General features: G+C 61.7%; 51 protein-coding genes and 1 riboswitch (1 of these 52 cut by a window edge). Of the genes, 26 read left to right on the plus strand and 25 right to left on the minus strand.

Going from position 1 to position 57,671, the window contains the following annotated elements:
* Positions 1-194 precede the first annotated feature (194 nt).
* A complete protein-coding gene (locus JV201_RS16045) occupies positions 195-2,186 on the minus strand; it encodes a hypothetical protein (protein ID WP_219405707.1) in 1,992 nt (663 codons plus the stop codon).
* A 276-nt stretch (positions 2,187-2,462) separates the two neighbouring features.
* Here JV201_RS16045 and JV201_RS16050 point away from each other — a divergent pair, with 276 nt between their 5' ends.
* From JV201_RS16050 to JV201_RS16070, 5 genes are all read left to right on the plus strand, one after another.
* Complete coding sequence (locus tag JV201_RS16050; RefSeq protein ID WP_308340695.1) at positions 2,463-3,521, plus strand: LacI family DNA-binding transcriptional regulator; 1,059 nt, start codon at positions 2,463-2,465, stop codon at positions 3,519-3,521.
* An 88-nt stretch (positions 3,522-3,609) separates the two neighbouring features.
* Complete coding sequence (locus tag JV201_RS16055; protein WP_177023334.1) at positions 3,610-4,392, plus strand: sugar phosphate isomerase/epimerase; 783 nt, start codon at positions 3,610-3,612, stop codon at positions 4,390-4,392.
* Positions 4,385-5,329, plus strand: a complete 945-nt coding sequence (locus JV201_RS16060) for a sugar kinase (RefSeq protein ID WP_003214077.1) — start codon at positions 4,385-4,387, stop codon at positions 5,327-5,329. Before JV201_RS16055 ends, JV201_RS16060 begins: the two co-directional genes overlap by 8 nt.
* A gap of 55 nt (positions 5,330-5,384) precedes the next feature.
* Positions 5,385-6,680, plus strand: coding sequence for an MFS transporter (locus JV201_RS16065; RefSeq protein WP_003214078.1), 1,296 nt, complete (start codon positions 5,385-5,387; stop codon positions 6,678-6,680).
* Positions 6,680-7,657, plus strand: coding sequence for a D-glycerate dehydrogenase (locus tag JV201_RS16070; RefSeq protein ID WP_178967222.1), 978 nt, complete (start codon positions 6,680-6,682; stop codon positions 7,655-7,657). Before JV201_RS16065 ends, JV201_RS16070 begins: the two co-directional genes overlap by 1 nt.
* 135 nt (positions 7,658-7,792) lie before the next feature.
* Here JV201_RS16070 and JV201_RS16075 read toward each other — a convergent pair whose 3' ends face one another.
* The gene (locus tag JV201_RS16075; protein WP_102369247.1) at positions 7,793-9,418 is read right to left on the minus strand and encodes a methyl-accepting chemotaxis protein; all 1,626 of its coding nucleotides are present in this window, start codon (positions 9,416-9,418) and stop codon (positions 7,793-7,795) included.
* Between the two features lie 234 nt (positions 9,419-9,652).
* Here JV201_RS16075 and JV201_RS16080 point away from each other — a divergent pair, with 234 nt between their 5' ends.
* From JV201_RS16080 to JV201_RS16095, 4 genes are all read left to right on the plus strand, one after another.
* Positions 9,653-11,080 (plus strand): nucleobase:cation symporter-2 family protein, encoded by a 1,428-nt coding sequence (locus JV201_RS16080; protein WP_003214084.1) that lies wholly within the window; start codon positions 9,653-9,655, stop codon positions 11,078-11,080.
* Between the two features lie 13 nt (positions 11,081-11,093).
* Entirely contained in the window at positions 11,094-11,555 is a 462-nt protein-coding gene (locus JV201_RS16085; protein ID WP_003214086.1) for an LEA type 2 family protein, read from the plus strand.
* A gap of 4 nt (positions 11,556-11,559) precedes the next feature.
* A complete protein-coding gene (locus JV201_RS16090; RefSeq protein ID WP_003214088.1) occupies positions 11,560-12,111 on the plus strand; it encodes a GNAT family N-acetyltransferase in 552 nt (183 codons plus the stop codon).
* Between the two features lie 325 nt (positions 12,112-12,436).
* Positions 12,437-12,682: a hypothetical protein gene (locus JV201_RS16095; RefSeq protein WP_158660299.1), complete on the plus strand. Its 246-nt coding sequence runs from the start codon at positions 12,437-12,439 to the stop codon at positions 12,680-12,682.
* 255 nt (positions 12,683-12,937) lie between these two features.
* Here the strand turns inward: JV201_RS16095 and JV201_RS16100 are convergent, their stop codons facing one another.
* Positions 12,938-13,864: a carbon-nitrogen hydrolase family protein gene (locus JV201_RS16100; RefSeq protein WP_219405708.1), complete on the minus strand. Its 927-nt coding sequence runs from the start codon at positions 13,862-13,864 to the stop codon at positions 12,938-12,940.
* 92 nt (positions 13,865-13,956) lie between these two features.
* Between JV201_RS16100 and JV201_RS16105 the strand changes: the two genes are divergently transcribed.
* On the plus strand, positions 13,957-14,874 hold the full coding sequence (locus JV201_RS16105; RefSeq protein WP_219405709.1) for a LysR family transcriptional regulator: 918 nt from the start codon (positions 13,957-13,959) through the stop codon (positions 14,872-14,874).
* Here the strand turns inward: JV201_RS16105 and JV201_RS16110 are convergent.
* Positions 14,849-15,100: a hypothetical protein gene (locus JV201_RS16110; protein ID WP_003217960.1), complete on the minus strand. Its 252-nt coding sequence runs from the start codon at positions 15,098-15,100 to the stop codon at positions 14,849-14,851. The genes JV201_RS16105 and JV201_RS16110 overlap by 26 nt on opposite strands.
* A gap of 175 nt (positions 15,101-15,275) precedes the next feature.
* Between JV201_RS16110 and JV201_RS16115 the strand changes: the two genes are divergently transcribed.
* Positions 15,276-15,596, plus strand: coding sequence for a YqjD family protein (locus JV201_RS16115; RefSeq protein WP_003217958.1), 321 nt, complete (start codon positions 15,276-15,278; stop codon positions 15,594-15,596).
* Between the two features lie 40 nt (positions 15,597-15,636).
* On the opposite strand, the gene JV201_RS16120 is transcribed toward JV201_RS16115, so the two are convergent.
* Positions 15,637-16,674 carry an Ldh family oxidoreductase gene (locus JV201_RS16120; RefSeq protein WP_177080529.1) on the minus strand — a complete coding sequence of 346 codons (1,038 nt, stop codon included), beginning with the start codon at positions 16,672-16,674 and terminating at the stop codon, positions 15,637-15,639.
* Between the two features lie 170 nt (positions 16,675-16,844).
* Here JV201_RS16120 and JV201_RS16125 point away from each other — a divergent pair, with 170 nt between their 5' ends.
* Positions 16,845-21,959 (plus strand): M35 family metallopeptidase, encoded by a 5,115-nt coding sequence (locus JV201_RS16125; protein WP_219405710.1) that lies wholly within the window; start codon positions 16,845-16,847, stop codon positions 21,957-21,959.
* 41 nt (positions 21,960-22,000) lie between these two features.
* Here the strand turns inward: JV201_RS16125 and JV201_RS16130 are convergent, their stop codons facing one another.
* Complete coding sequence (locus JV201_RS16130; RefSeq protein WP_003217951.1) at positions 22,001-22,270, minus strand: PepSY domain-containing protein; 270 nt, start codon at positions 22,268-22,270, stop codon at positions 22,001-22,003.
* Positions 22,271-22,421: 151 nt separating this feature from the next.
* Between JV201_RS16130 and JV201_RS16135 the strand changes: the two genes are divergently transcribed.
* The 7 genes from JV201_RS16135 to JV201_RS16165 all read left to right on the plus strand — a co-directional run bounded on the left by JV201_RS16135 (position 22,422) and on the right by JV201_RS16165 (position 28,408).
* The gene (locus JV201_RS16135) at positions 22,422-23,417 is read left to right on the plus strand and encodes a FecR family protein (RefSeq protein ID WP_177023404.1); all 996 of its coding nucleotides are present in this window, start codon (positions 22,422-22,424) and stop codon (positions 23,415-23,417) included.
* Positions 23,418-23,735: 318 nt separating this feature from the next.
* The gene (locus JV201_RS16140) at positions 23,736-24,182 is read left to right on the plus strand and encodes a hypothetical protein (RefSeq protein ID WP_003217947.1); all 447 of its coding nucleotides are present in this window, start codon (positions 23,736-23,738) and stop codon (positions 24,180-24,182) included.
* A gap of 1 nt (position 24,183) precedes the next feature.
* A complete protein-coding gene (locus tag JV201_RS16145) occupies positions 24,184-24,741 on the plus strand; it encodes an adhesin (RefSeq protein ID WP_219405711.1) in 558 nt (185 codons plus the stop codon).
* A gap of 79 nt (positions 24,742-24,820) precedes the next feature.
* The gene (locus JV201_RS16150) at positions 24,821-25,516 is read left to right on the plus strand and encodes a hypothetical protein (protein ID WP_087694373.1); all 696 of its coding nucleotides are present in this window, start codon (positions 24,821-24,823) and stop codon (positions 25,514-25,516) included.
* 61 nt (positions 25,517-25,577) lie between these two features.
* The gene (locus JV201_RS16155; RefSeq protein ID WP_003217941.1) at positions 25,578-26,258 is read left to right on the plus strand and encodes a C39 family peptidase; all 681 of its coding nucleotides are present in this window, start codon (positions 25,578-25,580) and stop codon (positions 26,256-26,258) included.
* 37 nt (positions 26,259-26,295) lie between these two features.
* On the plus strand, positions 26,296-27,045 hold the full coding sequence (locus JV201_RS16160) for a hypothetical protein (protein WP_003217939.1): 750 nt from the start codon (positions 26,296-26,298) through the stop codon (positions 27,043-27,045).
* Positions 27,046-27,094: 49 nt separating this feature from the next.
* Complete coding sequence (locus JV201_RS16165; protein ID WP_043224814.1) at positions 27,095-28,408, plus strand: autotransporter domain-containing protein; 1,314 nt, start codon at positions 27,095-27,097, stop codon at positions 28,406-28,408.
* 65 nt (positions 28,409-28,473) lie between these two features.
* On the opposite strand, the gene JV201_RS16170 is transcribed toward JV201_RS16165, so the two are convergent.
* Positions 28,474-29,802, minus strand: coding sequence for a sigma-54 dependent transcriptional regulator (locus tag JV201_RS16170; protein ID WP_003217935.1), 1,329 nt, complete (start codon positions 29,800-29,802; stop codon positions 28,474-28,476).
* Positions 29,803-30,145: 343 nt separating this feature from the next.
* Between JV201_RS16170 and JV201_RS16175 the strand changes: the two genes are divergently transcribed.
* Positions 30,146-30,406, plus strand: coding sequence for a hypothetical protein (locus JV201_RS16175; RefSeq protein WP_003217933.1), 261 nt, complete (start codon positions 30,146-30,148; stop codon positions 30,404-30,406).
* 137 nt (positions 30,407-30,543) lie between these two features.
* Here JV201_RS16175 and JV201_RS16180 read toward each other — a convergent pair whose 3' ends face one another.
* The 3 genes from JV201_RS16180 to gnd are packed head-to-tail and all read right to left on the minus strand — an operon-like array spanning position 30,544 to position 33,892.
* A complete protein-coding gene (locus tag JV201_RS16180; protein ID WP_003217930.1) occupies positions 30,544-31,368 on the minus strand; it encodes an HAD family hydrolase in 825 nt (274 codons plus the stop codon).
* A complete protein-coding gene (gene zwf / locus JV201_RS16185) occupies positions 31,365-32,888 on the minus strand; it encodes a glucose-6-phosphate dehydrogenase (RefSeq protein ID WP_003217928.1) in 1,524 nt (507 codons plus the stop codon). Before zwf ends, JV201_RS16180 begins: the two co-directional genes overlap by 4 nt.
* Positions 32,885-33,892 (minus strand): phosphogluconate dehydrogenase (NAD(+)-dependent, decarboxylating), encoded by a 1,008-nt coding sequence (gene gnd / locus JV201_RS16190; protein WP_256579633.1) that lies wholly within the window; start codon positions 33,890-33,892, stop codon positions 32,885-32,887. Before gnd ends, zwf begins: the two co-directional genes overlap by 4 nt.
* Positions 33,893-34,136: 244 nt before the next feature.
* On the opposite strand from gnd, the gene JV201_RS16195 reads away from it, so the two are divergent.
* The 4 genes from JV201_RS16195 to JV201_RS16210 all read left to right on the plus strand — a co-directional run bounded on the left by JV201_RS16195 (position 34,137) and on the right by JV201_RS16210 (position 38,978).
* A complete protein-coding gene (locus JV201_RS16195; protein WP_023658901.1) occupies positions 34,137-34,313 on the plus strand; it encodes a DUF6026 family protein in 177 nt (58 codons plus the stop codon).
* A 154-nt stretch (positions 34,314-34,467) separates the two neighbouring features.
* On the plus strand, positions 34,468-36,207 hold the full coding sequence (locus JV201_RS16200; RefSeq protein ID WP_003217921.1) for a phosphoethanolamine transferase CptA: 1,740 nt from the start codon (positions 34,468-34,470) through the stop codon (positions 36,205-36,207).
* A 155-nt stretch (positions 36,208-36,362) separates the two neighbouring features.
* Positions 36,363-38,612 carry a TonB-dependent siderophore receptor gene (locus JV201_RS16205; protein ID WP_219405712.1) on the plus strand — a complete coding sequence of 750 codons (2,250 nt, stop codon included), beginning with the start codon at positions 36,363-36,365 and terminating at the stop codon, positions 38,610-38,612.
* A gap of 150 nt (positions 38,613-38,762) precedes the next feature.
* Positions 38,763-38,978: a hypothetical protein gene (locus tag JV201_RS16210; RefSeq protein ID WP_003217916.1), complete on the plus strand. Its 216-nt coding sequence runs from the start codon at positions 38,763-38,765 to the stop codon at positions 38,976-38,978.
* A 99-nt stretch (positions 38,979-39,077) separates the two neighbouring features.
* Here the strand turns inward: JV201_RS16210 and JV201_RS16215 are convergent, their stop codons facing one another.
* The 4 genes from JV201_RS16215 to JV201_RS16230 all read right to left on the minus strand — a co-directional run bounded on the left by JV201_RS16215 (position 39,078) and on the right by JV201_RS16230 (position 41,927).
* Positions 39,078-39,569: a GNAT family N-acetyltransferase gene (locus JV201_RS16215; protein ID WP_008432012.1), complete on the minus strand. Its 492-nt coding sequence runs from the start codon at positions 39,567-39,569 to the stop codon at positions 39,078-39,080.
* A 91-nt stretch (positions 39,570-39,660) separates the two neighbouring features.
* On the minus strand, positions 39,661-40,794 hold the full coding sequence (gene zapE / locus JV201_RS16220; RefSeq protein ID WP_219405713.1) for a cell division protein ZapE: 1,134 nt from the start codon (positions 40,792-40,794) through the stop codon (positions 39,661-39,663).
* A 22-nt stretch (positions 40,795-40,816) separates the two neighbouring features.
* Positions 40,817-41,158: a nuclear transport factor 2 family protein gene (locus JV201_RS16225; RefSeq protein WP_008432007.1), complete on the minus strand. Its 342-nt coding sequence runs from the start codon at positions 41,156-41,158 to the stop codon at positions 40,817-40,819.
* A 52-nt stretch (positions 41,159-41,210) separates the two neighbouring features.
* Positions 41,211-41,927, minus strand: a complete 717-nt coding sequence (locus JV201_RS16230) for a YafY family protein (protein ID WP_032898885.1) — start codon at positions 41,925-41,927, stop codon at positions 41,211-41,213.
* A 182-nt stretch (positions 41,928-42,109) separates the two neighbouring features.
* On the opposite strand from JV201_RS16230, the gene JV201_RS16235 reads away from it, so the two are divergent.
* Positions 42,110-43,165, plus strand: coding sequence for an aldo/keto reductase (locus tag JV201_RS16235; protein WP_008432003.1), 1,056 nt, complete (start codon positions 42,110-42,112; stop codon positions 43,163-43,165).
* 121 nt (positions 43,166-43,286) lie between these two features.
* Here JV201_RS16235 and pepN read toward each other — a convergent pair whose 3' ends face one another.
* Genes pepN through JV201_RS16265 form a run of 6 tightly spaced genes read right to left on the minus strand, consistent with a single transcriptional unit; the run spans position 43,287 to position 49,794 of the window.
* On the minus strand, positions 43,287-45,944 hold the full coding sequence (gene pepN / locus JV201_RS16240; RefSeq protein WP_219405714.1) for an aminopeptidase N: 2,658 nt from the start codon (positions 45,942-45,944) through the stop codon (positions 43,287-43,289).
* 13 nt (positions 45,945-45,957) lie between these two features.
* Positions 45,958-46,788: a DUF2797 domain-containing protein gene (locus tag JV201_RS16245; protein WP_219405715.1), complete on the minus strand. Its 831-nt coding sequence runs from the start codon at positions 46,786-46,788 to the stop codon at positions 45,958-45,960.
* On the minus strand, positions 46,785-47,045 hold the full coding sequence (locus JV201_RS16250) for a YeaC family protein (protein ID WP_003217900.1): 261 nt from the start codon (positions 47,043-47,045) through the stop codon (positions 46,785-46,787). Before JV201_RS16250 ends, JV201_RS16245 begins: the two co-directional genes overlap by 4 nt.
* Positions 47,046-47,060: 15 nt before the next feature.
* Positions 47,061-47,936: a rhomboid family intramembrane serine protease gene (locus tag JV201_RS16255; protein WP_003217899.1), complete on the minus strand. Its 876-nt coding sequence runs from the start codon at positions 47,934-47,936 to the stop codon at positions 47,061-47,063.
* Positions 47,933-48,907, minus strand: a complete 975-nt coding sequence (locus tag JV201_RS16260; protein WP_161635726.1) for a metallophosphoesterase — start codon at positions 48,905-48,907, stop codon at positions 47,933-47,935. Before JV201_RS16260 ends, JV201_RS16255 begins: the two co-directional genes overlap by 4 nt.
* On the minus strand, positions 48,904-49,794 hold the full coding sequence (locus JV201_RS16265) for an NAD(+) kinase (protein ID WP_003217892.1): 891 nt from the start codon (positions 49,792-49,794) through the stop codon (positions 48,904-48,906). The genes JV201_RS16260 and JV201_RS16265 overlap by 4 nt, the downstream gene beginning before the upstream one ends.
* A gap of 143 nt (positions 49,795-49,937) precedes the next feature.
* Between JV201_RS16265 and JV201_RS16270 the strand changes: the two genes are divergently transcribed.
* Positions 49,938-50,924, plus strand: a complete 987-nt coding sequence (locus JV201_RS16270; RefSeq protein ID WP_219405716.1) for a DUF1853 family protein — start codon at positions 49,938-49,940, stop codon at positions 50,922-50,924.
* Here the strand turns inward: JV201_RS16270 and JV201_RS16275 are convergent.
* The 5 genes from JV201_RS16275 to JV201_RS16295 form a co-directional block, all read right to left on the minus strand.
* Positions 50,881-51,483: a VWA domain-containing protein gene (locus JV201_RS16275; protein ID WP_219407189.1), complete on the minus strand. Its 603-nt coding sequence runs from the start codon at positions 51,481-51,483 to the stop codon at positions 50,881-50,883. The genes JV201_RS16270 and JV201_RS16275 overlap by 44 nt on opposite strands.
* A gap of 53 nt (positions 51,484-51,536) precedes the next feature.
* Positions 51,537-52,535 carry an ATP-binding protein gene (locus tag JV201_RS16280; RefSeq protein WP_219405717.1) on the minus strand — a complete coding sequence of 333 codons (999 nt, stop codon included), beginning with the start codon at positions 52,533-52,535 and terminating at the stop codon, positions 51,537-51,539.
* Positions 52,535-56,308, minus strand: a complete 3,774-nt coding sequence (gene cobN / locus JV201_RS16285) for a cobaltochelatase subunit CobN (protein WP_219405718.1) — start codon at positions 56,306-56,308, stop codon at positions 52,535-52,537. Before cobN ends, JV201_RS16280 begins: the two co-directional genes overlap by 1 nt.
* A 3-nt stretch (positions 56,309-56,311) precedes the next feature.
* Positions 56,312-57,373 carry a cobalamin biosynthesis protein CobW gene (gene cobW / locus JV201_RS16290; protein WP_003217887.1) on the minus strand — a complete coding sequence of 354 codons (1,062 nt, stop codon included), beginning with the start codon at positions 57,371-57,373 and terminating at the stop codon, positions 56,312-56,314.
* Positions 57,374-57,465: 92 nt separating this feature from the next.
* Positions 57,466-57,668: riboswitch (cobalamin riboswitch) on the minus strand.
* A protein-coding gene (locus JV201_RS16295; RefSeq protein WP_134326793.1) for a helix-turn-helix domain-containing protein crosses the window boundary here: on the minus strand, positions 57,665-57,671 show its 3' end. The gene runs 512 nt beyond the window's last position; 7 of the gene's 519 nt are visible here — the last part of the coding sequence; its start codon lies off the right edge, out of view; it ends in the stop codon at positions 57,665-57,667. Its footprint overlaps the riboswitch before it by 4 nt.

Below are 57,671 nucleotides of genomic sequence, written 5' to 3' on the forward strand. Positions count from 1 at the left end.
CTTCGATTCTTTACATAGTTACGGATAAAGTCGATCGTTTCCTTTTTCATCACTTGTCTCCAGATATTAAGAAGAATCACATCTCACACGTACTTCCCTATCGTTGACATAGCCGCTCGCGCCGCGAGACAAAGCGCTTGCACGCCTATCACACGCCGACTATTCCCTGCACAACAACAAATTCACCCAGTCCTTTAATCTTTGACCAACGTTGCCTTTCCATCACTAGTGCAACTAATGACATCCCCGGGTTTACAAAACCCACCCGTTGGAAAGGTCAGGTCGACACGGATATGTCCGCTCCCCTTGACGTCTGGCCGGGAGTCACCCACCTTGCCCAGGTTGCGCCACACTTCGAAACTGGCGACAGCTGAACCGTATTCGCGCATAGGCTCGAGGGTCCGGTCGAACGGTTCCACCACAACGTTAATGCCGTTATCAATATGGGGTTGCAGCACCTGGATAGTTGCGTCGTATTCAGTGTTATCAATAGGATCAACCCAGTTATTACGCCCATAGCCTTGCCAGTGAAAACGCACCTCATCGTTAAGTTGCAGGCCGATGTTGCCCGGAATCAACCAATGCACGCCATATAAAGGCGAAGGCGAAGAACAACAGGTTACATACTCGTTAGTCAGGGTGTGCTGAACTTGCGGAGGGGTAAAATTAATCAGCGCTGTCACATCTACATTCACAAAGGTAGGCTCTGATTGTTGTTCGTTGACCCCATTACTGGTGAGGTAATGGACCGGCAAACGTGGATTGACCGTCCCCTCGATCAGGTTCCAGGGGATATCGGTAAACCACACCAACTGCCCTCCTACCTCCCCCAACTGCACGCTATGGCTGGCCACCGGGCCAACACCGTTCCAGAACAGACTGAGCAATTGACCCGCAACCGGATCTGCAAACAAAGGAACATATGCCTGGGCATCCAGCCCACGATCCAGATGATTGAGCTGATTGGGAGTCCTGGAGCCGCGCCCTATCACCGTGACGCTGGCCAGGGTCGGGTTAAGCAATGCGGGCGCATTGGGATGGTCCTGGCCGGCAATCGTCAGGTCGACATTGAACCGTTCCGATAAGGAACGAAATGGAGGCAGGGCTCCGCGAATGATTTCGTAGCGCACCACCGCCGCTTCGGGAACCAGTACCGGCGCAGGCCCCCTGAGGGTCAGCCATGGAATTTCCACATCACAAGGGAAACTCAGTACCGGCTGCGGGACTGTCGGACGGGCATTCCAATAGGCGATTACCTGGTCCCCCGGCGCCCAATCGTCGTAGGCGGGGTCAATGCGCATGAACACGCCACGACGTGCATCATCGCGCTTGATCAGGCCGTCGTCGTATGCCGGTGGCCGAATTTGCGGACGCGGCAAGTTGCTCGGCAACGGCGTCAGTGCCAGCTGAAACAGCAGTCCGGCACTCTGGCTGCTGAAATTGCCTGCCTCGTCAAAAATGCGGTAGAAAATATAGGCGTCACCGTTGTTCAACCTGCGAAAAATATCGGGGGGCACGTAAGCAACCAGCGGGTCGGAGGTTAACGCGATCACGTACTCAGCGTCCGGCGCGCTTAACGGCGGGTTATCCCGGTTGGACAGGAAGAACTCAATCCGGTCCTTGTCCGCGCGCACGGTGTAGAACGGAATATTGAACGCCACCGGCACGTTATCGAGCAGGTATTGCTCATCGACGTTCGGGGTCGGGGCAACTACAAAATCCACAGTATCCAGTGGGTTCAGTAACGCAGGCGAGTCCAGATCGATGGTGAGTGTTCTCCTGGGAATCAACTCACTGACACCGCCAAAGGAGTCCTCAACCGAATAGTAGAGTTGCGCGGTGCCGGAGCCCTCATCAGTCAATCGTGGCAGGGGCACCTCCAGTGAGAAAACCGCAGGCAGAGGGGGTGGCGGGCCAAACACCTCCTGCGAATCAACCACCTCATCGACACCCGCCCACACCCAGTGGAGGCGCACGGTGTGCGGCTCATCCAGCAGCGGCTCGGGTCGCGGGTTCCACATCGGGATGTTGACCTGCAGCGGGCCCTGCAGGCGCGAGCGCGGGATCAGGCCCCGGGGGTCACCACTGTCGACGCCGGGTATGTCCATCGGGTCCAGCAACACAGTGCCCCCGTCGTCCGCGCCCAAGGGTTTGATCAGGTAAGTGGAACCAGAGACGTCAGACATGGGTTTAATCCTCAACACGGTGGACAGTGGCCTGCCGGCAGGCGGCGTGTGTATACCAAGTGGCGTTGAGAGAATTAAGCGCCCGATTCCTTCGTCCGGATACTGTCAGAATTAACAGGTAGACCCCTCCATTCGTCGCTTTTTGCTCGGCCTTGCTGCCAGGGCGGTTACTGAGCAGCGCTTGACGAAATTTCCTACTTGGTGTTTCCTGAAACCGGTTTCAGAAATTGATTTCGCCTTGGAACCCAGATAAATCCAATAAGAAAGGCCGCCGCCGTGACTACTTTTTCCGCCGCCCAACGCAGCCGCGTGACCATGCTGGACGTCGCCGAGCGCGCCGGTGTGTCCAAGGCCAGCGTGTCGCGCTTTATCGGCGACGACCGTGCCCTGCTCTCCGATGCCATCGCCCTGCGCATCGAGCAGGCCATCGATGAGCTGGGCTATCGCCCCAACCAGATGGCCCGCGGCCTGAAACGCGGGCGCACCCGCCTGATCGGCATGCTGGTAGCCGATATCCGCAACCCCTATTCGATTGCCGTGATGCATGGCGTGGAAACCGCCTGCCGCCAGCACGGCTACAGCCTGGTGGTGTGCAACACCGACCGCGATGACGAGCAGGAGCGCCAGCACCTGGCGGCCCTGCGTGCCTACAATATCGAAGGGCTGATCGTGAATACCCTCGGCCATCACCTGGACCAATTGCTGGAACTGCAACGGGAAATGCCCCTGGTGCTGGTGGACCGCAAGGTCGAACCGCTGCACAGCGACCTGGTAGGGCTGGATAACCCGGTGGCGGTGCGCATGGCCGTGGAGCATCTGGAACAGCAAGGCTATCGCGACCTGCTGTTGGTGACTGAAGCCACCGACGGCACCAGCTCGCGGCTTGAGCGCCTGGACAGTTTCAAGGCGGAAATTGCCAACCGTCCGACATTGACCGGCGCCGTACTGGAGTTGGATGGCGAACTGGAACAGCGTCTGCAAAAGTTTCTAGGCAAATCCGGCCCCAAGGCGTTGTTCTGCGCCAACGGAATCGCGGCACTGGCGTGTACCCGTGCATTGAAAAATCTAGGCTGCGACCTGTTTGATGACGTGGGCCTGATCGCCCTGGATGACCTCGACTGGTACCCGCTGGTGGGCAACGGCATCACCGCCCTCGCCCAGCCCACCGAGGCCATTGGCGCCAGTGCGTTTGACTGTTTACTCAAGCGTTTGCGCGGCGATAGCCAGCCCCCACGCACCCTGGACTTCTTGCCACAACTGATTATCCGGGGCTCGACCCAATCCCTTGTGGGAGCTGGCTTGCCTGCGATAACGGTTTCTCCGGCGAAGCAGTAGGCGGCTGACCGCCGCCATCGCAGGCAAGCCAGCTCCCACACGTTTATTTTGCGAATAAAAATGAAACCGGTTTCAGAGGTACACAACAATGCATAAATACCCCGTCTCCATCAGCCTTTCCAGTTACGGCGCCGACCTGGTCCGCCAGCAAGGCCAGTTGAGTTTCGTCGAGGTGCTGGCTGCCGCCGGCGCGCAACGCATCGAATGGCGCGAAGAGCTGCTGACCACCGAACAACCCCATGAGCTGGCGCAAGCTGCAGCCGATCAAGGCCTGGAGTGCGTGTTCTCATCGCCCCTGGAACTCTGGGTGGCCGGTCGCTCGCAGCCCAATGCCGAACTGGCCGCCACCCTCGACCGCGCCCAGGCATTCGGCGCCCGCTGGCTGAAAGTCTCCCTGGGCTATTTCACCGACACCAACGACCTCGACAGTTTGAGCGCCCTGCTCAACCGGCATCCGGTCAAGCTGCTGGTGGAAAACGACCAGACCCTGCACGGCGGGCGTATTGAGCCGATGCAGCGCTTTTTCAACGAAGTCGAGCGGTTGGCGGTGCCGGTGAAAATGACCTTCGATATCGGCAACTGGCAATGGCAGGACCAATCCGCGACCACCGCCGCGCGCCTGCTGGGCCGGCATGTGGATTACCTGCACTGCAAGGCCGTGGCCCGCCGCGCCGACGGCAAGCTGGTGGCCCTGCCGCCGGGCGCCGCCGACCTGCATCTGTGGGAACAACTGCTCAAGCACATGACTCAAGGTATTACCCGGGCCGTGGAATTTCCGCTGCAAGGCAATGACCTGGTGCAGGTCACCGCCCAGCAGGTCGCCGCCCTCGCCGTCCTCGGCCAGCCCCGCGTGGAGAACGCACATGTCTGAGATCGATATCCTGTCGTTTGGTGAAACCATGGCGATGTTTGTCGCCGAACAGACCGGCGACCTGGCCCAGGTTGCCCAGTTTCACAAGCGCATTGCCGGCGCCGACAGCAACGTCGCCATCGGCCTGTCACGCCTGGGCTTCAACGTCGCATGGCTGAGCCGCGTGGGTGCCGATTCCCTCGGGCGCTTCGTGGTGGACACCTTGCAGAACGAAGGCCTGGACTGCACTCATGTGGCGGTGGACCCGCTGCACCCCACGGGCTTTCAACTCAAGTCCCGCGAGGAAGCCGGCGATGATCCGCAGGTGGAGTACTTCCGCCGTGGCTCGGCCGCCAGCCATCTGTCGGTCGAGGCGATCAAGCCTGAGCTGTTGCAAGCCCGGCACCTGCACGCCACCGGCATTCCGCCGGCGCTGTCGGACGCCACCCGCGACCTGTCGCGCCAGTTGATGACGCAAATGCGCGAGGCCGGGCGCAGCGTGTCCTTCGACCCGAACTTGCGCCCGTCCCTGTGGGCGAACGAGCAACGCATGATCAGCGAAATCAACGCCCTCGCCTGCCTGGCGGACTGGGTGTTGCCGGGCTTGGGCGAAGGCCGCTTGCTCACCGGTTTTGAAGACCCGGCCGACATCGCCGCGTTTTACCTGGACCAGGGCGTGGAAGCCGTGGCCATCAAGCTCGGGCCCCACGGCGCGTATTACCGCACCCAGCTGGACCAGGGGTTTGTCGCCGCCGTGCCAGTGGCCAAGGTGGTCGACACGGTCGGCGCCGGCGATGGATTTGCCGTGGGCATGATCAGCGCGCTCCTGGAAAACCTGAGCTTCAGCGAAGCCGTGCAGCGCGGCAACTGGATCGGCAGCCGCGCGGTGCAGAGCCGTGGCGACATGGAAGGCTTGCCGTTCAGGACCGATCTGCCCCACACCCAGAAAGCCGGTTAATCAGCATCACCGAGTTACCTGTTGCCACAACTACAACAAGCTCAGGAGCAACCTTATGGAACCGTTGAAACTCGCCACCCGCCGTTGGTGGTACATCATGCCCATCGTGTTTATCACCTACAGCCTGGCGTACCTGGACCGCGCCAACTACGGCTTTGCCGCCGCCTCCGGGATGGCCGAAGACCTGATGATCACCCCGGGCATGTCGTCATTGCTCGGCGCGCTGTTCTTCCTTGGCTACTTTTTCTTCCAGGTGCCCGGTGCGATCTACGCGCAGAAACGCAGCGTGAAGAAGCTGATTTTCGTCAGCCTGATCCTGTGGGGCGGCCTGGCCACCCTGACCGGCATGGTGTCCAACGCCTACATGCTGATCGTGATCCGCTTCATGCTCGGGGTGGTCGAAGCCGCCGTGATGCCGGCGATGCTGGTGTACCTGTGTCACTGGTTCACCCGCGCGGAACGCTCGCGAGCCAACACCTTCCTGATCCTCGGCAACCCGGTGACCATGATGTGGATGTCGGTGGTCTCGGGCTACCTGGTACAGCATTTCAGCTGGCGCTGGATGTTTATCATCGAAGGTTTGCCGGCGGTGCTGTGGGCGTTTATCTGGTGGAAGCTGGCGGATGAAAAACCCGCCGACGCCAAATGGCTGAGCGCCCAGCATAAAAAAGACCTGGAAACCGCCCTCGCCGAAGAACAAGTGGGCATCAAGGCGGTAAAGAACTACGCCGAGGCCTTTCGGTCACCCAAGGTGATCATCCTGGCGCTGCAGTTTTTCTGCTGGAGCATTGGCGTGTATGGCTTCGTGCTGTGGCTGCCGTCGATCCTCAAGGCCGGCCTGAAAATGGACATGGTCGAGGCCGGCTGGCTGTCGGCGCTGCCGTACCTGGCGGCGGTGATCGGCATGCTGGCGGTGTCCTGGGGCTCGGACAAACTGCAAAAACGTAAACGTTTTGTGTGGCCACCGTTGCTGATCGCCTCCATCGCGTTTTATGCGTCCTACGTGCTCGGCGCCGAACACTTCTGGTGGTCGTACACCCTGCTGGTGATCGCCGGGGCCTGTATGTATGCGCCTTACGGGCCGTTTTTTGCGATCGTCCCGGAAATCCTCCCGGCCAACGTCGCCGGCGGTGCCATGGCGCTGATCAACAGCATGGGCGCCCTCGGTTCGTTCGGCGGTTCGTATCTGGTGGGCTACCTCAACAGCAGCACCGGATCGCCCGGCGCCTCGTACTTGCTGATGAGCGGTGCGCTGCTGGTGTCGGTGGTGTTGACGATCTTTCTCAAGCCCGGCGCCAGTGACCGCGAGCGCGCCCCGCTGCAATCCCTTGAATTGAAGGTAAAGACCTGATGAAAAAGTCTGTCGTGCTCTACAAGAAACTCTCTGCACCGCTGATGGCCCGCCTGCATGAACAGGCCCAGGTCACGCTTATTGAATCGCTGGATGAAAGCGGCCTGGCCAAACTGCGTGAAGCCTTGCCGACCGCTCAGGGCTTGCTCGGTGCCAGCTTGCGCCTGGATGCCAAACTGCTGGATCTGGCGCCAAACCTTGAGGCGGTGGCCAGCGTGTCGGTCGGTGTCGACAACTACGATATCGACTACCTGACCGAGCGCGGCATCCTGCTCAGCAATACCCCAGACGTACTGACCGAAACCACCGCCGATACCGGCTTCGCCCTGATCCTGGCGACCGCCCGGCGAGTGGTGGAGTTGGCCAATATGGTGCGTGCCGGCAACTGGAACCAGAACATCGGCCCGCTGCATTTCGGCAGCGACGTGCATGGCAAGACCCTGGGCATTATCGGCATGGGCCGGATTGGTGAAGCATTGGCCCAGCGTGGGCACTTCGGGTTCGGCATGCCGGTGATCTACCACAGCCACTCGCCAAAACCTGCGGTGGAGGCGCGGTTTGACGCGCAATACCGCAGCCTGCCGGACCTGCTCCGGGAAGCCGACTTTGTGTGCCTGACCTTGCCGCTGACGGCTGAAACCGAAGGTTTGATTGGCGCTGAAGAGTTCGCGCTGATGGGCCCGGAGACGATCTTTATCAACATCTCCCGAGGCAAGGTGGTGGACGAGCCGGCGCTGATTGAGGCGTTGCAACAGCGCACGATTCGTGCGGCGGGGCTGGATGTGTTTGTGCGCGAGCCGCTGCAGCATGATTCGCCGTTGTTGCGTTTGAACAATGTGGTGGCGACGCCGCATATCGGTTCAGCGACTCATGAGACGCGGGAGGCGATGGCCAAGTGTGCGGTGGACAATCTGCTGGCGGCGCTGGCCGGTGAAAAGCCGAAGAACCTGGTGAACCCAGCCGCCTGGAAACACTGATTCCTGAAACACCACAGCACCCAATGTGGGAGCGGGCTTGCTCGCGAAGGCGGTATGTCAGCCACCGAATGCATCAACTGATACACCGCTTTCGCGAGCAAGCCCGCTCCCACATTTTTTTGATCGCATTTCAGATTAAATGACGAACCTGGCCACCATCCCGTTCAAATCCACTGCCAGGCGCGACAGTTCGTGACTGGCGGCTGAGGTCTGATTGGCGCCCGCCGCCGACTGCGTCGCCAGGTCGCGGATGTTCACCAGGTTGCGATCCACTTCGCGGGACACCTGAGCCTGTTCTTCCGACGCACTGGCGATCACCAGGTTGCGCTCGTTGATCAGGCTGATGGACTGGGTGATCTGCTCCAGGGCCACACCGGCAGCCCGCGCCATTTCCAGGGTGCTTTGGGTGCGCTGGTTGCTCTGCTGCATGGACTGCACCGCTTCACCCGTACCGCTCTGGATGCCGGCGACCATTTTCTCGATTTCCTGGGTCGATTGCGCCGTGCGATGGGCCAGGGCCCGCACTTCGTCYGCCACCACSGCAAAACCACGCCCGGCTTCACCGGCACGCGCCGCTTCAATCGCCGCGTTGAGTGCCAGCAGGTTGGTCTGCTCGGCAATCGCGCGAATCACGTCCAGCACCTTGCCAATGTCACGGCCCTGGGTGGCCAGGCCTTCGATCAGCACCGAGGTGTTTTGCACGTCCTGGGTCATGGTCTGGATCGCGCCGACGGTTTCCACCACTCGGTCGCGCCCTTCCCGCGCAGCCTGGTTGGACTGGCTGGACGCCTCGGAGGTGGACACCGCGTTGCGCGCCACTTCTTCCACGGCGGCCGTCATTTCGTTGACCGCGGTGGCGGCCTGGTCGATTTCGTTGTTTTGCTGTTGCAGGCCCTTGGAGGCTTCTTCGGTGACGGCGCTGAGCTCTTCAGCGGCGGAGGCCAACTGCGTGGCTGAGCCGGCGATGTGCTGGATGGTCTGGCGCAGGTTGTTCTGCATCGCGGCCAAGGCGCCGAGCAGGCGGGCCGGTTCGTCCTTGCCGTCGACTTCGATGGGTTTGCTCAGGTTGCCGCCGGCGATGGACTCGGCAGCACTGACCGCCTTTTGCAGCGGAGCGACAATGCTGCGGGTCAGCAGCCAGGCCAGCAACACCGTCATCAAGGCTGCCAGCACGGCGACGATGATGATCCCGGTCACAGCCTGAGAATAACTGCCTTCGGCGGCGACGTTGGCCTGATCGGCCCCGGCGCTGTTGATGGCGATCAGTTTATTCAACTGCTCGCCCATCAGGTCGGTGCCGTCCTTGATCCGGGTATTGATCAGGGTACGCATCTCCTCGACCTTGTTTTGCTGCGACAGCGACATCATCTCGGCCTGGGCGGTCAGGTAGCTGTCGAGGGTCGCGGAAAAGGCTTTGTAGACGCTGGCCTCTTCGCCCTCGGCAGGCAAGGCCGAATAGGCGGCCTGGGCCACCTTGACCTTGTCCACCAGAATGGCCGAGCGCTCCTTGGCGTCCTGCACGGCGGCCGGCTCGCGGTTGATCAGAATGCGGAAGGACAGGATGCGCAGGCGCAACACGTTTTCGGTAATGTTGCCAAGGTACTTTACGCTGGGTAACTGGTTGGTTCCCATGTCGACCGAGGCCTGGCGGATCAGCGTCATGCGGTTGACCGCAAACACCCCCAGGATAACCACAAGCAACGCAATGAACGCAAAACCAAGGAAAGCTCGGGGGGCAATATTCAGGTTACGGAGGGACATAGGTGCGCTCTCAGAAGTAGTGGCTGCGCGCGTCCCTGCCGCGACACGGTCAGTCAGCGTCAACGCGCTGCTCTGACCTTACGGCGCCACTGTTTTAATAGGTATGTGGTGCCTACAACGTTATCGGCCGGCTTGAGGATTTAATGGGGGATGTTTCGAAATATTTTTTCACACTTCTGACAACTGGCACTTTCTGGCATCCTGCGCCTCCTTTTTCCTACCCGGGCCCGTATTTTGTCTGACACTCAAACCCCTCGCCCCCGTTATAAATCCGACCTGATCTACGGCCTCGACGACCGTCCGCACTTCAGCGCGGCGATATTTGCCGCCCTGCAGCACGTGCTGGCCAGCTTTGTCGGGATCATCACCCCGACGCTGATCGTCGGCGGCGTGCTGGGCCTGGAAAGCGAAGTGCCGTACCTGGTCAGCATGGCGTTGTTTGTGTCCGGGCTCGGCACCTTTGTGCAGGCCCGCAAGTTCGGCCCGGTGGGTTCGGGCCTGCTGTGCCTGCAAGGCACCAGTTTTTCGTTTATCAGCGTGATCCTCAGTGCCGGCTTCATGGTCAAGGCCCGGGGCGGCGGCACCGATGAGATCCTGTCGACGATCTTCGGCATCTGCTTTTTCGCGGCGTTTATCGAAGTGGTGCTCAGCCAGTTCATCGGCAAGCTGCGCAAGCTGATCACCCCGGTGGTCACCGGCACCATCATTACCTTGATGGGTTTGTCGCTGATCAAGGTGGCCGTCACCGACATGGCCGGCGGTTATGGCGCCAGCGACCTGGGCGCCGCCGGCAACATGGGCCTGGCGGCCCTGGTGCTGCTGACCATCGTGGTGCTCAACCGCTTCAACAACGCGTTCCTGCGCCTGGGTTCGATCGTGATCGGCCTGACCCTGGGTTTTGTGGTGGCCTGGTGGATGGGCCGCGTCGACCTGGGCGCCCTGCCCCAGTTGCCACTGATCAGCGTACCGGTGCCGTTCAAGTACGGTTTTTCGTTCGACTGGGTGGCGTTTATCCCGGTGGCGGTGATCTTCCTGATTTCGCCACTGGAAGCCGCCGGTGACCTGACCGCCAACTCGATGATCTCGCAACAGCCGGTCAAGGGCCCGCTGTACATCAAGCGCATCAAGTCCGGCCTGCTGGCCGACGGCCTCAACTCGGTGATGGCGGCCACCTTCAACAGCTTGCCGATGGTGACCTTCGCCCAGAACAACGGGGTGATCCAGTTGACCGGCGTGGCCAGCCGTTATGTGGCGTACTTCATTGCCGGGCTGCTGGTGCTGCTGGGGCTGTTCCCGATGATCGGCGCGGTGTTGCAACTGATGCCCAAGCCGGTACTCGGTGGCGCCACGCTGATCATGTTCGGCACCGTGGCCGTGGCCGGGATCAAGATCCTCGCCGAAGCCGGGCTGCACCGGCGCAATGTGCTGATCGTGGCGATCTCCCTGGGCATGGGCCTGGGTGTGGCGGCAGTGCCGGAAGTACTGCGCGAGCTGCCCAAGGCACTGCACAACATCTTCGAGTCGCCGATCACCGTGGGGGCGTTCTGCGCTATCGTGCTGAACATCTTCCTGCCTGAGGAGTTCATAGAGTTGGAAGAAGATGAATTTGATCCGGAAGCCTCCACCCTCAAAGTGATGCAGGACCCGGACGTCACGAAATAGGAGAACCCGTTTTATGCGCAAGCTCATGGTTTTGTCACTGCTGCTACTCACCCTGAGCGCGTGCGCGCTGTTTCCCAATCGCGACCCGGTGAACATCAACGTGGTGGGCATCGAGCCGCTGCAGAGCCAGGACCTGGAAGTGCGTTTCGCGGTGAAGCTGCGGATACAAAATCCGAATGAAACCGCCATCGACTACAGCGGCGTGGCCCTGGACCTGGAGGTCAATGGCCGGCCGCTGGCGTCCGGGGTGAGTGACCAGGGTGGTTCGATCCCACGCTTTTCGGAGACGGTGCTGACGGTGCCGGTGAGCGTTTCGGCGTTTTCCGTTTTGCGCCAGACCCTTGGCTTGAGCCAGACCCAGAGTTTGAATAACCTGCCGTACGTGTTGCGCGGGAAACTCGCAGGTGGCCTGTTTGGCACCATGCGTTTTGTGGATCGCGGGACCCTGGACTTTCCCAACACTGCCACATGGTAACGACATGGATGCGCAACCTACGCTGTATACCGAACGGCTGATCCTGCGGCCGTTGACGCTGGAGGATGCCGAGGGTGTCCAGCAGCAATTTCCGCACTGGGAAGTGGTGCGTTACCTGAATGCCCTGGTGCCCTGGCCGTACCCGGCGGATGGTGCGCGCAGCTATCTGGAGCATGTTGCATTGCCGGCGATGGCCCGGGGTGAGGAGTGGCATTGGTCGATCCGCCTGAAAAGCGCGCCTGGGGTGTTGATTGGTAATGTCAGCCTGATGGATGAGGTGGACAACAACCGCGGCTTTTGGCTGGCGCCGCAGTGGCAGGGCCAGGGGTTGATGGCCGAGGCCAGTGCGGCGGTGACTGAGTATTGGTTTGAGGTGCTGGAGCGGCCCGTGATGCGCGTGCCCAAGGCGGCGCCGAACGTGGCGTCTCGCAGGATTTCCGAGCGGACGGGGATGCGGTTAGTCAGGACCGATGAGGGGCAGTTTGTCGCTGGGAGTTTGCCCAAGGATATCTGGGAGATTACCCGGGAGGAATGGCTGGGGAGTCGGCGGGGCTGAGGTGGGTTTTGGGTGTATATCCGTTATTTGGGTAACGGCTGATAGGGGTTCCGCTCTTACAGCGGCTCACTTTTGAACAGCGCAAAAGTAAGCAAAACGCTCTTGCCCCACCACTCGGCACCTCGCTTAGGCTCGGTGTGCCCTCACTCCGGCTTTGGACCGTGGGCCGCCGTCATGGGCCATCCCTGGCCCAGGACGGCTAACCCGGCGTCCTGCCGGGTTACCCACGCTCCAAAGCCTGCGTTCGGCCAGCGTGGTTTAACGGGGCGCCTAAGATCAAGATCAAAAGCAGATCAAGAGCACAGCGGCCTCCCGGCTGGCTTGAGTGTTAAAAGCAAAAGCAAAAACCAGAGCGAAAACAGATCTGCTTTTCTGTGGGAGCGGGCTTGCTCGCGAAAAACCTGAGAGCGCCGCGTTGAATCAGGATGCCAGCGTCATCGTTAACGACCTTCGCGAGCAAGCCCGCTCCCACATTTGGACCGTGCCCGCTTTAGCTTTTGATTTGCTCTTCAACACTCAAGCCGGCCGGGAGGCCGCTGTGCTTTTGCTTTTGCTTTTGATTTTGATCTGACTGCCCCAATAAGCCCGAGGCCGAACGCAGGTATTGCGGAGCGGGTAAACCGGCAGGACGCCGGTTTAGCCGCGCCGGGCCATGGATGGCCCGTCGCGGCGGCCCGCGGAGCAATGCCGGAGTGAGGGAACACCGAGCCTAGGCGAGGTGCCGACAGGCGGGGCAGAGCCCTTTGCTTACTTTGGGGCTTTTCCAAAGTGAGCCGCTGTAAGAGCGGAACCATAAGCCGCCGTTACCGAAGAAACGGATATGTACTCAGTCAACAATAAACCGCACCCCCGCCCTAACCCGCTCATCCACGATCAATTCGAAAATATCCGGCCGGGCATAATGCCCAACCACATCATAGTCATACCGCGCCCGCACCAAATCATCCGTATCAATCCGCGCCACCAGCAACCCCGCCCCACCGAGCAATGGCCCGGCAAGAACGTCCCCCATGGGCCCGACAATCACACTGCCCCCCGCGATCAGAGGCCGATCCACCGGCCAGTTCGCCACCTCCACACCCAACGCCTGGGGTGACGCCTGCACCTGACACGCACTCACCACAAAACACCGCCCCTCATGGGCAATATGCCGCATGCTCACCTGCCACATTTCCCGCTCATCCACCGTCGGCGCGCACCACACTTCCACACCCTTGGCGTACATCGCGGTGCGCAACAACGGCATCATGTTCTCCCAGCACACGGCGCCACCGATGCGCCCTACCGCGGCATCAATCACCGGCAACGTCGAACCATCACCCTTGCCCCAGATCAGCCGCTCAGTGCCGGTAGGCATCAATTTGCGATGCCTGGCCACCAACCCGCCCACCGGCTCGAAATACAGCACCGTGCAATACAACGTGCTGCCACTGCGCTCGATCACGCCCAACACCAGGCTCGCCCCGGTGCGCGCCGACAAGCCGGCCAGCGCTTCGGTCTCCACACCCGGCACATCAATCGCATTGGCAAAATACCGCGCAAAGGCCTCGCGCCCTGCAGGCAGGCGATACCCCAGCTGGGTGCCGAAGCCTTCACCTTTGGGATAACCCCCGAGCAACGCTTCCGGCATCACCACCAGTTGCGCACCGCTGCGCAGGATTTCGTCCTCGTAGGACAGGATCTGTTCCAGGGTCTCAGCCTTGCCTCCCGGCAAGGAACCGATTTGCAGCGCAGCCACGGTAGAAACAGGCATCACGATCACTCCGTATCAATGGGGGTTGCCCATTCTCCGGCCAGCGGCAATCATGAATAAAGCCCGCTTCGCTGCTAACTGATATGAGCCATATGAATATCGCCAACGTCGATCTCAACCTGCTGAAAACCTTCGAGGCCCTGCACGACGAATCCAGTGCCAGCCGTGCCGCCCTGCGCCTTGGCGTCACGCAGTCGGCGATCAGTGCAGCCCTGCGCCGCTTGCGCGATGTGTACGGCGATCAGTTGTTCGTGCGTACCGGCCGGGGCCTGGCGCCCACCTTGCGGGCCAATCAGTTGAAGCCGGTGATCAGCGAAGCCCTGGATCGCTGCCGCCAGAGCCTGGCGATGGTGGATCTCCTGGGCAATCACTATCAGGGCCGTTCGGTGGTGGTGGGGTTATCGGATGATTTCGAAATCGCCTACGGCCGGCGGCTGATTGAAGAGATTGCCCGGCGTGCGCCAAAGCTGCGGTTGATGTTCCGCCAGACCCACAGCCAGATCGTTGCCGACGCCCTGCTCGACCGCAGCCTGGACCTGGCAATCACCGCCGGCGGGTTTGCCGAGCGCCGGTTGAGCCGGCAGGTATTGGGGGAAGGCCATTACGCGTGCCTGGTGGACCCCGACAGCCTGGCGCCGGGACAACAGGCCATCGACCTCGACGAGTTCGTCAGGCGCGAGCATGTGCTGGTGTCATCCGGCGGGTTTATCGGGATCACCGACGAGGGCCTGGCCGCGCAGGGGCTGAGCCGCCACGTAGGTGCCTCGACCACGCACTTCGCGGCGCTGCCGTTCCTGCTCAAGGGCAGCCAGGCGGTGGCGACCATCCCCGGCCATGCGGCCCAGGCCATCGCGCAGATGACCGGACTGAGGGAGCTGCCTTGCCCGCTGGCGCTGCCGCGTTACCCGGTGGAGCTGGGCTGGCGCACCCAGGCGCAACTGGATCCGTTGCTGCTCAAGGTGCGCGAGGCAATCGAGGCTTGTTTTACTTCGCCGCCATCAGGCGATTGACTTCACTGCGCACCATGTTCGAGAACTCCGGCGGTGACATGCCGTCCAGTTCTGCACGCACCCATTCGGCCCATTTGCCCTTGCGTTTGGCGCGTTCGCCAAACAGGCGGGCGGCCTCCCCCTTGGCCTTGCCCAGGTTGCTTTGCCAGAGGTCGTAGAGACGGGACTTTTCATCTTCCAGCGCGGCGCGCTCGGCGAGGGGCTTGTTGGCCAGATTGAAGCTCATGTTGAATTACCTGCTGCACAAATAGGTGACATCTTACACTGTAGGTTGAAATTTCCTGGCCTGGATTTCTCCTAAGCTGACCACAGGAAAAAAACTGCAACTTTTGCCCGCTTCAAACACTCCATTCTTCATCAAGCGCATTCATTGCCACATTCACCCGCAAGGAGTTAACCCAATGGCTCGCAAATCTGCCGCCCAAGCCGTCGAAGACCAAATCAAGGACCAAGCCTTCAGTGAACTGACCGCACTGATCGAAGAATCGGACAAGCTGCTCAAAAGCAGCGCGTCACTGGTGGGAGAAGAAGGTGAAACCCTGCGTGAACAGGTCGCCATCAAGCTCAAGCAGGCGCTGGACTCGGTGTCCAATGTGCGCGAGCGCAGCAAGCCGGTGGTGGATGCCACCGAAACCTACATCGGTGGCCATCCATGGCAGACCGTGGCGATTTCCGCCGGGTTTGGCCTGGTAGTCGGCCTGTTGCTGGGCCGCCGCAACTGATCTGATGCAACGGCTGCGCCCTCCCCGGGCGCAGCTCGCTTCACGCCTGTGCCAACACCCGCAACCGGCTCAATTCCTGCGTTTCGATCTCGATCCCGCCTGACAGCGACTTCGCCCGTGTGCGATGGCGCCGATCCCCCGGCAAACGCCGCAACCCTGCCGCATGCATCTGTCGCACCAGCTCCTGGCTGCGCTCGGCGAAGCTCTGCCCGGCGGTCTTGCTCGGGTCGATCACGATCAGCAGTTGGCCGGTCCATGGGGTGCGAGCGCCGGGGTGATCGGACCAGTTGAACTCAAACGAGAAGTTACCGCCCGTGAGGGCCGCGGCCAGCAGCTCGACCATCATCGACAGGGCCGACCCCTTGTGCCCGCCAAACGGCAGCAGTGCGCCGCCTTCGAGGATCGCCTTGGGGTCCTGGGTCGGCTGGCCGAGGCTGTCCACGCCCATGCCGGGTGGCAGGCGTTCGCCCTTGCGCGCGGCAATCTGCACGTCGCCATGGGCGATAGCGCTGGTGGCCAGGTCAAACACGATCGGCAGGCCATCGGCGCGGGGCGCGGCGAAGGCAATGGGGTTGGTGCCGAACAGCGGGCGGTCGGCGCCGTGGGGCACCACGCAGGTCATGCTGTTGACCACGCTCAAGGCCACCAGGCCTTCTTCAGCAAAAGGCTCGACATCCGGCCAAAGCGCCGCGAAGTGGTGGGAGTTATGGATCGCCAGCAAGGCAATCCCGGCACTGCGGGCCTTTTCCACCAACAGCGCACGGGCGGCTTGCAATGCGGGCTGGGCGAAGCCGTTAGCCGCATCCACCCGCACAAACCCGCTGGCCACATCCTCGACCACCGGCACCGCCTTGCCGTTGACCCAGCCACTGGCCAGGGTCGAGACGTAACCGGGGATACGGAATACACCGTGGCTGTGGGCACCGTCGCGCTCGGCGCTGGCGCAGTTCTCGGCCAGCACCTGGGCCACATCGGCCGACGTACCGTGGCGGACAAACACCTGGCGCAGCAGGTCGGTCAATTGCGCATAACTGAGTCGCTCTGATGAAGACTCGACATCCAAAGGCGATGCAGACATCTGAAGCTCCCGTTTAATTATTGGAATGGGCAACAGCGTACAAGAATCGGTCCGTCGATTAGACAGGGTTTGCCCCATGGCTGTCGACAGGGAGCGCCAGACATATCTAGCCCCTCGTGGCGCCAGGCCTGGATAGGTTGCAGGCACGCAACTCTTCAAGGATCAGGATGATGAGCCACACCCCTCTCCCGTATTTTTTCCCCGAAGCCATGCGCGTGGGCTGGAGGGCGCTGGACCGTGAGCGCCAGCTGAACATCGACAGCAGGGACATCGAGTTTCTCGGCAAGGTGTTTTTTGCCAGCGATGCAGGCCGTCGCCAACAGTCGCCGCCAATGATCGCGCAGCGCATCTGGTTGAATAAAAGCACTGCCAATGCCGTCGAACTGGCCGGCAGCTTCATGATGAGTTCAACCAGCGCCTACCCACATGCCTGGCTCTACACCCCGTACGGCGGCCTGGAAAAATTCGACAGCCCCGCCCACTTGCTGACAGCACTGACCGAGCGCTTGAAAACCCCGGACAGCGCCACGCAACTGCTGTACTTCCTGCCCTTGCAGCAACAACCATCGCCGCTACTCGACAACCGACTGGTGCTGACACCGGAGGCCATGCTCGGCGACGTATTGGGTGAACAGGAAAAAACCCTCAGGCGCTATCAGGAGAATAATCGCCAGGCGCTGCTGGCGGCGTTGAAACAGTTGCCCGCCCTCGGCGCCCTGCTTTCAAAACTGCTCGAAAGCGTCTGCCGCCCACTGTTCCCCGGGCTCAGCCCCGGCGAAGCCCACGTGAGTTTTTTCACCATACAGCCCGTTGGGTACACGGTGCCTCGCTGGCTCGACTCGCTGCAACTCAATGACGCGGTGCTGTTGTACTACCGTGAACAAGCCTGGCCCGCCGGGCAAACCCGGGAGTTTTTCCACCCCAAGCGGCCTGCCGACGCCAAGGCCCGCGACACGCAGCGTTGGGAAACCGCGATCAAACAAGCAGCCGGCCAACTGATCCCGTTCCTGCACAGTGCACTGGAGACGTTCTGGAACAGCGAGATCGCACCGGGCGTGTCGCGTCGGGCCTGGTTCGCCCGGGCCATGGCCGCCAATGCGCAACTGGATCTGCTGTTCAAGCGCCAGCAATCCATCATCAGTCCGGAGCAAAGCCGGGCATTGGCAGCGCTGTACTCTTCCCGGGGTAACGAGGCCCCCCCGAACAGCCAGACGCTGCGCGTCGAGAACGTACAGATCTGGGAGCAGCCGAGCAACGCCGTCGAGCTGGCCAGCACCTTCATGATCGGCAATTCGCAGACCTTTCTCTACACCCCCGAGAAGGGCCTGCAGGTGCTCGGGACCTACGACGATCTGATGGACACCCTCAAGGCCATGGTCAAGGCGCCAGGCTATGAAGACGACCTCTACAACCTGATGTCCCTGGAGGAGCGGGCGCTGTTTGTAGGGTTCAAGACGCCGCAGTTTTCCGGTACTCCCATCGCCGGCAATCTGTTTGAGCAGGTGCTCGAAACCATCATCGGCAAGCGGCAACAGAACCTACGCTACGCGCTAGATCTGTACCGACGCACCCGCGCCGGCATTGACCCCTCGGCCTTGCTCGACTACGCGCTGGATGTGCGGTACATGATCGACAGCCACCTCCCGGGCCTGGATACCGCGGGACGCTGGACGCCTCATTCGGTACTGGCCGACCCGACTCGCCCGGTGTCGCTGGCCGCCGAACGTGCCGCCCTGCTGCAAAAGCAGATGACCGATATCCAGGACACGCTGGCAACCCAGGTGCGAGCGCAACCCACATTGGCCAACACCGTCAATCAGGCGCTCACCGCCGAGTTCAACCGCCGCGGCTTGGCTGGCCACGATCCCGGCAAGATCTACGTCAATCGCTACGCCGCCAGCGCAAGCGCGACACCCGCCACTGCGCCCCTGGAAAGCCAGAGCCTGCGCAGTTACTTTCTTGCGCGCCTGATACACAAGCGCGGGCCGATTCCGCAAACGCCGCACTATGGCCTTTACGCCAGCCAGGTCGATGGGGCTGTCACACCGCTGGGCGGCCTGGACATAGCGCAAGCCAACGCAGTGCTCGATGCCGCACTGGTCAAGTTTCATCACTCCAACATTGCCGATATTCCCCGCGAATACCTGGAACAGCTCAAGGCGCCGATGGCCCATGCCATGGCGGTGGCGATCCAGGGCGAAGCCAGGCTCAGGCGCCTCAACAACAGCCTGGACGCGCGTGATGAGGCGATCGCGCAGACGGTGTTTGATCTTCAACACCCTGATCGCCGCCGGCGCCAGGGCCTGGGTGGATTCATCCCGGATGCCTATGCGTTGACCGTCGAACCCGAGGGCCTGACGCAACGGGTGCCCCTGGCGCATTGCTTGATGCTCACCGAACGCGGTGGCCTGGCCCCGTCCCACTCAGGCCGGGCCGTGCTGTGGACGCCGGCGCGCGGCCTGGAGAGTTTCGCCAACGTCAGCCAATTGCAGACAGAACTGCAACGACGACTGGCCGCGCCGGACCTTCGCAGGCAGCTACTGGCCAATCTCGACCCGCGCTATCTCAAGCCGCACCAGGCCTGCGCACTCGGTCAGTTCATGCTGATCAACGGCGCGGTCGCACAGCACTGCCAGCAGTCCTGGATTGATCATTACAGGGCACAACGGGCTCACTGCCTCACCCTGATGCTCTCAGGGGACGCCTTGCTGAAGCGTCTCGGGGGGCTGGAAAAGGCCCTGCCGGCCAACGACCTGGGCCATGCCTCACAAATCGCCCAGACCTTCATGGCACAACAATCACTGCCCGCCTGGCTGGGGATGGCGTCTGTCAGCCAACAGCGTCGCCATGTCGAAATCCTTGAGCAATACCGCCACAGCCTCACGGACGACAAGGATTACCTTGACGATTTCCTGCCGCTGCCAGCGTATCTCGGCAGCAAGCTCATCGACTTGTTGCAGCCCTATGACGTGCGCCCGCAAGACGTCTACATCCTGCCCAAGCTGGTATTGGCCGGCCAGCGGCAGAACCTGGTGGACTACGCCCTCAATCACGTCAGCCAGCAAGCTGCTGCATTCGATGTCGAGTCCACAGCCGCCGGCCTGACACCTGCTGTGGTGCGCCAGATCCTCGCGCGCCTGCCACTCAAGCAGGACCACCAGGCTTGCCTGGTCGAAAAACTCACCCCGGGCAAGCCGGGCGCAGACGTGCGGGAGCGCCGGTTTATTCGGCAACTGCCCTGGCAACTGTTGCAAAATGCCCACGCGCTGAGGCTGCAGGAACTGTTATCACCCGCGGGCCTGAGCCTGGTCGAACAGGTCCTCGACATGCCGGACGCGCTCGCCCGCGCAGCGGTCGAGGGCGCGACCTCGACAGTGCGTCCGCTGGAGTTGATCGCCACGGCGGGGGCCCGGTCCATCAAGGCCCTTGGGGTCTACTTGATCAGTGCCGTCGAAAGCACTCCGCTGGTGATGTATGCGCCCTATGGGCCGCAACAGGCGTTCCAGGAGTTCGACAACGAGGCGGATTTGATTCGCCGGCTCAACCTGCCCGGCCCCTTGCAGGACTGGGTGATCGGTCGCCTGCCAGAGGCTGAGCAAGCCACGTATAGACACCTCTGGGCCAGCACGGTCGGGGGAACCTCGGAAATCACCCTGGGGGCCAATCCGATCAGGGGCCACGCGCTCAAGCAGTTGTACCGCGACAACATCGGATTGATCTCGAACCTGTTTGAACAGCAATCCCAGGCCAACGCCCGGTCAGCCTGGGACACCCTCAAAGCCTTGTTCAGCAGCGGACTGCAGCACGCGCAGGCGTTGCTGCCGGGCAAGCTGATGGTGCCGCTGGTGATCTGGCAAAGCTACAAACTGTTCCAGGCCTCTGCCGAAGACTTGCAGCAACACCGCTGGCGCGAGGCGCTGCAAACCTTCATCGGCGGTGTCGCGCAAATGGCCTCGATCCGCGCATTGATGGATGAACCCTCGACACCAGGCACCGCCCCCGCGCAACCCGCGCCGACGCAAACGGCCAGTGCCTGGCACGACATCGACGTCACCGCCCGGGCCCGAACCCGGCTGCAAGCGTACGAAGCCTGCGACATCAGCCTGGAGGGCCTGACGGCAGGCAACACGGGCGTCTACACAGCGACGGACAACCGGCATTACCTGCCGTGCGCAGGCAAGGTCTACCGCGCCAGGCAGGTCGAAGGCCATTGGCGGCTTTTCAGTGCACGGTCCAAAGGACCGTTTGTGCGCCTGGATGCCAACCGCAAATGGACCCTGGACCCGGGCGCATCGGTTCGCCGCCACGGCCCCGGATGGAGTGCAATGATGGACCGCCGTGAGGTGCGGACAGCCGTGGACCAGGTGATGAACGTCGAGGCCCGCGGCCTGGCCGAGATTCGGCGTGTGTCGCCCTCCAGGGCCCAGGCGATCGTCGAGGCACTGGACCTGGCAACCTTCTACCTGCACAACTGCCAGCAGAACCTGAAGCTGCTCGACCACCAGTATCCGCCCGTGACCCGGGTGCATCGCTTCATCAACCGCTTCTTTGGCATCCCGATAGACGCCGACACCGGCCCGGCCAAATTTCCGCCAACCCTCGCGCAAAAGCTCATGGACACGGTGACCGACATTCTCGATGAGGTGCTGGAGCCGGCACTCTACTCGCTCAACTCCCGGCGTTTCGTCTCCGGTGCGCATATTGCCGAACCGGAACGGCATTGGGCGTTTACTATCGACGGCGACCCGGATCGACGCATCTACCTCACTGAAAACTTCTTCAACCCGCCTACAGCCGATTTCGAAGGGCGCCTGATCAATCACTTCGACCAAAGAGCCCATGCCCGCGCGACCACCTTGATTCATGAGTTGACTCATATCGTGAGCAATACCGCCGACGTCGCCTACCTCAACTCCACATCGCCCTTTTACGACCTGATCGAGGTACAGACCCAAGCCGGTCGCGATCTTCAGGACTGGCTGCGCAACGTGCAGGAGAATGCGTACTCGATCAACACGCCTGTTGGGCAATTGTTCAAATCAACGGACGCGTGGGGGCCTACCGGATTCGACCTGGGGACCGACCCGGAAGATGACTACATCAAGCAGCAGATTCTTGCCACGACCGGAGGCGTGGACTTGAGCAACGCGCGGGGAATTTTCAAAACCAACCTGACGCGGCGGTTCAATACACAGATGGATAACGCCGACTCACTGACCTTGCTGATCACCACCCTGGGGCGCCAGTTGGACCCCGTGCCTTCGATTGCCGAAGCCACACCGTAACAGACAGGGTGCGGGCCGAACGCCCGCACCCGTCAGTTCATTCAGTCTTTCTGATCGCGCAACACATTGCCCGACTCACCGTCGATGCGGAACTCATAGACCACGCCATCGGCCTTGCGCCCCTCACCTTCCCAGTAGCCATCGTTATCGGCTTCGATCTTGTAGATCTGGACGTAACCAGCCTTGGTCTTGGCGGTCTCGATGGCTTTTTCGATGGTGATCCAGCCTGCGCCCGGTTTGTCCGCCAGGGCGGCTCCAGCACTGAGCAAGGCGGTGGTTGCGACAACGGCGGCTAAGGTTTTCTTAAGCATTTTCGTGCTCCATTAGGGAATGAGTGTTACCTGTCCTGAATTTTTAGGGCCCTGCAGACGAGAATTAGTTCCAATTGATGTGCATTCGCCATGATGGCTGTTCTCGCCGTCCTGCTGTGGAGGTTAGAATGTCGGAAATCAGGATGAGTTAATGACAGATAAGTCCCTATCAGAAGCCGAATACGACGCCATCACCGATGCCGCTGCGCACTGGTGCATGCGTCTGCACGCTGGCGATTGCACGACGGCGGAGCGTCAGGCCTTCGAGCAGTGGCACGATGCGCATCCACTGCATGCCTTCGAATACGCCGCGATGCTGGAAATCTGGGACGTTGCCGATCACTTGCCCCGCAGCGAGCCGGCCCCCGTCGTGGCGCGACGACAACCTCGCAGCCGTTTGAGGAACTACGCGGTAGCGGCGGCGATATGCCTGGTGGCCTTGCCACTGGCGGCCCTTACCGGCTGGGAAGCAGGCTGGCTGCCCAGCTCGTACAACCATTACGAAGCTGAAAACAGCTTGCGCCAGGTCACCCTTGACGACGGCAGCCAGGTTGAACTTAACCTGGGCACCGAACTGGTCTACAGCAATTTCAAGGATCAGCGCCGGGTTACCCTGAAAAAAGGCGAGGCGTTTTTCAAGGTCAGCCATGACGCGCAACATCCGTTTATCGTCCACGCCGGTGACGGCCAGGTTCGGGTGACCGGCACTCAGTTCAATGTTTGGAAATACGAAGACCATGTGCGGGTCATGCTGCTGCAAGGCTCGGTGCTGGTGAGCAGCGACGACGCCCACAGCGGCCTGCGCCTGTCACCCGGGATGCAGGCCAGCTACAACCGTGGCGATGCCAGCCCCCAGGCCCAGCCAATTGCCCCGGGCGACACGGCCCTGGCCTGGCGTGAAGGCAAGCTAATCCTCGACAACCTGGCCCTGGCCGACGCGTTGCCGTTGATCAACCGCTACCTGAGCAAACCAGTGATGCTGGCCGACGCCGGCACCGGGGCGATTCGCATTGGCGGCATCTACAACATCAACGAGGTGTCCAACCTCGTCCCCTCCCTGCCCAAGGTCCTGCCGGTCTACCTGACCCAGAACCAGGACGGCAACCCCGTGCTCAATTCCATTCCGCGCAAAACCCCAAAGAGCTGAGCCAGGGTCATGGGCCTGCGCCCTCCTCCCGGATGCTGCCTGCGTCAAATCGTCCATTTTTGAAACACTTGCACCGGCTGAGCTGACAGCCGGCTGCGGAGTGCCGGGTTTACGGCGCGCAGTGTTTCATCCCTGAGACACCTGCCAGGCGGGCTGGACAAAGGCCCGCTGTCTCACAGTTGAAACACATCCACTGTGCATTCTATCCCCCGCGCTCATAACCCCATGAATGTCATCCCAAATTCAAAAGCGGCACAGCTCCTGCTCTCTTCCTGACAGCGCTGTTTAGGGTCAGCGCCAAGAATAAGGAATGCCGTCGTGAAGACACTTAATCCAGGCTCGTTGAGCCTTCTGCTGATCAGCTGTGTACTGAGTACCAGCGTGAGCCTCCCGGTGCTCGCGGCAGGCGACGGTGTGATCGTGATTCAGCGCACCGTCCAGGGCCACATGGCTGGCCGCACCGCTGGCGTCGACCCCAACCCGGTCACCGTCAATGCCAATTCTTCTCCACAGATCCTGCGGGCCACCAGCGAGCTGAGCGACAACGACTACGCCAACATCAGCAGCGGCTCCAGCATCACTCGCGCCATCCTGCCTGGCGGCAACCTTCCCGGCTTGACCAACAACGGGGGTGGCGTAGGCCTTGGTGGCGGCGCAGCGGCCGGCCATGGTGGCGGCTCCAGCCTCTCGGGGCAGATCAACGGCTCAATCTCCCGCGGCATGGCGCCTTTGAACAATATCGGCAGCCTGATGGGAGGCCAGTGAGATGAACCATTACTGGTTGTTCCTGGCGATCCTGGGCTGCTCGGTGGCCATGGCTGACAACAGCGCAGTGATCGACAACTCCGGCAAGCAATACAACGGCATCGTCTCGATCAACCAGGCGGCCGGCAGTCAGCAACAACAGCTCAACAGCCGCGCGATTTCGGCGGGCAGCAACTCCCAGGCGGGCGGCGCCCTCAGCCAGACCATCGGCGGCGCACCGGCCGATCGCTCCCAGAACGCCAGGGTGGCGATCCAGGGCAGCTCTTTCAGCAATGGCAGCGGTGTACTGGGCGTCAACCAGTCGGCCGGGGCCAGCAACCAGATGATCAATGCGGTGCGGATCAGCGTGAATGCTGGCCCGCAAAGCATCGACGACAGCGTCATGTCGCAACAGAACGTGGCGCTGTCACCAAACTCAGGGTTCACCTCTACCACTGGCAGCCGCCAGGTCGTCACAAGCGACCAGGCCTTCACCGGCAGCCGTGGAGTGGTACAGGTGAATCAGAGTGCCGGGGTGGGGAACCGCATGGCTAACGCCCTGAATGTGCAAATCCAATGATTCATTGGAGCTCGAAGCTGGACCGTACCAACACTTAACCAACTAATTAGAAGCAAGGGGAAATACCATGAAAACTACAATGGCTCTTAAACCACTGGCCTTCGCTCTCGCTGCAATCATGGCTGCCGCCGCACATGCCAACCCACCTACTCATCAGCCTACCGCTGCAGTAGCCGCCGTTTCCGATGCGCAATCGAGCAACCACAATGGCGTGCTCAACCTGGGCACCCAGAACAACGCATCGGCCAACAACTCGTTGAACGGCAGCAGCGGCAACGCCCAGGCCAACATCGCAGCCGGTGATGGCAACCAACAAGACAACCAGACCGCCATTGCGGCCGGTGACGCAGATGCCGTGTTTGCCCTGGGTACCATTACCCAAGACAACCGCAACAACATCTCTGTGCAAGTGGCTACCCACAACAACGCTTCGCTCAACAACTCGGCCAACGGCAGCTCCGGCAACCTGGGTGTGAGCGTTGCCGCGGGTAACTTCAACCAACAGAAAAACCAACTGGCAATTGCTTCTGCCAGTGGTGCCGCCGCCGCTGCTTCGAGCAACACCACTCAAACCAGCGTCGACAACACCTTCCTCAATACCGTGGCCACTCAGTCTGGCCCATGGGGCAGCCACACTTACCTGCCTGTCGTGAACAACGCCAGCGCCAACAACTCGCTTAATGGCTCTTCGGGCAACCTGGGCGCCAACATTGCTGCAGGCGTGGGCAATCAGCAAGGCAACACCACTGTGATCTCCTCTGGCGTGCGCTTCTGATCCAACGGGGCCTTGGCAACAAGGCCCCTTTTTATTCCAGTGTCCACCAGGCCATTCGATCATGCGGATCATCGCCCTCACCCTCCTGTTATTGCTCACCGGCCCGACTTGGGCGGGGCAAATGGCGATTGCTGCCATGCCCGGCGGTGGCGTGATCTTCAAGAAGGTCGAGAGCATCCGTGAACGCAAGTTCGCCAACCTGGTGGAACAGAAAACCGATTTCAGCTGCGGTGCCGCCGCCCTGGCCACCATCCTGCGCCAGGCCTACTGGATGGATGTGGATGAAGACCACATCATCAAGGGCATGCTGGTCAACGCCGATCAGGACCTGGTGCGTACCCAGGGCTTTTCGATGCTGGACATGAAGCGCTACCTGGAAAGCATCGGGATGCGCGCCCGGGGTTACCGGATCAATGCAGACACCCTGCTCACGGTGAAGATCCCGGTGGTGGTGTTGCTGGAGATTCGCGGCTACAAGCACTTCGTGGTGATGCAGCGCGCCGACAAGGACTGGGTGTACATCGGCGACCCGGTACTGGGCCATAAACGCTATGCCCGCGACGACTTCGTCAAAGGCTGGAATGGCATCGTCTTCGCGGTATTGGGCGAAGGTTATGACAAGACCAACGTGCTGCTCGACCCGCCCACCCCACTGACGGCGAAAAACAGAATCAATGAGTTCAGTCCGGTGCGGGACAGTGAATTGATGGACTTCGGTTTTATCCAGAGCGACTTCTTCTAGAAGCGCAATAAGGGGCAGGACGCTCCAGGAGCAAACGATGAACACTTACCGTTGGCTGACGGTCATGTGCCTGGCAGCCTCAATGCCCGCTTATGCGTCATCGGTGTTCAAACCGATTGAAATAAAGGACTCGGAACTGGCTGACCTGCGCGGTCGCTACGTGATGCCGGGGCGGATCATCAGTTTTGGCATCGTGATGAGCAGTACCTGGACCAATGCCGCCGGCGACAGCGTGACCGGCTCGGCCAGCATGAACGTCAACGCGTCGACCGTCACCCCGCAGTTTTATGTGCAGGTAACCGACAGCCCCACCAAAGTCTCGCCCAACCAGCCGAATGGCACCGGCACAGTGGTCGGTGGTGCCGGCCTGGGCAGCGGCCAGGGCGTGACCCAAAGCGTGCGCGCCGCCGGCGATGGCAACACCGCCAGCAATAACGTGAATATCAATGTGAACCAGAATGGCTTGTCGCCGGCCAATGTCGTCCAGTCCGGACAAGCCCTGGTGGCTGGCCAGTCGGTCACCGGCAGCACGGGTGCCGGCCAGGTCACGGTGTCGGCCGCCAATGGCGGGCTGCAAATGGCGATCCTGGCCAACAACAATCAGGGCAATTCGTTGCAGCAGATCGGCGCCGGGAATGTCCTGCAAGGCACGGTTTTGCAGGGTAACAGCAACTTCGTCAGCAACATGACCCAACTCAATGTGGTGCTGGGCAACAACGGTTTGAACAATTTGGGGCAGAACCTCAACCTGAATCAACTCAGAGGCCTACGCCCTAACGGTTATTGAACTACGCTGTGCCTCGACACTTGCGCATTAGAAAGGGACGGCTTATTCCATGCATCGATCGCTATCGTTACGTGCCGTAATTTGTTTAAGCACGCTCCTGCCCGCATCCATGTTGTATGCCGCGCCGGACACCGACATAGATACATTGAAAAAGGAATTGCTGGAGCTCAAGCAACGCTACGAAGTGCAGCAAAAAGCACTGGCGGTGCTGGAGCAACGGGTACGCCAGGTGGAAGAACAACCGGTGGCGCCGCCGCCCAAACGCCTGGCCAAATCCCCGGCAGACTTCCAGAAAGGCGGCACCACGGTGGCCGGCAACACGCCGGGAGTCGGCGCGGCTGCGGCCTCGGGCGGTGCAGCCGGTGGCGCGTCCTACGGCCAGTCCCTCAAGGATGATTCGGCCCCGGCACAGAGCGTGAGCAACTTGTATAACGAGGCCAGCGGGTTCTTTGGCAACGGCAAGTTCAGCTTTGAAACCGGCGTCACCTATTCCCGCTACGATGCCCGCCAGTTGACCCTCAACGGCTTCCTGGCGCTGGACTCGATCTTCCTCGGCAACATCAACCTGGACCGGATCAAGTCGGATAACTGGACCGTCGACCTCACGGGCCGCTACAACCTCGACAACCGCTGGCAGTTCGATATAAACGTGCCGGTGGTGTACCGCGAGTCGACCTATCAGTCCGGTGGTGCCAACGGTGGCAGCGGCACCGCGACCTCGGAACAATCGGTCACGCGTGACCCGACTATCGGCGACGTCAACTTCGGGATTGCCTACAAATTCCTCGACGAGAGCGTCAACCTGCCGGATGCCGTGGTGTCGGTGCGGGTCAAGGCGCCCACCGGCGAAGATCCGTTTGGGATCAAGCTGGTCCAGTCATCCAGCAACACCAACCTCTTCGTGCCGGAGAGCCTGCCCACCGGCAACGGTGTGTGGTCGATTACGCCGGGTATCTCGCTGGTCAAGACCTTCGACCCGGCGGTATTGTTTGGCTCGCTGTCGTACACCCACAACTTCGAAGACTCGTTCAGCGATATCAGCTCCCAGGTCGGCCAGAAGACCCCGGGGAAAGTGCAGTTGGGCGACAGCTTCCAGATCGGCGCTGGCGTGGCGTTTGCGCTGAACGAGAAGATGAGTATGTCGTTCTCGGTGTCCGACCTGGTGCAACGCAAGAGCAAGCTCAAGCCGGATGGCGGCGACTGGCAGTCAGTGGTTTCCAGCGATGCCAACGCGGGTTACTTCAATGTGGGCATGACGATTGCGGCAAGCGACAACCTGACCATCGTGCCGAACCTGGCCATCGGGATCACACCGGATGCGCCGTCGTTCAGCTTCAGCCTGAAGTTCCCGTATTACTTTTAAGGCATGACAACGGGAAAAGCCCCGCAACGATAAGGGTCGTTGCGGGGCTTTTCGGTTTACCCGCCCTAGCGGATCTGGTGTTTGTGCAGCAACCGGTAGAACGTCGGCCGGGAAACCCCCAGCACACGCGCCGCGACACTCAGGTTGTCGCTGTGCCGGTTGAGCACATCGCACAATGCCTGGCGTTCGGCACGGTGCTTGTAATCCTCCAGTGTAGCCATCGGCAGCGCGATTGCCTGCTGGCTTTGCAATCCCAGATCAACGGCTTCGATTTGCCGCCCTTCCGCCAGTACCAGGCCCCGCCGCACGCGGTTGGCCAACTCGCGCACATTGCCCGGCCAACCGTGCTCGCCCATGGCCACCAGTGCGTCTTCACTGAAGCTGCGTGGACGGCGGCCGGTTTCCTGGCTGTAGAAGTGTGAAAAATGGTTGGCCAGCATCGCCACGTCGCCGTGGCGCTCGCGCAACGGCGCGGTGACCACTTGCAGGACGTTGAGCCGGTAATACAAGTCTTCGCGAAAAGTGCCCTTTGCGACCGCGGCTTCCAGGTCGACGTGGGTAGCCGCCAACACGCGTACATCCACCGCAATCGGCTGGCTGCCGCCGACTCGCTCGATCTGTTTTTCCTGGAGAAAACGCAGCAGGTTGGCTTGCAGCTCCATGGGCAAGTCGCCGATCTCATCGAGAAACAAGGTGCCGCCGTGCGCCGCCTCGATCCGCCCCACCTTGCGCTGATGGGCGCCGGTGAAGGCGCCCTTCTCATGGCCGAACAGTTCGGACTGGATCAGGTGTTCGGGAATCGCCCCGCAATTGATCGCCACAAACGGCTTGGCATGGCGCTGGGATTGGCGATGCAAGGTACGCGCGACCAATTCCTTGCCGGTGCCGCTGTCGCCACGGATCAACACCGGGGATTCAGTGGGCGCCAGCTTGGCGAGCAGCTTGCGCAATTCCCGGATGGGACGGCTGTCCCCCAGCAACTCGTGTTCCGGCTGGCCCGCAGGCGCGTTGTTGCCCTTGCCCCGCAGGCGCGCCATGCCGAAGGCGCGGCCCAGGGTGACCTGCACCCGTGACACATCAAACGGCAAGGTATGGAAGTCGAAGAACCACTCACAGACAAAATCGCCGACATTCTGCAGGCGCAGCACTTCCTGGTTAAGCACCGCAATCCACTCGGTGCCGCTGCGGCTGATCAGTTCCTTGACCGCTTCGGGTCGCTCCAGGTGAAACGGCTGCAGGCGCAACAAACCCACGTCACAGGAGCGCTCACCCACCGACTCGAGGGCGCAGCTGTCCACGTCCCACCCCGCTGCGCGCAAACCGGGCAATAGCCGGTGGCAGTCATCACAGGGATCGACCACAAGCAGGCGGCGCGGGGCAGGTGTAACAATCATGACTATTCCTTGGCGTCAAAATCGTTAAAGTTATTTAAAAACAACTATTTGCAAAGTCTGCTGGTAACCCTAGCAAGATCTTGACGCACCCTTTGTACCGATTCGCTATAAGTCGCGAACGAACCGGGTCTTTTATGTCAGTCGGGTGCGGTCAATTGCCGCGGCATAACTTTCATGAGGCTTTCAAAATAGCCCCTTACATGACTTTAATCAGGGAAAGTTAAAAAATCTTCTTCTAACATGTGACCCGCACCCGGTGATCGTGCATCAGTACAAGTAACCAGTCGTTAGGCACGCCCAACCAACGGCTTCCACTTGAATGGGCATTTAGAGAGAAGACCCCATGAACGCCCCGCTCCGCATCAACGAAGCTCTTTTGATCGCAGACCGTGCCTTCCAGCCCTTTCAATGTGTGGCCTGGCACGATGGCAACGGCGCCCTGAGCCTGAGCGTCATCGACCGCACCAATACCCGTATCGGTAGCAAGCAGCTGTCTTCCAGCACTTATACCGACCCGGCACAGCTTGAGAACTTGCTGTTGCAGGCCCGTGCCGAACTCGACAAAGATGGCTACCAGTTGCAATCCTGGGCAATGCCCAAGTAACTGAAGCGTGCGTGAGACGGCACCCGAAAGTGTGCCGCCCGGCTGCGCAGTATATTGACCCGCACTAACTCAAGTGGACAGTCAGCCATGCAAGTTGCAACTTTGCATAGCTGACTACTTATTAGTGTGGTTACCGATCAATAGGCCGAGAGAATAAACCGCTCGATGGCTTCCGCCGCACCGTCATCGACATTGCTGCCGGTCACGACGCTGGCCTGGCGCTTGACCACCTCTTCTGCCTGGCCCATGGCAATCGACAACCCCGCCACATGAAACATCGCCGGGTCATTGCCGCCATCACCGATGGCTGCGGTCTGTTGCAGTGGCACACCGAGGTGCGCCGCAAGGGTTCTCAATGCTTCACCCTTGTTGGCCTTCATGGCGGTGACATCCAGGAACACCGGCTGCGAACGCGACACCTGGGCCAATCCCTCGACCCTGGGCTGCAACTGCGCCTCAAGCTCCATCAGCAGCTGGGTATTGGTACTGGCCGCAACAATCTTGTCGACCCGATCCAGATACGGCTCGAAGCTCTCCACCACGATCGCCCCATAGCCCAGGCCGTGCTCCTCGCGAACCGCCATCGGTCCGCCGGGATCGCGACGCAGCCAGTCGCCGTCGGCGAACAGCCAGACTTCAACGTCCGGCTGCGGCGTAAACAAGGCCAACGCCACCAGCGCCGCTTCTGCCGGCAAGTGATGCGCCACCAGAATACTCCCGTCGGGATTGACCAGCGTGCCCCCGTTGAAGCCGGCAATCGGCACATCGATGCCCAGCGCTTCGACCTGCTGACGCATGGCCTTGGGCGGTCGCCCGCTGGCCAGGCTGAAAAACACCCCGGCCGCGCGCAAGGCGCGAACCGTATCAATGGTGCGCTGGCTGAGGCTGTGATCCGGATGCAGCAACGTGCCATCCATATCACTCAACACAAAACGGATGGGTTGACTCGGCAAGTCACTCATCCGAGGCTGTGCCAGGTACGGCCATCGCGGGCCAGCAACGCATCAGCCGCCGCCGGGCCGTCCTCACCCGCCTTGTAGGCCTGGATGCCGTCGTCCTGCTTCCACGCATCGAGAAAAGGCTGCACCGCACGCCAGCCGTTCTCGATGTTGTCGGCGCGCTGGAACAAGGTCTGGTCGCCGGTCATGCAGTCGTAGATCAGGGTTTCGTAACCTGTCGACGGCTGCATCTCGAAGAAGTCCTTGTAGGCAAACCCCAGTTCCACGTTGGCCATGTCCAGGGTCGGCCCGGGCTTTTTCGCCAGCAGGTCGAACCACATGCCTTCATTCGGCTGGATCTGGATCTTCAAGTACGTCGGCTTGAGTTCATCGACCTCGGTATCACGGAACTGCGCGTAAGGCGCCGGCTTGAAGCAGATGATGATCTCGGTGTCGCGGATGCTCATGCGCTTGCCGGTGCGCAGGTAAAACGGCACCCCCACCCAACGCCAGTTGTCGATCAACACCTTGAGGGCAACGAAGGTCTCGGTGCTGCTGTCTGGCGCAACATTGGCCTCTTCGCGGTAACCCGGCAACTGCTTGCCGCCGACTTCACCCGAGGTGTACTGGCCACGCACCGAGTTGGCCCGTGCGTCTTCCAGCGACCAGGGCCGGATGGCCCCGATCACCTTGGCCTTCTCGCCCCGCACTGCGTCGGCGCCAAAGGCAGCCGGCGGTTCCATGGCGACCATCGCCAGCAACTGGAACAGGTGATTGGGCACCATGTCCCGCAGGGTGCCGGTGTGTTCGAAGAAACTGCCACGGGTTTCCACGCCGACGGTTTCGGCGGCGGTGATTTGTACGTGGTCAATGTAGTGGTTGTTCCAGAACGCCTCGAACAGCACATTGGAAAAACGGCTGATGAGGATGTTCTGGACGGTTTCCTTGCCCAGGTAATGGTCGATGCGGTAGATCTGCTTTTCGCTCATCACCTTGAGCAGGCAGGCGTTCAGCGCTTCAGCGGTGGCGAGGTCGGAGCCGAACGGCTTTTCGATCACCACCCGGCGGAACGCCTCCGGGGTTTCTTCCAGCAAGCCGGCCGCGCCGAGGCGCTGCACCACTTCGGCGAAGAAACGCGGCGCGGTGGCGAGGTAAAACACCGCGTTGCCAGTACCGCTGTCGGCAATCTTCTTGCCGATATCGGCGTAGGTGCCGTCGTCGAGGAAATCACCCTCGACGTAGCTGATGCCTTTGGCCAACTGTTCCCACAATGCAGGGTCCAGGGCGTTCTCGGCATTGCCCTTGACCTTGCTGGCGGCCTCGGTGCGAATGAAGTCCTCGAGCTTCTTGGCGAAATCGGCGTCGCTGATGGCGTTGTGATCAACGCCGACAATGCGCAAGCCATCGCCCAGCAGCCCATCGCGGCTGAGGTTGTACAGCGCCGGCATGAGCAGGCGCTTGACCAGGTCACCGTGGGCACCAAACAGAAACAGTGTGGTGGGCGGAGCGGGTTCGGCCTTGGGTTTCTTGCCGTTGGCGGTCATTTTTTGGGAGTCTCCACATGGCCGCCAAAGCCGAAGCGCATGGCAGAAAGCATTTTGTCACCGTAGGTACTTTGCTGGCGGGAACGGAAGCGCGCGAACAGCGAGTTCGACAGCACCGGAACCGGTACCGATTGTTCCATGGCGGCCTCGATGGTCCAGCGGCCTTCGCCACTGTCGGCGACCGAGCCGGAATACCCGTCGAGCTTCGGATCGGTGGCCAGGGCGTCGGCGGTCAGGTCCAGCAGCCAGGACGACACCACGCTGCCGCGGCGCCAGACTTCGGCGATATCGGCAACATTCAGGTCGAAGCGCTGGTCTTGCGGCAGGTTCTCCGAATTCTTGGTCTTGAGGATGTCGAAACCTTCGGCGAAGGCCTGCATCATCCCGTACTCGATGCCGTTGTGGATCATCTTGACGAAGTGCCCGGAACCGGCAGGCCCTGCGTGGATATAGCCGCGCTCGGCACGGCTGTCCGCTGCGGCGGAACGGTCCTTGGTACGCGGGATGGTGCCCAGGCCCGGTGCCAGGCTTTCGAAGATCGGGTCCAGCAGCTTAACGGTCTCGGCGTCGCCGCCGATCATCATGCAGTAGCCGCGCTCCAGGCCCCAGACGCCGCCGGAGGTGCCGACGTCGACATAGTGCAGGCCTTTTTCCGACAGGGCCTTGGCCCGACGGATGTCATCCTTATAGAAGGTGTTGCCGCCGTCGATGATCACATCACCGTCTTCAAGCAGTTGGCTCAGTTCTTCAATGGTGTTCTCGGTCGGGTCGCCTGCCGGCAGCATCACCCAGATCGCCCGGGGCTTTTGCAGCCCGGCCACCAGACCTGCCAGGTCAGCAACGCCCGTGGCGCCCTCGCCTGCCAGACCTTTTACGAATGCTTCATTGCGGTCGTAAACCACGGTGGTATGCCCATTGAGCATCAGGCGCCGCGCAATGTTGCCACCCATGCGGCCTAGTCCAATAATCCCCAGTTGCATGTGCTGATGCTCCTTACTACGAATAAATGTGTGTCACAGTTTATAGCGCAATGAGGCTAATGAGGGTTAGTCCAGAGCGGATTGGCATAGTTTCATGACAAAAAGTGGCCATCCTTTCGCCTTCAGTGGGTTAAAAGTCACAACGACCATCAAAAATAAAAAAGTTCCCTTCATTAAAAAAAGAATTCAGAATTGCCCCGACTGTTGCCGAGAGCCTCGATTCAAGCGCTCTGGCACCGCGATAGACCGGCTATTTGCGAGGTAAGCAATGAGCACTGCACACATGACCCGTCCGCCACAGACCCTCTACGTCACCATTCGCCGCGATGAATTGCGCCAGTTGAAAAACGAGCGCGACCAACTGCAGCAGGAAGTCATGCGTTTGCGCTCGCACCTGCAGGGCCAGCTCAATCAGCCGTCCGGCACCCAGCCCGCACTTTGCTGAACGTGGGCTGAACGAACCGTTCAGGAATAACTCACGAAGTTTTCACATCCCCCTCCCGATACTCCCGCCGAATAGGGCCGCGCTACGTGCGCAGGCCCTCTGTTTGCGTGCATCCCTGCGCGTTGACACTGAAATTATCGGGTTGGAGCGCTGGATGGCGATGTTCAAACGCAGCACTACGTCTGCGAAAGGTTTTGATTGGGCCGGCCTCGGCTGGATGTTTCTGTTCTTCTGGTATTTCTCGGGCATTACCCAACTGCTGATCCAACTGACCGGCACCTCCGGCTTCAGTGGTTTCCGCCAGGCATTCTTCATGAGCGCCCTGTGGCTGGCGCCGATGCTGTTGTTCCCACGTCGCGCGCGCCTGGTGGCGGGGTTGATTGGCGTGGTGCTGTGGGCCTGTTCCATGGCCAGCCTGGGTTATTTCTTCATCTACCAGCAGGAATTCTCTCAAAGCGTCATCTTCATCATGTTCGAGTCGAACATCTCTGAAGCCGGCGAATACGCCACCCAATACTTTGCCTGGTGGATCGTGCTGGCGTTCATTGCCCACACCGCCATGGCCGTTTTCCTGTGGACCCGCGTACGCCCGGTTTACCTGCCACGTGGCCAGGCCATGCTGGCGGCTGCCGCAATCGTGATTGCCATCGTCGGCTACCCGCTGGTCAAGCAGATCGCCAAGAGCGAGACCATGGAACTGGCCATCGACCGCTTCGAAACCCGTATCGAGCCGGCAGTGCCATGGCAGATGATCGTCGCCTACCGCCGCTACACCGAACAACTGGATAACATGCAAGGCATGCTGACCAGCGCCAGCAAGATCCCGCCCCTGACCAACCTCAAGGACAGCATGGCCGGCCAGCCGTCGACCCTGGTGCTGGTGATCGGCGAGTCCACCAACCGCCAGCGCATGAGCCTGTATGGCTACCCGCGCAACACCACGCCGGAACTGGACAAGCTGCGGGACCAACTGGCGGTGTTCGACAACGTCATTACCCCGCGCCCGTACACCATCGAGGCGCTGCAACAGGTGCTGACCTTCGCCGACGAAGAAAACCCGGACCTGTACCTCAAGACCCCCTCCATCGTCAGCGTGATGAAGCAGGCCGGCTACAAGACCTTCTGGATCACCAACCAGCAGACCATGACCAAGCGCAACACCATGCTCACGACCTTCTCCGAACAGGCCGACGAGCAGGTGTACCTGAACAACAACCGCAACCAGAATGCGCGCCAGTATGACGGCGACGTGCTGGAGCCGTTTGCCAAGGCCATGTCCGACACCGCCGAACGCAAATTCATCGTGGTGCACCTGCTGGGTACCCACATGAGCTACCAGTACCGCTACCCGCCGACCTTCGACAAGTTCACCGACCGCCAGGGCGTGCCTGAGGGGGTCAGCGACGCACAGTTACCGACCTACAACAGCTACGACAATGCGGTGCTGTACAACGATTTCGTGGTGTCGAGCCTGATCAAGGACTACGCCAAGACCGATCCGAACGGTTTCCTGCTGTACCTTTCCGACCACGGCGAAGACGTGTTCGATTCGGCCGGCCACAACACCCTGGGCCGCAACGAAGGCAAGCCGACGGCACCGATGTACACCATTCCGTTCATGGCCTACGCATCACCCAAGTGGCGTGAAAGCCATGACTGGAGTTTTGCCGGTGACTTGCAGCGCCCTTACACCAGCTCGCAGCTGATCCATACCTGGGCCGACATGGCCGGGTTGAGCTTCGACGAACTGGACCACAGCAAGAGCCTGGTCAGTGACAGCTTCAAGCCTCGGCCACGGCTGATTGGCGACCCGTATGCACGCCAGCAAAAACCGCTGATTGATTTCAGCCTGATCAAGCCGAAGCCAGACGCCGCCAACGTGGTCGTCAAGTAGCTTGAATCGCCCGGGTTTCATCCGCGCAATGCGGTGAAACCCGATTTGGCTGCAGCGCAAAGATAATAATTATTCTCGTTTAGCGCTAAAGTTCTCCGCCTCCTTTCGTCTTTGAGCCAATGGCATTTTTCATAGACGACAAGGAGTTCGCCGCGATGTTCGCGCCTATTACCCGTTCCATGACCTTGACCCTGGGCCTCTTCAGCGTGGTGCTGAGCCCGGACCTGCTGGCCGAAAACGACCCCGACCAGGAATCCCAAGCGCCGGCCAAAGCCCTGGAACTGGGCAGCACCAGCATCACCGCCGAAGGCCTTGGCGCCAACACCGAACACACCGGTGCCTACACCACAGGCCCAATGGGCACCGCCACCCGGCTGAACCTGTCCATCAAGGAAACCCCGCAGTCGGTCTCGGTGATCACCCGCCAGCAGATGGACGACTTCAACCTCAACACCCTGACCGAAGTGATGCGCCAGACCACCGGCGTGGTGGTGCAGCACCTGGACTCCGACCGGGTCGGCTATTCCTCGCGCGGCTACGGCATCACCAACTTCCAGATTGACGGCATGCTCAACACCTTCGGCCGCATGAAGTCCGATGCCGACACCATCATCTACGACCGGGTCGAAGTGGTCCGCGGCGCCACCGGCCTGACCACCGGCGCCGGCGACCCCTCGGCCACGGTCAATATGGTGCGCAAACGTCCGACCGCACAGTGGCAGGCCAAGACAGGCGTCAGTGGCGGCTCCCACGACAATTACTACAGCTACCTGGACGTTGGCGGCCCCCTGGCGTTTGATGGGCGCCTGCGCGGCCGCACGGTGCTCGCCTACCGTGACACCCAGTCCTACCGCGACAACTACGCGCTGCAACGGGAAGTCGGCTACGGCATCCTCGAAGGCGACCTGACCGACGACACGGTGCTGGCGGTGGGCTTTGATTACCAGAACAAGCATGTGCAGGGCACCGCGTGGGGCACCTTGCCCTACTGGAACAGCGACGGCAGCAAAGCCAGGCTGCCCCGCTCCGCCAACATCGCGGCCCACTGGAGTTCCTGGCCGCTGAAAGATGAAACCACCTTCGCTACCCTCGACCACCGCCTGGCGGGTGACTGGCACCTGAAGGCCGCCTATACCCACCGTGAAAGCGACACCGACGGCAAGGTCTATTACGGCGGCTCAGGCTTCCCGAATGCCGACCGCAGCGGCATGACCGCCTGGACCAGCCACATGCTCGGCACCTCGAAAATGGACGTGGTCGACTTGAACCTGTCCGGGTCCTATGCCCTGCTGGGTCGTGAGCACGAATTGATGGTGGGTTACGGCGAGTCCGAGCAGCGTGACGCTTCGCCACACCTGCGCAGCGGTACGGTGCCGAAGGACTACACCAGCATCGACGATTGGAAACACATGGGCGGGATCGGCAAATTCCCCGACACCAACACCGGCCTCAAGGGCGAACAAGGCAGCACCCGCCAAAAGGCCGGCTACCTGGCCACCCGCCTGAGCCTGACCGATCGCCTGCATGCGGTATTGGGCAGCCGCTACGGCAGCTGGGAGATCGAGAGCACCACCTACAACTACAACAGGGACACTGACCAGTTCCTCGGTACGTCAAAATCCAGCCAGACCCACAACGACATGTGGACACCCTACGCCGGCCTGCTCTACGACCTGACCCCGGAGTACACCGTCTACGCCAGCTACACCGATATCTTCAACCCGCAGGAAGAACGCACCGCCAGCAAGCAATACCTGGAGCCGGTGGTAGGCAGCAACTATGAAGTGGGCATCAAGGGCAGCCTGCTGGAAGAGCGCCTGAACCTGGCGGCCGCGTACTTCTGGAGCAAACAGGACAACGTCGCGGAACTGGACAGTTTGACCCCACCGGATCCGGAGACCGGTGAGCAGTTCTTCACATCCGGCGGCAAAGGCAACAAGGTTCAGGGTTTCGAGGTAGAGGTGTCCGGAGAGGTGCGCCCCGACTGGAACCTGACCGCCGGATACACCTACACCCACTCCCTGAACGGGGACAAGCAGCGCAATAACACCCACCTGCCGCTGAACCTGCTGCGCGTGTCCACGGCCTACCGCCTGCCCGGCGAATGGCACGCGCTGACGGTCGGCGGCGCGGTGAATTGGCAAAGCGACTTCTACGACTTCGCCTATCGCCCGGTTGGCCGGGACACCAATGGAGCCCTGATCAGGGAGCGCACCCGGATCACCCAGCAGGCCTATACCGTGGTCAACCTAATGTCGCGCTATGAGTTCGATGACCACTTGTCGGCGTCACTTAATATCAACAACCTATTTGATAAAAAATATTACGAGCGCGTCGGCTTCTATAACGGCGTGTATTGGGGAGACCCGCGCTCTATCAGCGTCGCACTGGACTGGAAGCTCTGAATTCATCGCTGCTAAAGATTGGAAGTTAACGAAATCGTTAACTTTCGGTCAGCGCGAGGTTAACCCTTACTTAATATCATTGGCCCACAGTCTCCCCATCCCGCCGCTGATGACAACGCGCGGACCCAACACACTTACTGAGACACTGCCATGAAATTTTCGACTGTTATCCTTGCCGGCCTGATGACCATGACTTCCGTAGCCGCCTTTGCAGAAGGCGGCTCAGAGCGTTCGAAGGAGTTCTACAACAACTTCACCTTCGTTCAGGAACAGACTCACGGTGCTGCCCAGCAAACCGCAATGGCTGACGGCAAGACCGAAAAGCCGGCAACGGCCGACCAAACTACCAACACACCGAACAGCTGATTTACCCGCAATACCTGTGCTATTCCGCTCTGATAGCCAAGGTCAATTTGGCGCCACTTGCTGGCGCCTTTTTTTTGCCTTTAATTAAATAAACATTAATTAAAGCGGCTTGCTCCAGAACAACATCCGGCCATGTTGCGGATCAAATACCGAATCATCAAACCCAAACTTTCGATACGCCGACTGCGCCACGGCGTTGCCTTCAAGCACCTCGAGGGTGATCTTGCAGCAACCGCGCTGGCGAGCAATTTCCTCGACCTTTTGCAGCATCTTCTGACTCAGCCCCAGGCCACGGAATTGATCCATCACCACCACGTCGTGCACGTTGACCAGCGGGCGGCAGGCAAAGGTGGAAAACCCTTCAAAGCAGTTCACCAGGCCGGCCGGCGTACCGCCGACAAAGGCCAGCACACTGAACGCGTGGGCACGCTTGGCCAGCTCTGCCGGCAGTTGCTGCAAGCGGTCGGCCGGCAGGCTGTGGCCACCGCCCATGGGGTCTTCGGCGTAATGATTGAGCACCAGGCCAATGGCCTCGGCGTGTACCGGATTGGTGTAGCTGGCTTGCAGCACCAGGATGTCTGCGCTGTCCATTTCCTTCCTCGTTGACGGTGCGACAGGGACTCGGTCCCCATAAAAGGGCTCGATTGTAAGCGTGGTGCAGGCATTAGATGAAGGAGATTAACTACATTTGCCCGCGTGAAAGCGCGCCAGGCTCGCCAAACCGTGCCAGTTGCATCTCCTGCAGGCGGCTCAGGGTGCGGCGGAATGGAAACTCCAGGTAACCCTCGGTGTAGAGGCTTTCCAGCGGCACCCGGGCCTCGATGTACAGCGGCACCTTGCGGTCGTAGCACTCGTCCACCAGCGCGATGAAACGCCGGACGCTGTCGTCATGCACCGACAGTTCCGGCAGTTCCCGGTCCCCGGCGTCCACCCGTTCGGCAGCGTCTTCGGTGCCACGAGCGATTCGTCCCGGGCGCTTTTGCGCGCTGAGGTTGGGCACCTCGCCGAGCAAAATGGCCTTGAACCGATCACACAGCAGCATGAAATCCATCGCCGCCAACGGCTGCTCACACAGGTCGGCGTAGCGACACCACAGCACGGTTTCACTGGACTGCACTGCCACGATGGAGCGGTAGCCGACCGCAACCGGGGCGCTGCTCACTGCCTGCCCGGCGCTCAACTGGCGAAACACCTCGGCCAACGCGTCGGGCTGGTCGACCCAGTAACGCTGCAGTGCGGTGCCCGGGTGCAGCCGATGATCCTCCCCGCCATCGACTGCCACCACCCGCATATGCTGTTTGATCGCCTCGATTCCCGGCAGGAAACGATCCCGGTTGAAACCGTCGGCGTACAGCTGGTCCGGTGGCTGGTTGGACGTGCAGACCATCACCACGCCTTCTTCGAACATCACCTGGAACAGCCGGCCGAGGATGATGGCGTCACCAATGTCGTTGACAAACAACTCATCGAAACACAGCACCCGCACTTCCCGGCTCAGTTCGCGGGCCAGGGCCTGCAAGGGATCGTGGGTGCCCGTGAGCTGGAATGAACGCTGGTGCACCCAGCCCATGAAGTGATGAAAATGCTGGCGCCGCGCTGGCACTCCCAGGCTTTGGTAGAACTGGTCCATCAGCCAGGTCTTGCCCCGGCCGACCGGGCCCCACAGGTACACCCCAGTGATGGGCCCAGGGCCGTGGTGCAAGGCCTGATGGCAGTCCTGCAGGGCTTGCACCGCCTCACGCTGGGCGTCGTCGGGGACAAAACCCTGTTCGGTGATGGCGTGCTGATAGGCGGCAAGTGGCGAGTCGAAAGTCATGCCCGGCAGTATGCCATGACGGCTACAGGGAAATATCCAATCGGGCAATCTTGCCGTGTTCATTGAGGCGGAAGGTATAGCGCAGCTCCAGCGGGCTGCCGGGAAAGCTGCCGGTGATCAGGTTGCTGACCAGCACCTTGCCCGTGCGGTGCTGCACATTCAGCACCTGGACCCTGGGCTGGTAACGACGCCCCGTGTCTTCCATCCAGCGGGCGATGGCGGCGGTACCGACCCGGTGCTCGCCTTCGTCGAACACGTTGGCATCTTCGGCGAAACAGTCGGCCACCAGCGAGGTGTCGCCGGCATTCGCCGCGGCAATGTAGGTTGCAATAGCCGGGGCCAGTTCAGGGGTGGGTTGGGACATGGTGACAGCTCCTTTTTAGTGATTTATGGAGCCATCCTAAAGCAGCGTTGTGTCAGTTCTTGTCAGGAGTGAACGGCCCGGATTCGTTCTGTTCCATCAGCTTGCGCCAGCCCCGCAACCAATCGCTGCGGCGCCCCGGATACCGTTCACCTTGCAGGCGCGCGGCGGCCACTCGGTCGGTGCGGAAGGTGCGATAGGCCCCACGCAATTCACACCACGCCACGATCACCCGCACTTCGTTGAGAAAACCCAGGGCCAGGGGCCAGATCAGGCGCTGGCTGGCGGTCTGGCTGGCATCGGCGTAGTCGATGTGCAGTTTGGCCTGGCCGCGAATGGCCTCGCGGAACACATTCAACGGCACGCGATTTTCCGGGTAGCCGAAGCCTGGCGGGCCCGGCAGCACCGTCGGATTGCGCAAGGCTTCCTGGGCAGCCGGGTCAAGCACGTCGGCGATCTTTGCAAGCGCATTGGCCGCCGCCTGGCTCAGTACGTCATCACCGCGCTGGTCGACATACCGCAAGCCCAGCACGATGGCTTCGGTCTCGTCGGCATTGAGCATCAGCGGCGGCAGGAACAGGCCCGCACGCAGCACATAGCCCACGCCCGCCTCGCCGTAGATCGGTGCGCCCAACGCGGTCAGTTCGGCGATATCGCGGTACAGCGTGCGCTCGGAAATCTCCAGTTCTGCCGCCAGCACGGCGGCCGTCACCGGGCGTTTTTTGCCCCGCAGGACTTGCAACAAGGTCAACAGACGACTGGTACGCGACACGTTGATCATGCTCGAAAAAGAAAGGTGGCGCAGCTTAGCAGAGGCCTCCGTCAGAAAGTGTCAGGAGCAGGCACCCTTCCCTTCAGCCGCCAAAAAAGCCCCTTGACGAAATATATGACTAGCATCATATTTAATAGATGTCGGGAAACATTTAAACTAGCCACAGCGTCAGGAGTTTTGGTATGCGTAATAAAGTCTTTGGCCGTCGCAGCGGCCTGCGGGTTTCAGAGCTGGCCCTGGGTACCGCCAATTTCGGCACAGGCTGGGGCCACGGCGCCGAGCGCGACGAGTCCAAGCGAATCTACGACGGCTATCTGGAGGCCGGCGGAAACTTCCTCGATACTGCCAACGGCTACCAGTTCGGCCAATCGGAAGTGCTGCTCGGCGAGTTCATTGCCTCGGAACGCGACCGCTTGGTGATCGCCAGCAAATACACCTTGCGCACCCAGCCTCAAGACGAAGGCACCCTCAAGCTTGGCAACAACCGCAAGAACATGGTGCGCGCCGTCGAAGAAAGCCTGAAACGCTTGAACACCGACCACATCGACCTGTTCTGGGCGCATATCAGCGACAACGTCACGCCGATGGAAGAGATCCTGCGGGGTTTTGATGACCTGGTGCGTGCCGGCAAGATCCACTACGCGGGGCTGTCCAACTTCCCCGCCTGGCGCATTGCCCGCGCCGACCTGCTCGCTGAAGTGCGCGGCTTTGCACCGCTGGTAGCGATCCAGACCGAATACAGCCTGGCCGAACGCACCGCTGACCGCGAGCTGCTACCCATGGCCGAGGCCCTGGGCCTGGCCGCGACTTTATGGTCACCGCTGGGGGGTGGTTTTCTGACCGGGAAGTACCGCAACAGCCAGGACGATACCCGCGCCAGCAAGCTGGGGATTTTGGTCCACGCTGAAAAAAGCGCACGGGAAACCGCAGTGCTCGACACCCTGCTGGCGGTTGCCGGTGAACTGGACGCCACGCCGACTCACATCGCCATCGCCTGGCTGCGGGAAAAGGCCCGTCGTTCTACCACCGCGCTGATCCCGATCCTGGGGCCGCGTACCCGCGAACAACTGGACGGCACCCTGGGTGCGTTGAGTGTGCAACTCTCGGCTGAGCAAGTGGCCCGCCTGGATGCTGCCAGCGCGATACCGCTGGGCGTGCCCCACGAGATGATCGCGGAACGCTTCCCACGTTATACGGACGATGATGCACAAGACCTGCGCTGGCCGCCGGTTATCTAAGACCCGTTGTGGCGAGGGAGCTTGCTCCCGCTGGGCTGCGTAGCGGCCCCAAAATCTTGGGAGCGCTGCGCACTCCAGCGGGAGCAAGCTCCCTCGCCACAGATGCAGTACTCAGCCTCAGTTAAGCGAGGCTTTTGCTCACCACTTCAAACACATCGCTGGACAGCTCGCCCGAAGCGCGAATCCGCTCCAGCTCGCCTTTCATCAGCGCCTGCCGCGCGCTGTCGTACTTGCGCCAGCGGGTCAACGGCGCCAATTGCCGCGAAGCAATCTGGGGGTTGAAGCCATTCAACTGGATCACCAGGTCCGCCAGGAACCGATAGCCCGAACCATCCGCCGCGTGGAAGTTGATCAGGTTCTGCCCGGCAAACGCGCCCACCAGTGCCCGCACCTTGTTCGGGTTCTTGATGTTGAACGCAGGGTGCTGCATCAACGTCTTGACCCGCTCCAGCGCGCCCGGCAAACCATTGCCCGCCTGCACGCTGAACCACTGGTCCATGACCAGCTGGTTGTCCTTGAAGTTCTCGGCAAACACCGCCAGCGCCTTGGCTTTTTCTTCTTCGAACGGCGAGTTGACCAGCACCGCCAGAGCCGTCAGGCGCTCGGTCATGTTGTCGCACGCGTCGAACTGTTCAAGGGTCGCCGCCAGCACTTCCGGCTTGCCGCTGAGCATCAGGTACGACAGCGCAATGTTCTGCAAGGCGCGACGGGCAAAGTGTTCCGCCTCGGCCACGTACGGGGTTTTCTTCGACAGGTCGCGATTGGCCTGGTAACGCAGCCACAGGCCCTCGAACAGGTTGTCGGCCAACTGCTTGCGAGCAAACTCGCGGGCCGCGTGGATGGCGTCGACATCCGCCACTTCGCTGATTTCGGTCAGGTAGGCTTCGCTCGGCAGCGAGAGCATCTCGGCGACCATCGCCTGGTCCAGGCTTTCGTCGCTCAATACGCTGCGCAGTGCAGTGATCAGGCGTTGATCCAGCACCAGCGCCTTGCCCTGCTGATGTTGGGCGATCAGCTCCTGCAACACCTGCACCGACAGCTGCTGGCCGGCGTCCCAGCGATTGAAGCCATCGCTGTCGTGCTGCATCAGGAACATCAGTTGGTCGCGGTTATACGGGAAGCTCAGCTTCACCGGCGCCGAGAAGCCGCGCAGCAACGACGGCAGCGGGTGCTCGGCGATGTCGACAAAGGTGAAGGTCTGTTCGGCTTCGGTCACCGAGATCACGCGGGACGTGGCGCCGGCAGCGGTTTCACCGGCCAGGCGCAAGGCGATGCCCGCGCCCTTCCCGTCCAGCAGGCCCAGCTCAACCGGAATCACGAACAGCAGTTTTTCCACCTTGTCCGGGGTTTCCGGGCAGCTTTGACGGAAGGTCAGGCTGTAGGTTTTAGCCACCGCGTCGTAGGACTCGCTCACCGCCAGGCGTGGCGTACCGGCCTGGCTGTACCAGCGCTTGAACTGGGTCAGGTCAGCGCCGTTGGCGTCTTCCATGGCCTTGATAAAGTCATCGCAGGTCACAGCCTGGCCGTCGTGGCGTTCGAAGTACAGGTCGCTGCCTTTGCGGAACCCTTCGGCGCCGAGCAAGGTTTGGATCATACGGACGACTTCCGAGCCCTTTTCGTACACGGTCAGGGTGTAGAAGTTGGAGATCTCGATAAAGCCGTCCGGACGCACCGCGTGGGCCATGGGACCGGCATCTTCGGCGAACTGGTGGGTGCGCAGATAAGCCACGTCCTGGATGCGCTTGACGGTGGCCGAGTTCATGTCGGCAGAGAACTGCGAATCACGGAACACCGTGAAGCCTTCCTTCAGCGACAGCTGGAACCAGTCGCGGCAGGTCACGCGGTTGCCCGACCAGTTGTGGAAGTATTCGTGGGCAACGATCGCCTCGACTCGCTGGTGCGCGGCGTCGGTGGCGGTTTCGGCACGGGCCAGCACGGCGCTGGAGTTGAAGATGTTGAGGCCCTTGTTTTCCATGGCGCCCATGTTGAAGTCGTTGACCGCGACGATCATGAAGATGTCGAGATCGTACTCACGGCCATAGACTTCCTCGTCCCAGCGCATGGATTTCTTCAGGCTGTTCATGGCGTGCTGGCACTTGTCGATGTTTTCCGGCTCGACATAGATACGCAGCGCCACGGTGCGCTCGGTCATGGTGGTGAAGGTGTCTTCGACACACCACAAATCACCGGCCACCAGTGCAAACAGGTACGCCGGCTTCTTGAACGGATCTTCCCAGGTCGCCCAGTGCCGGCCGTCTTCGCCAGGGCCGGAAGCAATCGGGTTGCCGTTGGACAGCAACACCGGGTAGCTGTGTTGCTCGGCGATCACCGTGGTGGTGAACACGCTCATCACGTCCGGACGGTCGAGGTAATAGGTGATCTTGCGGAAACCCTCGGCCTCGCACTGGGTGCAGAACATGCCGCCGGATTTGTACAGGCCTTCCAGGGCGGTATTGGTTTCCGGGTGGATCTTCACCGTGGTGTCGAGGGTGAAGGTCGCGCTGGTGGGGTGCACGGTCAGGTGGCTGTCGCTCAACTGGTAGTCGGCGTCGGTCAGTTCCTGGTCGGCCAGGTTCACCGACAGCAGCTCCAGCTGCTGCCCGTCCAGCACCAGCGGCGGCAAGCCGGCGCCGCGCTCGGGGTTGCGGCGCATCACCAACTGCGCGTGGACCAGGCTATGGTCCTCGAACAACTCGAAGGTCAGGTGCGTCTCGTCGATCAGGTAATCCGGCGCCTGATAGTCCTTCAGGTAAATCATCTTCGGCTGTTCGGTGCGCATGTCTGTCGTCCTTCTACTGATGCACGGCGAGCTGGTAGGCCGTGTATTTACGAATATTGATCACGCCGGTATCGAAGATCAGGTATTGGCCCTTGATCCCCATCAGCGTGCCTTCGGCAATCGGGTTCTTGTCCAGGTTGAAGCTGACGATCTTGGTCGGATACTGCTCGATCGGGTAACGGATTTCGATCGGTTCGATGTCGGTCACCGGTTGGATGGCCTGCAGGCCAAAGCGTTTCTGCAAACCGAGCATGCCTTCGGCACAGCTGGCGAACAGTTCGTCGCGCACCTGCGCAAGGTCGACGGCCTGGGCATCGCCCTTGAGCAGCGCGCGCCAGTTGGTCTTGTCGGCCACCTGGCTGCGGAACAGGTCCTCGACGAAGCCCGACTGCTGGCGCGTGGCAACGCGCATGATCGGCAGCGCCTGGCTGGCGCCCTGGTCGAGCCAGCGGGTCGGCAGCTGGCTGGCGCGGGTGATGCCGACCTTGATCCCCGACGAGTTCGCCAGGTACACCACGTGGTCGGTCATGCAGAATTTTTCACCCCAGGCCGGATCGCGGCAGGTGCCGGCGTCGTAATGGCAGCGCTCGGGGCTCATGATGCACAGGTCGCACTGGGCCAGTTTGGTCATGCACGGGTAGCAGTAACCCTGGCTGAAACTGGTCTTGGTCTTGCGACCGCAATGGGTGCAATGGATCGCACCGAGGTATTCCAGGCGCACGGTAGTGCCGATCAATGGATTGACCGGCACCTCGGTATCGCCCAGGCGAAACGCGTATTGAACGGTCGGCTCACCCAACTGCGCCGACATCTTGCTGACTGCACCACGGCCAATCTCAATCAATGGATGGCATCCGACTTGAACAGGATGTTCGGCACCGGCGCCGACTTCGAGGCGCATTCCTGCGGGCCCATGTAGCCGGTGCGCTGGTCTTCCGGCAGGTTCTGCAGTTCCCAGGCGATCACCGCCTGCAACGACAGTTCACGCTGCTCGGCGGTGAGCTTGCGGCCATCGGACCATTTGCCGATTTCCACGGCGAGCTTGAGGCTCTCGTAGATGTCCGGGGTGATGTTTTCGATCATTTCGACAAAAGAGGACATAAGACTCTTCCTTAACTAAATAGGAGACATTTTGCGGCGGCTGTACAAGCCACCCAACAAACCGGTCAGGCAACCCATCACCAGGCCACCCACGTGGGCCGCGTTGGCGATTTCGCCGAAGCCGATCATCGAGACCAGGCCCGACAGGCACAGCACCAGCCACACCAGCATCATCACCAACACCCCGCGAGGCAGGCGATACATCGGATTCGGCGACACCCACTGATAGATCCAGCAATGCCCGAGCAAGCCATACAGCACGCCGGACAACCCGCCAAACAGGCCGGGACCACCAAAATAGTATTGAGCGTAGTTCGACACCAGGCTGAACAGCAGGGTCAGGCCCAGCAGGTTGATGCTGCCCTGGCGCAACTCGATGCGCCGCCCCAGTTCCCAGTACCACATGCCGTTCATGGCCAGGTGCAGGATGCCGAAGTGGATCAACATCGGCGTGACGAGGCGCCACCACTGTCCCGACGCCAGGCTGTCGGTCAATGGCGTGAAACGGATGTACTCGCCTGCCACGCTGAACGGCAGGAAGGTCAGCCAGCTCATGGCTTGCAGGTTATCCCCCAGCAACGTAACGGCGCCGACGATGATGCTCAGCAGCAACACCAACGCGGTCACCGGGCTGTGGCGAAGCTGCTGGGCAAACCCGGGACGCCTGGTCGACGTCGCCTGCTCGGGAATGTCCAGTTGCTGGTCCGGGTCACCGGCCGGAAAGCGCTGGTACAGGACCTTCACGTCTTCACTGATGGAGTCAGGCACCCACAGCACCTGCTCCCCGGCTTCTTCGCTGACGCGATGGGGCACTTGCATGCGTTGCAGAAGCTTGACGAAACCACTCAAATCCACCGCCAGCGGCAGGCGTAATACAGCAACGGTACTCATGAAATAACCTCAGGGCGCTCGACATCGACCCAAACAAATTTACGCGGGTCCAGGCGGGTTTCCTGATCCAGCCGGTACGCCACCAGCTTGCCGTACAGCACCGCGCTGTAGTCCAGGCAGGCCAGGTTCGGGCGGATCGGCGCCGGTTTGCCGCTGCGCCAGTAGTGGCCGACGAACAGCAATGGCTCGTCGACGCCGTAGCGCAGCAGGGAATTCTTTTCAGTGGACGACAGCGGCGTGGCGGCCACCGGTTCCGGCAGCGCATCGGGCTGGAACACGATATCGCCGTAGGTTTTCGGGTCGTCTTCCCAGAACTTGGTGCGGAAGAACGAACGCGTCAGGCCGTCGCCGCCGGTCAGGGTCAGGCCGTCCGGCAGGCGCATGTCGGTGCCGCGCAACAGGCGGTCGAAGGCATTGCTGGCGAAACTGCCAGGCACGGCGGCGGCTTGCAGGAAGTGTTCGTCGATGCAGCCGTCCGGGAAATGCGCGCGCAGGGGCTCGATAAAGCCGTTGTCCCAGCAAGCGTGCACTACGCGGAATCGCCCGGCGTCGACAAACAGCGGCATGTCATAGAACCAGCCGAGGAAATCGTGCCAGTCTGCCGGGTGCTGTTCGAACTGGGTCAGGGTCTCGTGGATCAACCGCGCGTGGCGTGGCGTGTGCTCGCGCACAAACTGCTTGCCGCTGCCTGGGGCGGCGGGCGTGCTCCAGCCCAGCGCGTTGAACTCATGGTTGCCCATGATGCACAGTGCCTGGCCGGCCTCGGTCATGTCGTGGACGATATGCAGCGCCTCGCGAATGCGCGGGCCACGGTCGATGATATCGCCGAGGAACACGGCCATTCGCGACGGATGGCGCCAGGTACCGCCCTGCTTGTGGTAACCCAACCGGTCGAGCAAGTGCTCAAGGGTATGAGCGCAACCGTGCACGTCACCAATCAGGTCGTAGCTACGCGCGGGATCGAGCATCAGTCGCCTCCACCCCCCAAGCGGCTGCCCCAGCCCAGCTTGGTCCGGCACACTTCGTAGTAGTTGTGGTCCAGCGGGTGGATCAACCGCAACTTCTGTGCCTTTTTGCTCACGGTGATGGTGTCACCGGGGGCGCAGGTGAAATGGTTCTGCCCGTCGCAGGAGACTTGCGGGTAGATCTGCATGTCTTTTGACACCACGATTTTCAGCTCACTGTTGCCATCGACCACGATAGGCCTGCTGGACAACATATGGGGATACATCGGCACGATCACAATGGCATCCAGCTTGGGATGCATGATCGGCCCACCGGCCGACAGCGCGTAGGCCGTGGACCCGGTCGGCGTGGCGACGATCAGGCCGTCGGCCTTCTGGCTGCACACGAACTGGCCGTCGATGTACAACTCGAACTCGATCATCCGCGTCGACTTGCCGGGGTGCAGCACCACATCGTTGAGGGCGTCGCCCTGGCCGATGGCTTCGCCGTGGCGGCGCACTTCGGCTTGCAGCAGGAAGCGGTTTTCCACCAGGTAGTGGCCGTCCAGCACCTTGGCCACTTCGACTTCCAGCTCGTCGGGGCGAATATCGGTGAGGAACCCCAGGCTTCCGCGGTTGATCCCCAGCACCGGCACGTTATGCCGCGCCAGCGCCCGGGCGGCGCCCAGCAGGCTGCCGTCGCCGCCCACCACGATCACCATGTCGCAGACTTCACCGAGCATCTTGCGCGACGAGGTCTGCAGGCCATGGCCCGGGAGGATTTCAGCGATGGTGTCTTCGAGGATCACGTGCAGGTGGCGCTCGAGCAGAAACTTTTTCAGTCGGCGGACGGTGTCCAGCACCTGGGTACTGCCCAGGCGACCGATAATGCCGATATTGCGAAATTGCTCCATGGGGCTCCTGCGGGGTTTGGGTTCTGCAAAAAAGAACGATTATGGGCGAAAGCCGGCGTTACACAAAATCCTTTGTCGCCGCAAACCCCAGACGACAACGGTTCTCAGCCCCCTTCCCGGCTGTAAAAGGCTATGCTCGGACCATGACTCTGTTCCCTGATTTGCAGCACCTGCCCCGCCAACTGCGTCACCCCGAGGTGCGCGATCTCGCGTGGGTGATGCTCGCCCCGCCGATGCTCGCGCAAACGCCGTGGCCACAACGCCACCCGCTGACCGGCAGCGACTGGGTGCAGGCCCCGCATTTGCTGGAGCATTGGCTGCGCCAGCTGGACCAGGACAGCAGTGCCTTGCTGCATTGGCTGAGCCAGGCACGCACCCGCCGGCTGGGGTTGTATTACGAACGCCTGTGGCAATTCGCCGTGCAGCATGCGCCGGGCGTGGAACTGCTGGCAGCCAACCTGCCGATCCGCCAGGCCGGGCATACCCTGGGCGAGCTGGACATGCTGCTGCGCGACCGTGACGGTGTGCATCATCTGGAACTGGCGATCAAACTCTACCTCGGGCCCCAGGACGGTGATGGCCGGGACACCGCGCAATGGCTCGGCCCCGGCTGCCACGACCGGCTCGACCGCAAGCTGGCCCACCTGGCCCAGCACCAACTGCCGATTTCCGCCCGGCCGGAGAGCCGCGAGGTCCTGGCCGCGCTGGATATCCAGGCCTTTGATGCCCATCTGTGGCTGGGCGGGTATCTGCTCTACCCATGGCCGGGCATGGCGCAGGCCCCGCAGGGCGCGCATCCCCAACACCTGAATGGCCGCTGGCTGCATCAGCGCGATTGGTCGAGGTTTATCGAGCAAAGCCCGGCAGGACGCTGGCAACCGCTGCCCCGCCATGCATGGCTGGCACCGGCGCACTACCCGGCGGACGAAGCCTGGGACGCGGCCCGGATGCAGCACTGGCTAACCGAACTGGACCCCATGGCGCCCGCGCAGTTGCTGGTGCGCCTGGTGGAAAACAGCGAAGGCGAATGGGAAGAAGCCGAACGGTTGTTTCTGGTGGCGGATCTGTGGCCGAACGTGCCGGCGCTTACAGGTTATCGATATGCCGATAGTCAATCTGTAACCCCATAGCCAGCTGCTTTGAACGACCCAACCGAATCGGGCCGCGCTCGATGTCCACCAGCAAACCCGGGCAGTCCAGCGGCGGCAAACCCGCCACATCCTTCAGCCGCCCATCGGTGATCACCAGCAACCGCTGCTGCTCCACCGGGTAACGCTTGCGACGAGCCGCCAACCAGTGCCCCGCTTCGTTCAGCGCTGCCAACAATGGCGTGCCACCGCCTGCACCGAGGCCATCAAGCCAATGACCAAGCCCTTTTGCCGCCTTTAATCCCTGCACCTGCCACTTTGGCGATTGCCCGCTCGCGGTGAGCAACGCCATGCGCGCCCGCTTTCGATAGGCATCGTCGAACAGTTGGGCCAGTAATCCCTTGGCATCGCTAAGCGCCTGATGCCGCCGGGTGGAGGCCGAAGCATCGACAATCACCAGCCACAGCTCATGGGGCGTACGGCTACGCAGTTGATACAGCAAATCTTCGCGGCGTTGCGGCCGCCCGCCGAGCAAGGTACCCGGCCAGTTGATCGAACCTTCGGCCGCGCTGCGCGCCTGGCCTCGCCGGCCCTTGTTCAGTCGACCCGCCTTGGGCCGTGCATCCGCCCCCGCGTCAGGTTTGGGGCGGATGCCTAGGGCTTTTTTGGCCAGGTGGGCACATCACGGCGAGCACCTATCGGCAAGGCGGCTGCGGGCATGTCGCCCCATTGGCCCTGGCCTTCAGGTGCATCATTGGGCTTGGGTGATTGACCGCCAGCGGGCGGCGTTGCAGGCGGGGATTGCTCCTGACGACGATGGCGCAGGGCAAATTCCGCGACCGCTTCGATATCTTCTTCGCTGATAGCCGTCGCGCCCCGCCAGGCCGCATGGGCACGTGCGCCACGCAGCCAGACCAGGTCGGCGCGCAAGCCATCGACCCCAGCGGCAAAGCAGCGCTCGGTAATCTGCGCCAGCGCCTGGTCATCCAACGGGATGCTATCCAGCAATGCGCGGGCCCGGGTGCAGCGCTCACGTAACGCGGCCTGCCGGTCGGCCCATTGCCCGCAGAAACCCTGAGGGTCGCTGTCGAAATCCAGGCGGCGACGGATGATCTGCCCGCGTTCGGCCGGCTGGGTGTGCCCGCTCAGCGCCACGTTGAAACCAAACCGGTCGAGCAATTGCGGGCGCAGCTCGCCCTCTTCCGGGTTCATGGTGCCGATCAGTACAAAACGCGCCGAATGCCGGTGGGAAATCCCGTCGCGCTCGATCAGGTTGGTGCCGCTGGCGGCCACGTCCAGCAGCAGGTCCACCAGGTGGTCGGGCAGCAGGTTGACTTCATCGACATAGAGCACGCCGCCGTCGGCCTTGGCCAGCACGCCGGGGGAAAACTGTGCGCGGCCCTCACTGAGTGCCGCGTCCAGATCGAGTGTGCCCACCAGCCGCTCTTCGGTGGCGCCCAACGGCAGCGTGACGAACTGGCCGCTGGCGAGCAAGTCCGCCAGGCCACGGGCCAGGGTGGACTTGGCCATGCCCCGCGGGCCTTCAATCAGCACGCCACCGATCTTCGGGTCGATGGCGGTCAGGCACAGGGCCAGTTTCAGCTCGTCGGCGCCGACCACGGCGGACAGCGGGAAATGTGGAATGTCGGTCATCAACTGCCTTCTTCTATATCCAACAACAGGTTTTCCAACGCCTCGCGGTACGCCCCAGGCTCCTGCCACATGCCGCGTTGCTGGGCTTCGAGCATGCGTTCGGTCATGTCCCGCAGGGCATCCGGGTTGTGCTGCTGCACAAAGGCGCGGGTGTCCGGGTCCAGCAAGTAGGCATCCGCCAGCAATGCATATTGATGATCGTCGATCAACGCCGTCGTAGCGTCGAACGCGAACAGATTATCCACGGTGGCCGCCATCTCGAACGCGCCTTTGTAGCCGTGGCGCTTCACCCCTTCGATCCACTTCGGGTTGGCCGCCCGGGCACGAATCACCCGGTTCAACTCTTCCTTCAACGTGCGGATCTTCGGCAGGTCCGGCTGACTGTGGTCACCATGATAGCTGGCAGCCTTGTCGCCGCTCAGGGTTTCCACGGCGGCGAGCATGCCGCCCTGGAATTGGTAGTAATCATTGGAGTCGAGCAGGTCATGCTCGCGGTTGTCCTGGTTTTGCAACACCGCCTGCACCTGGCTCAAACGCTGGGCAAACTGTTCGCGGGCGGCGGTGCCTTCGTCGGAGCCGCCATAGGCGTAGCCGCCCCAGTTCAGGTAAACCTCGGCCAGGTCTTCGCGGCTCTGCCACAAGCGCCCATCAATCGCGCCCTGCACGCCGGCACCATAGGCACCGGGCTTGGCACCGAAGATCCGCCAACCAGCCTGCTTCGCCGCCGCGTCCTCGTCCAGGCCCGACAGGCGCAAGGCCTCGCGCTCACTGCGCACCTTGGCCGCCAGCGGGTTCAGGTCGTCGGGTTCGTCCAGCGCCGCCACGGCTTGCACCGCCGCATCGAACAGGCGGATCAGGTTGGCGAACGCATCGCGGAAGAATCCCGACACGCGCAAGGTCACATCCACCCGTGGCCGGTCCAGCAGGTTGATGGGCAGGATTTCAAAGTCATCCACCCGCTGGCTGCCCGTGGCCCACACCGGGCGCACGCCCATCAGCGCCATGGCCTGGGCGATATCGTCGCCACCGGTGCGCATGGTGGCGGTGCCCCACACCGACAGGCCGAGTTGGCGCAAGTGGTAGCCATGGTCTTGCAGGTGACGCTCAAGGATCAGGTTCGCCGACTGGAAGCCGATGCGCCAGGCAGTGGTGGTGGGCAGGTTGCGCACATCCACCGAGAAAAAGTTGCGACCGGTGGGCAACACGTCCAGGCGGCCCCGGCTCGGAGCGCCGCTGGGCCCGGCCGGGACGAAGCGCCCGCTCAAGGCATCCAGCAACCCGCGCATTTCCGCCGGGCCGCAGGCATCCAGGCGTGGCGCGACGACGATGCGCAAGCTCTCGATCACCGCCTTGACGTCTTCCCAGCCGGGCTCTTCAAGCTGCTCCACGGCACCTTCCAGCGCCTGCTCGATCAAGCGCGCGGCATACAGCTCCAGGCGTTCACGGGTGTCGCCGGCGGTGCGCCACAACTGCGTGTCGATCTTCTGCAGCACCAATGGCCGGCGCCCGGTCCACGGCTCGGCCAGGGCGCAGTCCAGCGGATCGAAGCCCAGGTCGAAGGCCTTGGCCAATACCCGCAGCAGGCTCGATTGCGGCCCGCGCCCATCGCCACGCGGAATACGCAACAACGCCAGCAAGGTGTCGATGCGCAAGCGGCCCTCGGGTGACTCGCCGAAAATGTGCAGGCCATCGCGAATCTGCGACTCCTTCAAGTCACACAGGTAGGTGTCCAGGCGCGGCAGCCAGATCGCCGCATCGGCGTCGCTGTCGAGGTTTTCGTCCAGGGCCAGTTCCTGGTCGATGCGGGTTTCGCGCACCAGCTTGAGGATGTCCTTTTGCAGTTCGCGGGCACGTCGTGGGTCGAGCAGTTGTGCCTCGTAATACTCGTCGGCCAGCAACTCCAGGTCGCGCAGCGGCCCATAGGTTTCGGCGCGGGTCAGCGGCGGCATCAGGTGGTCGATGATCACGGCCTGGGTGCGGCGCTTGGCCTGGGCGCCCTCGCCCGGGTCATTGACGATAAACGGGTAGATATTCGGCAGCGGCCCCAGTAGTGCGTCGGGCCAGCAGTTCTCGGAAAGCCCGACGCCCTTGCCCGGCAGCCATTCCAGGTTGCCGTGCTTGCCAACGTGGATCACGCCGTGGGCGCCGTAGGTGTGGCGCAACCAGAAGTAGAACGCCAGGTAGCCATGGGGCGGCACCAGGTCCGGGTCGTGATAGACCGCACTCGCGTCCACCTGGTAACCCCGGGCCGGCTGGATGCCGACGAAGGTCAGGCCCAAACGCAGGCCCGCGATCATCATGCGCCCGTCGCGGAACATCGGATCGCTATGAGGCGTACCCCAGCGTGCCAACACGGCCTGGCGATTGGACTCGGGCAAGCGGTTGAACATCGCCTCGTAGTCATCCAGCGCCAGGCTCTGATGACAGGGACGCAAGTCGAGGCTGTCCAGGTCGTTGCTGACGCCGCCCAAGAGCGCCTGGATCAGTGCCGTTCCGCTTTCCGGCAGCTCGTCCGGCAGCGGATAACCTTGGATTTTCAGTGCCCGCAGGATATTCAGCGCGGCGGCTGGGGTGTCTAGACCCACGCCGTTGCCGATACGTCCGTCCCGGGTCGGGTAGTTGGCGAGGATCAGCGCGATACGCTTTTCGCCATTCGGCACCCTCGCCAGTTCGACCCAGCGCCGCGCCAGTTCGGCGACAAAGTCCATGCGCTCCGGCTGTGCGCGATAGCACACCACATCCGACTGGCTGCGCTCACTGCGCCAGGCCAGGTCCTTGAAGCTGATGGGCCGGCTGATGATGCGCCCGTCCAGTTCCGGCAACGCGATGTGCATCGCCAGGTCACGTGGGCCGAGGCCTTGCTCGCTGGCCTGCCAGCCGGGCTCGTTGTCCTGGGCGCAAATCGCCTGGATCACCGGGATATTGCGGCGAAACGGCCGCAGGTGCGGCGCTTCGGGGCTGGACTGGGCAAAACCGGTGGTGTTCAGAATCACCGAGGCGTGCACCTCGTCCAGCAAATCCTCGACCACGGTCAGGCAACCGGGCTCTTTCAAACTGGCCACCGCCATCGGCAGCGGGTTGAGACCCGCGGCCTGCAAGCGCTGGCAAAAAACATCGATAAAGCCGGTGTTGGCCGCCTGCAAATGGGAGCGGTAGAACAGCACCGCCGCCACGGGAAAATCAGCTTGCCAGTCAGCCTGCCAATCGTTGAGACGGGCATTGGCTTTATGCGGGTGATAAATCGCCGTGCGCGGCAGGGTTTGCGGCTCGCTCCAGGCGTAATCGCGGCCAAGGTAGCCGGCGGCCAGGCAACGATAGAAATCCAGCGCATTCCCCAAACCACCCTGGCGCAGGAAGTGCCAGAGCCGGTCACGTTCCTCGGCACCCACGGTGCTGAGGCCACTGAGTTCCGGGTCCGGGCGATCATCCCCCGGCACCAGGATCAGCTGCACGCCGCGCTCGGCCAACTCCACCAGGCGCTCGATACCGTAGCGCCAATAACCGATGCCGCCGTGCAGCGAAATCAGGATGACCTTGGCGTGGCGCAGCACCTCGTCCACATACAGGTCGACCGAAGCATGGTTCTGCACCTGCATCGGGTTGGCCAGGCGCAGGCTCGGGTAATCCTCGGGCAACTGCTGGGCCGCTTCGGCCAGCAGCGCCAGGCTGGAATCACCGCTGCACAGGATCACCAGCTCGGCGGGGGTTTGCCCAAGGTCGGCGATGTTGTCATCCGAAACGAAACCGCCGGGCTGGGTCCTGAGCAGATGCATGGTTTAAACGCTGAGGGCAGCGCGCAGTTGCGCTTCGAGCAACGCGGCGTCGAGTTCCTGGCCGATCAGCACCAGGTGCGTGGCGCGCGGCTCATCGGCGCGCCAGGCGCGGTCGAAGTGCTTGTCGAAACGCGTGCCCACGCCCTGGATCAGCAGGCGCATCGGCTTGTTCGGGATCGCCGCGAAGCCCTTGACCCGCAGGATGCCGTGCTTGACCACCAGTTGGGTCAGGGCGTCCAGCAGCAGGCTTTCGTCGGCCTGGGGCAGTTCGATGGAGATGGAGTCGAAGGCATCGTGGTCGTGGTCGTCCTCACCTTCGTGATGATGATCGTGATGGCTGTGGCGGCCGTCGATGTGTTCTTCCGAGCCCGCGCCCAGGCCGATCAATACGTCCAGCGGCAGGCGACCGCTGCTGGCTTCGATGATTTTTACCGCCGGCGGCAGTTCTTCTGCCACTTCCAGGCGCACACGGGCCAGGTCTTCAGGGCTGATCAGGTCGGACTTGTTGAGGATCACCAGGTCGGCGCTGGCCAGTTGGTCGGCGAACAGCTCGTGCAGGGGGGATTCGTGGTCCAGGTTCGGGTCGAGCTTGCGCTGGGCGTCAACTTGGTCCGGGAAGGCGGCGAAAGTACCGGCGGCCACGGCCGGGCTGTCGACCACGGTGATCACGGCGTCAACGGTGCAGGCGCTGCGGATTTCCGGCCACTGGAATGCCTGGACCAAGGGTTTTGGCAGGGCCAGGCCCGAAGTTTCGATGAGGATATGGTCGAGGTCGCCGCGACGGGCCACCAGTTCGCGCATCACCGGGAAGAACTCTTCCTGGACCGTGCAGCACAGGCAGCCATTGGCCAATTCGTAGACGCGGCCGTTCGCCTCTTCTTCGGTACAGCCGATGGAGCATTGCTTGAGGATTTCACCGTCAATGCCCAGCTCGCCGAACTCGTTGACGATCACCGCGATGCGGCGCCCCTGGGCGTTATCCAGCATGTGGCGCAGCAAGGTGGTCTTGCCCGAGCCGAGGAAGCCGGTAACGATGGTGACGGGGAGTTTGGCCAGTGTTTTCATCGGATGCCCTTTGGGGCGGGCATACGGGACGAGTGGCCCTGCGCGGGTGCGCAGAAGCAGAATTCGCCACCGGATCACCCCGCCCGGTTGAAGTAGAAAATCGGTTGCGAGGCAGGTCTCCTGGCTTGGGGCTTGCCGGCGGTGATGCCGGCGCTGGCTGCGCCTTCCCGCCTTGTTCAGGCAGTGGCGTGGCAGTCAGATAAACCCTTTACAGTTGCGGGGGCAGCCGCGGCATTGACCGCGTTCCCTTCTTAGCTTCGGCCTGGGCCGAAGAACCTCGAAGGTGCAAGGCTACGCA

The sequence above is a fragment of the Pseudomonas sp. Colony2 genome (genome assembly GCF_019382755.1).
Lineage (GTDB): Bacteria > Pseudomonadota > Gammaproteobacteria > Pseudomonadales > Pseudomonadaceae > Aquipseudomonas.

Bases quoted from the DNA above. Each gene is read 5' to 3' on its own strand.
- JV201_RS16120 (WP_177080529.1), bottom strand. From the start codon at position 16,674: ATGTCTGCATCGCCTTTGGATGTCGAGTCTTCATCAGAGCGACTCAGT.
- JV201_RS16205 (WP_219405712.1), top strand. From the start codon at position 36,363: ATGTTCGCGCCTATTACCCGTTCCATGACCTTGACCCTGGGCCTCTTC.
- JV201_RS16115 (WP_003217958.1), top strand. From the start codon at position 15,276: ATGGCTCGCAAATCTGCCGCCCAAGCCGTCGAAGACCAAATCAAGGAC.
- JV201_RS16265 (WP_003217892.1), bottom strand. From the start codon at position 49,794: ATGGAGCAATTTCGCAATATCGGCATTATCGGTCGCCTGGGCAGTACC.
- JV201_RS16045 (WP_219405707.1), bottom strand. From the start codon at position 2,186: ATGTCTGACGTCTCTGGTTCCACTTACCTGATCAAACCCTTGGGCGCG.
- JV201_RS16175 (WP_003217933.1), top strand. From the start codon at position 30,146: ATGAACGCCCCGCTCCGCATCAACGAAGCTCTTTTGATCGCAGACCGT.
- JV201_RS16280 (WP_219405717.1), bottom strand. From the start codon at position 52,535: ATGACCGACATTCCACATTTCCCGCTGTCCGCCGTGGTCGGCGCCGAC.
- JV201_RS16255 (WP_003217899.1), bottom strand. From the start codon at position 47,936: ATGAGTACCGTTGCTGTATTACGCCTGCCGCTGGCGGTGGATTTGAGT.
- JV201_RS16250 (WP_003217900.1), bottom strand. From the start codon at position 47,045: ATGTCCTCTTTTGTCGAAATGATCGAAAACATCACCCCGGACATCTAC.
- JV201_RS16130 (WP_003217951.1), bottom strand. From the start codon at position 22,270: ATGCTTAAGAAAACCTTAGCCGCCGTTGTCGCAACCACCGCCTTGCTC.
- JV201_RS16110 (WP_003217960.1), bottom strand. From the start codon at position 15,100: ATGAGCTTCAATCTGGCCAACAAGCCCCTCGCCGAGCGCGCCGCGCTG.
- JV201_RS16215 (WP_008432012.1), bottom strand. From the start codon at position 39,569: ATGGACAGCGCAGACATCCTGGTGCTGCAAGCCAGCTACACCAATCCG.
- JV201_RS16155 (WP_003217941.1), top strand. From the start codon at position 25,578: ATGCGGATCATCGCCCTCACCCTCCTGTTATTGCTCACCGGCCCGACT.
- JV201_RS16195 (WP_023658901.1), top strand. From the start codon at position 34,137: ATGAGCACTGCACACATGACCCGTCCGCCACAGACCCTCTACGTCACC.
- JV201_RS16135 (WP_177023404.1), top strand. From the start codon at position 22,422: ATGACAGATAAGTCCCTATCAGAAGCCGAATACGACGCCATCACCGAT.
- JV201_RS16200 (WP_003217921.1), top strand. From the start codon at position 34,468: ATGGCGATGTTCAAACGCAGCACTACGTCTGCGAAAGGTTTTGATTGG.
- zwf (WP_003217928.1), bottom strand. From the start codon at position 32,888: ATGACCGCCAACGGCAAGAAACCCAAGGCCGAACCCGCTCCGCCCACC.
- JV201_RS16060 (WP_003214077.1), top strand. From the start codon at position 4,385: ATGTCTGAGATCGATATCCTGTCGTTTGGTGAAACCATGGCGATGTTT.
- JV201_RS16165 (WP_043224814.1), top strand. From the start codon at position 27,095: ATGCATCGATCGCTATCGTTACGTGCCGTAATTTGTTTAAGCACGCTC.
- JV201_RS16070 (WP_178967222.1), top strand. From the start codon at position 6,680: ATGAAAAAGTCTGTCGTGCTCTACAAGAAACTCTCTGCACCGCTGATG.
- pepN (WP_219405714.1), bottom strand. From the start codon at position 45,944: ATGCGCACCGAACAGCCGAAGATGATTTACCTGAAGGACTATCAGGCG.
- cobW (WP_003217887.1), bottom strand. From the start codon at position 57,373: ATGAAAACACTGGCCAAACTCCCCGTCACCATCGTTACCGGCTTCCTC.
- JV201_RS16160 (WP_003217939.1), top strand. From the start codon at position 26,296: ATGAACACTTACCGTTGGCTGACGGTCATGTGCCTGGCAGCCTCAATG.
- JV201_RS16180 (WP_003217930.1), bottom strand. From the start codon at position 31,368: ATGAGTGACTTGCCGAGTCAACCCATCCGTTTTGTGTTGAGTGATATG.
- JV201_RS16235 (WP_008432003.1), top strand. From the start codon at position 42,110: ATGCGTAATAAAGTCTTTGGCCGTCGCAGCGGCCTGCGGGTTTCAGAG.
- JV201_RS16145 (WP_219405711.1), top strand. From the start codon at position 24,184: ATGAACCATTACTGGTTGTTCCTGGCGATCCTGGGCTGCTCGGTGGCC.
- JV201_RS16170 (WP_003217935.1), bottom strand. From the start codon at position 29,802: ATGATTGTTACACCTGCCCCGCGCCGCCTGCTTGTGGTCGATCCCTGT.
- JV201_RS16270 (WP_219405716.1), top strand. From the start codon at position 49,938: ATGACTCTGTTCCCTGATTTGCAGCACCTGCCCCGCCAACTGCGTCAC.
- JV201_RS16225 (WP_008432007.1), bottom strand. From the start codon at position 41,158: ATGTCCCAACCCACCCCTGAACTGGCCCCGGCTATTGCAACCTACATT.
- JV201_RS16100 (WP_219405708.1), bottom strand. From the start codon at position 13,864: ATGCCTGTTTCTACCGTGGCTGCGCTGCAAATCGGTTCCTTGCCGGGA.
- JV201_RS16125 (WP_219405710.1), top strand. From the start codon at position 16,845: ATGAGCCACACCCCTCTCCCGTATTTTTTCCCCGAAGCCATGCGCGTG.
- zapE (WP_219405713.1), bottom strand. From the start codon at position 40,794: ATGACTTTCGACTCGCCACTTGCCGCCTATCAGCACGCCATCACCGAA.
- JV201_RS16090 (WP_003214088.1), top strand. From the start codon at position 11,560: ATGGATGCGCAACCTACGCTGTATACCGAACGGCTGATCCTGCGGCCG.
- cobN (WP_219405718.1), bottom strand. From the start codon at position 56,308: ATGCATCTGCTCAGGACCCAGCCCGGCGGTTTCGTTTCGGATGACAAC.
- JV201_RS16105 (WP_219405709.1), top strand. From the start codon at position 13,957: ATGAATATCGCCAACGTCGATCTCAACCTGCTGAAAACCTTCGAGGCC.
- JV201_RS16150 (WP_087694373.1), top strand. From the start codon at position 24,821: ATGGCTCTTAAACCACTGGCCTTCGCTCTCGCTGCAATCATGGCTGCC.
- JV201_RS16055 (WP_177023334.1), top strand. From the start codon at position 3,610: ATGCATAAATACCCCGTCTCCATCAGCCTTTCCAGTTACGGCGCCGAC.
- JV201_RS16210 (WP_003217916.1), top strand. From the start codon at position 38,763: ATGAAATTTTCGACTGTTATCCTTGCCGGCCTGATGACCATGACTTCC.
- JV201_RS16085 (WP_003214086.1), top strand. From the start codon at position 11,094: ATGCGCAAGCTCATGGTTTTGTCACTGCTGCTACTCACCCTGAGCGCG.
- JV201_RS16065 (WP_003214078.1), top strand. From the start codon at position 5,385: ATGGAACCGTTGAAACTCGCCACCCGCCGTTGGTGGTACATCATGCCC.